This is a genomic window from Brevundimonas sp. GW821-FHT02A10 (assembly GCF_059422025.1).
The window spans coordinates 1-52,512 of record NZ_JBWKWC010000006.1; the positions used below are offsets into that span (position 1 = coordinate 1).

A 52,512-nucleotide genomic window follows, 5' to 3' on the forward strand; every position below is an offset into this window, starting at 1 on the left:
CCGCCCGCAGTTCTACTTCCGCACCACGGACGTGACCGGCATCGTTCACCTGAAGGAAGGCGTCGAAATGATCATGCCCGGCGACAACGCCGAGCTGAACGTCGAACTGATCACCCCGATCGCCATGGAAGAGAAGCTCCGCTTCGCCATCCGTGAAGGCGGCCGCACCGTCGGCGCCGGCGTCGTCGCCAAGATCATCGCCTGATCGCTCCCCGCTTTCGCGGGGATGACGAGATGAACAGAACGGCCGTCGGGGAAACCCGGCGGCCGTTTTGCTTTTGGGTCTGGTACAACCGGCAACCTTCACCATTGGCGGCGCGTTGGGAGCCGGATGAGTCACTACCTCCGCGCCGTCCTCTTCGTCCTGATCGGTGCCCTGATGCTGGCCGGATGCGCCCTGCATCCGGGAGCGGTGGCTCGGGTCAGGCTGGCGTCGGATTTGACCCGGCCGGTCGTGACCACCCAGGCGGGCGACCTGCGCGGCATTGATGGCGATGGCGTCCGGGCCTTCCTCGGCGTGCCCTATGCCGCGCCACCGGTCGGCGATCTGCGCTGGCGGGCGCCGCAGCCCGTCGTGGCGTGGGAAGGCGTTCGCGACGCCTCGCGCATCGGATCGGACTGCACCCAGGCGCTTGGTCGTCGCGCCGTGCTGGGCGGCGGGGGCGGGATCGTCTTCGGCAGCGAGGACTGTCTCAGCCTCAATATCTATGCGCCTGCTGGAGAGCCGAGCTCGCCGCGCCCGGTGATGGTCTATCTGCACGGCGGCGCCTTCACCATCGGCGCGGGCGCCAACTACGACCCCGGCCTGCTGGCGGTCGAGCAGGATCGGGTTGTCGTCACCCTGAACTTCCGGCTCGGCGCACTCGGCTGGCTGGCCCATCCGGACTTCGCGAAGGACGGCGACGGCGTGGGCGGCAACTGGGGCCTGATGGACCAGCAGGCGGCCCTGCGCTGGGTCCACGACAACATCTCAGCCTTCGGCGGCGACCCCGGCGACGTCACCCTGTTCGGGGAAAGCTCCGGCGCCTGGAGCGCCTGTTATCTGATGTCGGCTCCATCGTCGGAGGGGCTATGGAGCCGGGTCATCCTGCAGAGCGGTCCGTGTCTGGAACCCTCATCCCTGAACGATGCGGCGACGGCGGCCCAGGCCGGGCCGGGCTTTGCCGAACTGCTGGGCTGCGAGGGGCCAGACGCGGTCGCCTGTCTGAGATCGAAATCCAACGGCGCCATCGCCAAGACCCGCTCGACGCGCAGCGGCCTGAATGGCCCCGGCTCCTGGGGGCCGGTCTTCGGCGACGCCCTGGTCCCGCACAGCCCGGCTGAGGCTTTCGCCTCGGGCGACTTCATCCGCACCCCGGTCATCGTGGGCACAAACGCCGACGAGGGCCGGCTGTTCGCGGTCGAGGTCAAGGACATGGCCCGCTACGACGACGAAACCCGTTGGATGTACGGCGACGAGGGCACGCGGGTCCTGGCCCACTATCCGGTCGGCGAAGAGGGGCCCGGCCTGACGATGGCGCGCAGCTTCACGGACCAGAGGTTCGCCTGTCCGTCCGACGCCTTGCGCCGGGTGTTGTCACGGCATGTGCCGACATACGGCTATGAGTTCGCTGACCCCGCGCCGCCGATCGTCGTGCCCCGCTTCCTGCTGCCCTATGACATGGGCGCCTACCACGCCTCGGAGATGACCTATGTCTTCGGCCGCCCCTGGGCCTTCGCCAGTCCTTCGAAATTTACGCCCGGGCAGGCGGCCCTGGCGCGGCGCATGCGCGATGCCTGGGCGGGCTTCGGCCACGACCGGGCGTTCGAGGCCAACTGGCCGCGCGTCAATGAGCGGGGAACGCCGCTGAAGGCCTTCGGTCCGGCGGGCGACCGGGCGGACGAGGATTTCTTCGTCCGCCACCAGTGCGCCATGTGGGACGGCTCCGACTTCGGCGCCGTGATCCGGCCCGCGCCCTAGCGGAAGTGGACCATCACGCCCGGCTTGACCGCCTCGGCCAGTTCCAGAGCGTCCCAGTTGGTCAGGCGGACGCAGCCGTGGCTGGCGGTCTTGCCGATCTTGGTCGGATCGGGCGTGCCGTGGATGCCGTAGCTGGGGCGGTCCAGATCGATCCAGACGGCGCCGACCGGATTGTTCGGACCGGCGGGTACGGTGACCTTCGGGCCCTTGCCGAAGTTCAGCTTGGCGGGGTCGTAGGTGTAGTCCGGCGTGCGGGCGACGCCATTGACCTTCACCTCGCCCGAGGGGCTGGGATTGTCGCCGCTGCCGATGGTGGCGGGATAGTAGGCGACCAGCTTGCCGGAGGCGTCATAGGCGCGGATGGCCTTCTCGGCCTTTGACACCTCGATACGGGCGATCTCGGGCAGTGTCGCCTGCATCACCGACGGAACCATGATCTTCACGCCCGCCGTCTTGAAATCGACGCCCGGGTTCAGGGCCTGCAGCAGGGTTTCGGAGATGTGGAAGCGTTCGGCGATCCGCTCGCGCGCGGTCGAATAGTTGGTCCCCAGTTCGGCCTGCAGCGACAGGTCGTCGGTCGGGGGCGGGCTGAACGGTCCGGCGACGTCTTCGGCGCTCAGCACATAGTCGGCCATGATCGGCGTCGAGTCGGTGCTCGCCAGGGCCTGGATCATGTCGGCCTCGGTGAAGGTCTCGTCCTCGCGCCCATTGGCCTTGCGCCAGGCCTCGATCGCCTGACGCGTGTTCGAACCACGCAGGCCGTCGATCTGGCCCGGCGAGAAGGGGGTGCGGTCCAGCAGGACCTGCAGGCGGATCAGCCCGGCGTCGGGCGGGGTGTCGGCGGCCGGATCGGGCGCCTCCACCGCATGGCCGGAGACGGCGGTGTCCGGCACGGCCTCGGGCGTCGGAATGCCGCCTTCGATCTCGGCCCGGCTCAGGCCCGGCGTCACGCCCGGCGCCGGCGCCGCGACGCGGCTGTTCTGGCGGTCGGGCGACCCGCAAGCCGCGAGTGAACCGGCGGCGAGTGGAAGGGCGGCGGTGACGAGGAGCAGGAGACGCAGACGCATGGGGCACTCTTTATACGGCAAGGCTTGATGAAGGCTTCAGGCGCCGGAGAGTTCCCTATCTCAGGGCGGCGGCCAGACCCTCGGCGGTGATGGCGGCCCAGCAGGCATAGCCTTCGTCATTCATATGCAGGTCGTCCGGACCGATGCCGCCCCGGCTGAGACGGCCCCAGGCCTGCATGGCCTCGAAGCGGCGCTGCACCGCATAGCCGACGCGGCTGCCCTCCAAGGCGATCAGCCGTGCGGCCTCGCCCAGCTCGGTGTTCTTGCCCCGGAAATTGACGCCGTTCTCGGGCAGGCGTTGAGGATCGACCAGAAGCACGTCGACATGGGCCGCCGACAGGATGGCCTCGCCGCGCTGAAGGTCGGCGGCGACATCGTTCCACGGCCGGGCGCGCAGGATGTCGTTGGTGCCCAGCTGCCAGATGACCAGATCGGGCTGGAAGCGCTCGATCTCGGCCTGCAGCCGGTTGACGGTTTCATGGGCCGTCTCCCCGCCGATGCCGCGGTTCCAGACATTGACCGCGACCTCGGGCATGCGCGCGCGCAGGTCGGTCTGGAGCAGGGGGACGAAGCCCAGCTCGGCCCGGCTGGCGCCCACGCCCTCGATGCTGGACGAGCCGATGGCCAGGATGTTGAGCCGGTTCTGGGCTACCGCGGCCTTCGACCGCTTCAGGCCGTCGCCGGCCAGGACCAGGCTGTCGCCGCTGACCGGGCAGGCCGCCGCGCCTTCCGGGGGCGTCTGGGCCGGGGTCGGGATCGCCGGCTCCGTCGCGCGGGGGGCCGTTTGCGCCCGGGCGGCGCCGGTCAGGATCAGGCCGAGGCCGATCCCGGCGGCGGCGGTCAGCAGGACAGTCTTCAGTCTCACCCGTTCTCTTCTCCGGTTGCGGGGTCGGTGGCGGTTTCGCCGGAATTGCTCGAGCCCTCGGACCCGCGCGGCTCCGTCGCCGGACGCGGGGGTTCGCCCTTGGGGCCCGGGCGCAGGTTCTCGTTCTCGACGGCTTTGTCTTTGGGACGGTTGGGGGAGGTCATTGCAGTCTTCCTGATTATCCACGGTCTGGCCGTCTGCGGCAACGCTCGGGGCGAAGGTTCGGCTCCGGACCCCGGCGGCGAAAGGTCTCGTTCACCATCCCGCTAAACCGTCCCGAAACGGCGGTCCGTTAAGGGTGTCGGCTGAAATCGGAGAGCCGCATGACCGGAACCCTTGAGGTCGAGATCATCAGGCCGGAGGCGCTGACCCCGGCCGACGAGACCCTGTGGCGCGCCATGCTGGCCGCTGACCCGGTGCTGGCCAGCCCCTATTTCCGTCCGGAGTTCACCCGCGTCGCCGGCGCGATCAGCCCCGACGCGGCCCTCGCCGTGTTCAAACGGGACGGCGAGACCGTCGGCTTCTTCCCGTACCAGAAGCGTGGCGGCGCCATCCAGCCGCTGGGCGCGCCGATGAACGACTATCACGGCGTCGTCGCCTTCCCCGGTCAGGCGCCGGATCTGGAGACGGTCGCCCGCCTGCTGGACGCCCCGCGCCTGCGCGTCAGCGCCTGGGTGGGGGAGGCGGGCTCGACGGAGGAACGCCAGACCCTGATGGTTTCCATGCCTGATGAAGGATTCGACGCCTGGTACGCCGAGCGCCGCTCGACCTGGGGCAAATATTTCAAGGACAAGGAGCGGGCCCGCCGAAGCCTCGAGGCCGAGCAGGGTGCGATCACGGTCGAGCGCAACCTGCGTGACCCGGTCCTGCTGGATCAGCTGATCGCCCTGAAGCGCGACCAGTACAAGCGTACCGGCCGCCACGACATCTTCGACTGCGGCTGGACCGCCGAGCTGCTGCACGCCCTGCTCAAGACCGAGGGCGAGGACGACTTCGGCGCCTCGATGGCCGCCATGTACGCGGGCGGCAAGCTGGTGGCGGTGGAGTATTCCCTGCACGCCGGCGGCCGCTACCATTTCTGGTTCCCGGTCTATGAGCCGGCGCTGGCGCGCTGTTCGCCGGGCATCCTGCTGAGCATGGACACCATGCGGCTGGCCTCGGAGAAGGGCTATCGGGTCTTCGACTTCGGCTTCGGCGGCGAGGGCTACAAGAAATATTTCTGCAATGCCGTCCAGACGGTGCGCGAGGCCGTGGTCATGCGCCCCGGCCTGAGCTCGGGCATCAGCAATGCGGCGGTCGGCCTCCTGAACGCGGCGGGCAAGCGGCGCGGCGACCGGCTGCGCACCAGCGTCCGGCGGCGCTGGGCGGCGATCGAGGCCTGCGAGACCACCTCCATGGACCGGCTCAAGGGCGCGGTCGAGGCGGCCCAGGTGGCGCTGAGCAAGGGCAAGGCCCGCGCGGCCCAGCGCCTGGCCGATCCGGCGGTGAGCGGATGAGAGATCAAGTGACGAAACGCACCCGCTACCCCGGCCCGATCACCGAGGCGAAGAAACACCCGCATGACCTCGTGGAGCGCGGCTTCGCGACCGACGAGGCCCTGGCCCAGGTGCTGGATCGCTATCCGGCCGATCTGTTCGACATCAACCTCTACGACTACGACGCCGAGGGGCAGGTCTCGCTGCGCACCGGCGCGCGCGGCCAGCTGTCGGGCGACAAGCTGCTGGAGGCCATCCAGGCCGGGCGGCTGTGGGTCAATCTGCGCGACGCCCAGAACGGCTGCCCCGATCTGTGGGCCGCGGCCATGGGCGAGTTCAAAAAGATCGAGGCGACCTATCCGGGGCTGAAGGCCGTCCGCAACGCCGGCCAACTGATCATCTCCTCGCCAGTCGCGCGGGTGCCCTATCATTTCGATCCGGCCGGGGTGGTGCTGTTCCACCTGCGCGGCCGCAAGCGGATCTTCGTCTATCCGGGCGACGAGGCCCATCTGCCCGAGCGCAATATGGAGCAGATCGTCGCGCGCCAGACGACCGAGGAACTGCCCTATGTCCGCGCCTTCGAGGCCGACGCCCAGGTCATGGATCTGGAGCCCGGGGAGGCCCTGACCTGGCCGCTCTATGCCCCGCACCGGGTGGAGAATCTCGACCGGTTCTGCGTCAGCCTGTCGATGGACTTCCAGACCTGGCCGTCGCGGTTCAGGAACGGCGCTCTTTATACCAACGCCGTGATGCGCAGCCGGGGCGGCTCGCCGCGCTTCACCGAAGGCATGTCGACGCCGGAACTGGCCGCGCGCTGGGCCGCGTCGCTGGCGCTCAAGAAGGTGGGCGGGCTGAAGAGCAGGCTGGACAGCTTCGAACGCGACTTCGAACCCGAGGTCGGCGCGGCTGACGGGGCAGGGGCCCTGAGGGCCTGAGATTAAATCGAGGTCATGACACCGAGTTAAAATGACTTGCTCGGGGTACGGCGGCATTTTCCGGTCATCGCCGGAGAGGAAACCCGTCATGAATTTCGCAGTCGTCGCCACCGCCGCTTCCATCGCTGTCCTCGGCTTTGCCGCCATGGCCGCCCCCGCATCCGCCGCTGACGGCCCTGAGGTGAAGGTCCGCTATGCCGCCGCCCGGATGGTGGTGATCGTCGAGGATCGCGCCGACGTGGCCGTGGAGATCGAGGGCGGCTCGGCCAACCTGCCGCGCCCGACCGTCACCCGGGTCGGCAATGAAGTCCGCATCAACGGCGAACTGGGCCGCAACCCCATCCGCAACTGCCGCAGCGGCCCCGCCACGGCGCGTCAGCCGGGCGAGGGCGCCTCGGTCGAGGTGCGCAACCATGGCCGCGTCGATCTGTCGGCCGCGCCGCTGATCGTGGTGCGCACCCCGCGCAACGTCGATGTCTCGACCCAGGATTCGGCCGTGTTCGGCTCGGTCGGCCGCGGCGCGAACCGGATCGAACTGGCCAGCGGCGGCTGCGGCGACTGGACCGTGGCCAATACCACGGGACACATGGAGCTGGCGGTCGGCGGTTCGGGCAGCATCCGCGCCGGAACCTCGGCCAGCCTTGAGGCCTCCATCGGGGGCTCGGGCCGGATCAACGCCGGCGCGACCGGCGATCTGGACGCCTCCATCGGCGGCTCCGGTACGGTCATCGTCAGCCAGGCCTCGGGCCAGGTCGACGCCTCCATCGGTGGGTCGGGCGACATTCGCGTCGGCGGCGGTAATCCGCGCTCGGTCGACGCCTCCATCGGCGGCTCGGGCGATATCGTCATCCAGGGGGACGCCGGCCCGCTGGACGCCTCCATTGCCGGCTCGGGCAATGTCACGGTGACCGGCACGGTCGCCAGCCTCGACGCCAGCCTCGTCGGCGGCGGCGACGTCCTGGTCGGCCGGGTGACCGGTTCGGTCTCCCAGTCCGTCATGGGCGGCGGCCGGGTCCGCATCGGCCAATAAGCGCATCGGTCGGTCGGCTCACACCGTTTGACTGAAGGAAGGCCCGCCCACGCCCCGGCGGGCCTTTCGCATGTCTGGCGCACGTCAGGATCCGACACTCGCCGAAGCGACGGAGCTGCGGCATCCTCGATCCATGATCCGGACCGTCCCGCTCGCCGCCGCCGTCTTCGCACTCGCCCTGCCGACCATGGCCATGGCGCATGATGCTGCTCCGCCCGAGGGCTTCACCTGGCTGGTGCTCAAGGGGCTGAACGATCTGCACGATGATCCCGAGGACCCGACCAACGGCCCGCCCATCGTCACCGGGGTCCCCGATGGCGTACTCAAGCCGGTCGACATCAATCAGGACGGTCAGGCCGACTGGCTGATCGACTGGCCCCAGGAGATTTCCGTCTGCGGCACCGGCGGCTGTCTGAAGTCGCTCTACGTCAGCGGCCCGGACGGCTTCACCCGGGCCCTGGACCGCCAGGTTCTCGAGTTCGACATCCGGACGGTCGGCGACGAGGTGCGCGTCGAGGCCATGGTCCACCACGGCGAGTGCCCGAGCCAGGAAGCCGCCGGCGACTGGGACTGCCGCTACGCTTGGGCGTGGGACGAGACGGCGAGGGCGCTGATCCCGCGCCCGACCCGTGAGGGTGCGACGATGCTGGACGGCGCCGGCTCCGCGCCGGTGGAGCCGATTCTGATCAATGGACGCACGCCGCCGCCGGCGAATCTGCCCGACGCCCTGGCGGCGCTGTGGGACTCGGCCAAGGTCGTCTGCGCCGCCGACTGGGCCGAGACAGGCCAGTACGCCCTGCGCCCGACCATTGGCCGCCTTCCCGACGTGGACGGCGACGGGGTCCCTGACTGGTCCGTCGTCCTGCCACGTGACTGCGACGCCGCACCGGAGGGCGGGGTGTTCATCTGGCGCGCCGGGGCCGACAACGCTGCGACCCTGATCTATGAAGGCAAGACCGCCGCGCGATTCCGAACCGACGTCTCGACCTCCCCCGCCGTGATCTCGGTCAGCCCCGCCTGCGAGGTTGAAGGGGAGGGGCCCGGGACGGGGGGAATGGGCGAGTCCTGCCGTTACGTTTCACTGCATTGGAACGTCGCAACGCAAAGACTCGAGCCTCGGGCGTAAAAGCCCGCGCTGACTCGGTTTCAGGGCCGATCGGTGCTTGACGAAAACGGAATCGAACGTCATAAGCCCCAACTCTTGTTGGACCGGCTGTGCGGCGAACCCCTCGGGGCAAGTCGCAGACGCGGTCCGCAGGAACGACCTCGGATTGTTCTTTGTAGCGAACCAGGACTTCAACGGCCTTCGCAGGCGACTGCGTGGGCCGATCGTTTTTGCGGACGTGCGTACTCTGAAGGCGTTTTCGCCTGAAGGCCTCCGGTCTTTGAAATGGTTCACAGGGACGCAGGTTCGCCTGCTTGGGAAATAAGACCGATATGGATCAAAGCATCCGCATCAGGCTCAAGGCCTTCGATCACCGCGTCCTCGATTTTTCGACGCGCGAAATCGTGAACACGGCCAAGCGCACGGGCGCCACTGTTCGTGGTCCGATCCCGCTGCCGACCCTGATCGAAAAATTCACCGTGAACCGCTCGCCGCACGTCGATAAGAAGTCGCGCGAACAGTTTGAAATCCGCACGCACAAGCGCGTGCTCGACATCGTCGACCCCACCCCGCAGACCGTGGACGCGCTCATGAAGCTCGACCTGTCCGCCGGCGTGGACGTCGAGATCAAGATTTAATTAGAAAGAGGCGGGATCCGATGCGCACGGGCGTGATCGCCAAGAAGCTGGGCATGACCCGCGTGTTCGCCGAAGACGGCGCGCACGTTCCGGTCACTGTGCTCCAGCTCGACGACTGTCAGGTCGTCGGCCAACGCACTCAGGAGCGGGACGGCTACGTCGCCCTGCAGCTGGGTGCCGGCGCCAAGAAGGCAAAAAACACCAACAAGGCTCAACGCACGACCTTCGCGAAAGCGGAAGTCGAGCCGAAGCACTACGTCACCGAGTTCCGCGTGTCCGACGACGCGCTGATCGACATCGGTGCGACCCTGTCGGCGGACCACTTCGTCGCCGGCCAGAAGGTCGACATCCAGGGCGAGACCATCGGTAAGGGTTTCGCCGGCGCCATGAAGCGCTGGAACTTCGGCGGTCTGCGCGCCACGCACGGCGTTTCGCTGTCGCACCGTTCGCACGGTTCGACGGGTAACCGCCAGGACCCGGGCAAGACCTTCAAGGGCAAGAAGATGGCCGGTCACTACGGGACCGAGATCGTCACCACCCAGAACCTGACCGTCGTTCGCGTTGACGCTGAGCGCGGCCTGATCCTGATCAAGGGCGCTGTCCCGGGTCACGAAGGTTCGTGGGTCAAGGTTCGCGACGCGCACAAGAAGCCGTTCGCCGACCTGCCCTTCCCCGGTTCGTTCAAGAAGAACGGCGCCGTGGCTGCTGCTCCGGCTGAAACGCCGGCTGAAGAAGCCCCGGCCGTCGAAACGACCGAAGGCGGTGAAGCGTAATGAAACTCTCTGTCATCAAACTCGACGGCAAGGCCGCTGGTGACGTGGAACTGTCGGATGTCGTTTTCGGCATCTCCGACATCCGCGGCGACATCCTGGCCCGTTACGTCAACTGGCAGCTGGCCAAGCGCCGCGCCGGTACGCACAAGGTTCAGACCCGGAACGAGAATTCTCGCACCGGCAAGAAGATGTACAAGCAAAAGGGCACCGGCGGCGCTCGTCACGGTTCGCGCCGTGCGCCGCAGTTCGTCGGTGGTTCGCGCGCTTTCGGCCCGATCGTTCGCGATCACGGCTTTGATCTTCCCAAGAAGGTCCGCGCCCTGGCCCTGCGTCACGCTCTCTCGTCGAAGGCCAAGGCCGGCGACCTGGTCGTGGTCGACACCCTGACCGTCAAGGACGCCAAGACCTCGGGTCTGCGCGAAACCTTCGGCAAGCTGGGCTGGACCAAGACGCTCATCATCGCCGGTCCCGAAGTTGACACCAACTTCGCCCTGGCGTCGCGCAACATCCCGCACATTCACGTCCTGCCGAACGCCGGCCTGAACGTTTATGACATCCTGCGGGCCGACAAGCTGGTTCTGTCGAAGGCCGCTGTGGAAGCCATCGAGGCTACCTACGCCGACTACAAGCCCTCGCGTCGCGAGCAAGCCGAGAAGGAAGCCGCGTAATGGCCGCCGCTCCCACCGCCAAACACTACGACACGATCCTGTCGCCGATCATCACTGAGAAGGCCACGATCCTGTCCGAGCAGAACAAGGTCGTCTTCCGCGTCGCCGGTACGTCCACCAAGGACGAAATCGCCGCCGCCGTTGAAAGCCTGTTCAAGGTCAACGTTCTCAAGGTCAACACCATGGTGACCAAGGGCAAGACCAAGCGCTTCCGGGGTATCCTCGGTCGTCGCGTCGACATCAAAAAAGCGATCGTGACGCTGGCCGAAGGCCAGTCCATCGACGTCACCACGGGGCTCTGATCAGATGGCCTTGAAGACTTACAATCCGACTTCGCCGGGCCGTCGCGCCCTGGTGCTGATCGACCGCTCGGAGCTCCACAAGGGCCGTCCCGAGAAGTCGCTGACCGAAGGCCTGACCAAGTCGGGCGGACGTGGTCAGGGCGGTCGCATCGCCGTTCGCTTCCGCGGCGGCGGCGCCAAGCGCCTGTATCGCAAGATCGACTTCAAGCGTCGCAAGTTCATGACCGCCACGGTCGAACGCCTGGAATACGATCCGAACCGCACCGCCTTCATCGCCCTCATCACCTATGAGGACGGCGAAAAGGCCTACATCATCGCGCCGCAACGCCTGAAGGCGGGCGACACGATCGTGGCCGGCGAAAAGACCGACGTGAAGCCTGGCAACGCCATGCCGCTGCGCGCGATCCCGGTGGGTACGATCATCCACTGCGTCGAGATGAAGCCGGGCAAGGGCGCCCAGCTGGCCCGTTCGGCCGGCGCCTACGCCCAGCTGGTCGGCCGCGATCAGGGCTACGCCCAGATCCGTCTCGGCTCGGGCGAGCTGCGCATGGTCCTGGATGGCTGCATGGCCACGGTCGGCGCCGTTTCGAACGCCGATCACATGAACCAGAACCTCGGCAAGGCCGGTCGCGTTCGTCACATGGGCTTCCGTCCGCACGTTCGCGGCGTCGCCATGAACCCGATCGACCACCCGCACGGTGGTGGTGAAGGCCGGACCTCCGGTGGTCGCACCCCCGTCACGCCGTGGGGTAAGGACACCAAGGGCACCCGTACCCGCAAGAACAAGGCGACGGATAAATACATCATCCGTACCCGCCACGTTAAGAAGGCTCGCTAAAGATGGCTCGCTCCTCCTGGAAAGGCCCGTTCGTCGACGGGTATCTGCTCAAGAAGGCCGACGCCGTTTCGACGTCGGGCCGCAAGGACGTGATCAAGACCTGGTCGCGTCGCTCCACCATCCTGCCGCAGTTCGTGGGCCTTACTTTTGGCGTCCACAACGGTCACAAGCACGTCCCCGTGCACGTGAACGAGGACATGGTCGGCATGAAGCTGGGCGAATTCTCGCCCACCCGTTCGTTCCCCGGCCACGCCGCGGACAAGAAGGCGAAGCGGAAGTAACATGCCCAAGACCAACAATCCCCGCCGCGTCGGCAATACGGAGGCTCGCGCCAAGCTGACGAACGTCCGTATCAGCCCTCAAAAGCTGAACCTCGTCGCGCAGTCCATCCGTGGTCTGCCGGTGCAGAAGGCGCTGAACGAACTCGAGTTCAGCCGCAAGCGCATCTCCGACGACGTCCGCAAGGTCCTGTATTCGGCCGTCTCCAACGCCGAGAATAACCACAACCTCGACATCGACAACCTGGTCGTCGCCGAGGCTTTCGTGGGCAAGAACCTGGTGATGAAGCGTTTCGCGAGCCGCGCTCGTGGTCGCTCCTCGCGCATCCTGAAACCTTTCGCGGAAATCACGATCGTGGTCCGCGAAGCCGGTGAGGCCGCCTGATGGGTCAGAAAATCAATCCGATCGGTTTCCGCCTCGGCGTGAACCGCACCTGGGACAGCCGCTGGTTCGCCGACGGCGTCAACTACGCCCGCCTGCTGCACCAGGACCTCAAGCTGCGTACGTGGCTCAAGGAACGCCTGAACGCCGCCGGCGTCTCGCGCATCATCATCGAGCGTCCGCACAAGAAGTGCCGCGTGACGATCTACGCCGCCCGTCCGGGTGTCGTGATCGGCAAGAAGGGCGCTGACATCGAGAAGCTCCGCAAGGACATCTCGGCTCGCACCGAAGGCGAAGTTCACCTGAACATCGTCGAAGTCCGCAAGCCGGAAGTCGACGCGCAGCTGATCGCCGAGAACATCGCCCAGCAGCTGGAACGCCGTATCGCGTTCCGCCGCGCGATGAAGCGTTCGATGCAGTCCGCCATGCGCCTCGGCGCCAAGGGCGTCCGCATCAACGTCTCGGGCCGCCTCGGCGGCGCTGAAATCGCCCGTATGGAATGGTACCGCGAAGGCCGCGTGCCGCTGCACACCCTGCGCGCCGACATCGACTATGGCTTCATCGAAGCCAAGACGACCTACGGCATCATCGGTGTGAAGGTCTGGGTCTTCAAGGGTGAGGTGCTCGAGCACGACCCGATGGCCCAGGACAAGCGTTGGGCCGCTGAAGCTGCGGGTCCGTCGTCGAACGAAGGCCGCGAACGCGGTGGTCCCCGCGGTGACCGTGGTCCCCGTCGTGGTCGTGAGGGCTAAGGAACATGCTGCAGCCTAAGAAAACCAAGTACCGGAAGGCCTTCAAGGGCCGCATCCACGGCGCCGCCAAGGGTGGCTTCTCGCTGAACTTCGGGTCCTACGGCCTGAAGACGCTGGAGCCGGAACGCATCACTGCGCGTCAGATCGAAGCGGCCCGCCGCGCGATCACTCGCCAGATGAAGCGTCAGGGCCGCGTCTGGATCCGCGTCTTCCCCGACCTGCCCGTCACGGGCAAGCCCGCCGAAGTCCGTATGGGTAAAGGCAAGGGCGCTGTGGATCACTGGGCGGCGCGCTGCCACCCGGGCCGGATCCTGTTCGAAATCGACGGCGTTGCCGACGATGTGGCGCGTGAAGCGCTGCGTCTGGGCGCCGCCAAGCTGCCGGTTCGCACCAAGGTGGTCACCCGCCTGGACGCCGGTATCGCTCACGTGGAGCACGCCGCCTGATGACCAAGATCGCTGATCTCCGTTCCCAGACGACGGACCAGCTGGGCGACCAGCTGCTGTCCCTCAAGAAGGAACAATTCAACCTGCGCTTCCAGGCGGCCACCGGCCAAATGGAAAAGACTCACCGCGTTGGTGAAGTCCGCAAAGACATCGCTCGCATCTCGACGCTTCTGCGCGAGAAGCGTGCGGCCTCGTAAGGAAACACTATGCCCAAGCGAATTCTCGAAGGCGTGGTCGTGTCCGACAAGGGCGACAAGACCGTCGTCGTCGTCGTCCAACGCACGCTGCTGCACCCGGTCATGAAAAAGATCGTGCGCCTCTCCAAGAAGTACCACGCTCACGACGAAGCCAACGCCTTCAAGGAAGGCGACGTGGCCCGCATCGTTGAGTGCGCCCCCAAGTCCAAGCTGAAGCGCTGGGAAGTCCTGTCCAAGGACACCTCGGCCTCGGCCTCGTAATCAGAAGGATCTGACACTATGATCCAGATGCAAACTAACCTGGAAGTGGCCGACAATTCGGGCGCCCGCCGGGTCATGTGCATCAAGGTGCTCGGCGGCGCTAAGCGTCGCTACGCCTCGGTCGGAGACACCATCGTCGCTTCCGTCAAGGAAGCGATCCCGCGCGGTCGCGTGAAGAAGGGCGAGGTCGTTCGGGCCATCGTCGTTCGCACCGCCAAGGACATCCAGCGCAAGGACGGTTCCGTCATTCGCTTCGACAAGTCCGCCGCCGTCATCGTCAACAAGCAAAACGAGCCGGTCGGCACGCGGATCTTTGGCCCGGTTCCCCGCGAACTGCGCGCCAAGAACCACATGAAGATCATCTCGCTGGCCCCGGAGGTCCTGTAACCATGGCCGCCAAGATCAAGAAGGGCGACCGCGTCGTCGTCCTGACCGGCAAGGACAAGGGCCGCACCGGCTCCGTCGCCAAGGTCCTGCCCACCGAGAACCGCGTCCTGGTGACCGGCATCAACATGGTGCAGCGCCACACCCGTCCGACCCAGGGTGATCCCCAGGGCGGTATCAAGAACAAGGAAGCCTCGCTTCACCTGTCGAACGTCGCGATCGCCGACGCCAACGGCAAGGCGACCCGCGTCGGCTTCCGCGTGGAAGGCGACAAGAAGGTTCGCTTCGCCAAGACCACGGGAGACGTCATCTAATGGCCGACACCAAGTACACCCCGCGCCTCAAGACGGAATACGTCGAGCGCATCAAGGGCGTGATGACCGAGAAGTTCGGTTACACCAACCCGATGCAAATGCCCAAGCTGGACAAGATCGTCCTGAACATGGGCATCGGCGAAGCCGTCGCTGACTCCAAGAAGGCCAATGCGGCCCTCAAGGATCTGACGCAGATCGCCGGTCAGAAGGCCGTCGCCACCAAGGCCCGTAACTCCATCGCCGGCTTCAAGCTGCGCGAAGGCATGGTCATCGGCGGCAAGGTCACGCTGCGCGGCGACCAGATGTATGAGTTCCTGGACCGTCTGATCACGATCGCCCTGCCGCGCGTGAAGGACTTCCGTGGCCTGAAGCCGACGTCGTTCGACGGTCGCGGCAACTACGCCATGGGTCTGAAGGAGCACATCGTGTTCCCGGAAATCAACTACGACCAGATCGACCAGATGTGGGGCATGGACATCATCGTCTGCACCACGGCCAGGACTGACGACGAAGCGCGCGCGCTTCTGACCGAGTTCAAGTTCCCGTTCGTGAAGAACTGAGCGGGAAGGGAAAAGCACAATGGCAAAGAAAAGCGCCGTAAACCGTAACGAAGCCGTCAAGGCCCTGGTTGCGAAGTATGCCGCGAAGCGGGCCGCCCTCAAGGCGACCGCCAACGACGAGAGCCTGCCTCTGGAAGAGCGCTTCGAAGCGCGCCTGAAGCTGGCCGAGCTGCCGCGTAACTCGGCCGCCGTCCGTATCCGCAACCGCTGCGAAGTGACGGGCCGTCCGCGGGCCTTCTATCGCAAGCTCAAGATGAGCCGTATCGCCCTGCGTGAACTCGGCAACCTGGGTCAGATCCCGGGTCTGACCAAGTCCAGCTGGTAAGGGGAGCGACAGACATGATGATCAACGATCCCCTGAGTGACATGATCACTCGCATCCGCAACGCGCACATGCGCAAGCGGTCCAAGGTTCTCACCCCGGCCTCCCGTCTGCGTCAGCGCGTCCTCGACGTGCTGCAGGACGAAGGCTACATCCGCGGCTACTCCCTGGTTCAGAACCCGGGCGAGTTCCCGCAGTTCGAGATCGAGCTCAAGTACTTCGACGGCCAGCCGGTCATCGCCGACATCGCTCGCGTGTCCAAGCCGGGCCGCCGCGTTTATTCGGCCATCGGTGATCTGAAGCCGGTCAAGAACGGCCTGGGCATCTCGATCCTTTCGACTTCGAAGGGCGTCATGTCTGACGCCGCCGCTCGCGACGCCAACGTCGGCGGCGAAGTCCTCTGCAGGGTCTACTAAGATGTCCCGTATCGGAAAACGTCTCATCGCAGTGCCGAAGGGCGTGACTGTCACGCTCAACGGCCAATCCGTCACCGTCAAGGGTCCCAAGGGCGAACGCTCCTGGACCGTCGCCGACGAGATCGAAGTCACCCAGGATGAAGCCGGCCTCTCGCTCGGCCTCAAGGTGGACACCCAGCGCGCTCGCGCGATGTGGGGTCTGTCGCGCACCCTGGTCGACAACATGGTCGTTGGCGTCACTGACGGCTTCGAACGCAAGCTCGAACTGGTCGGCGTCGGTTACCGCGCCGCCCTGAAGGGCAAGGACCTGTCGCTGCAGCTCGGCTTCTCGCACGAAGTCGACATCGTGGCTCCCGAAGGCGTGACCTTCGTGGTGCCCAAGCAGACCGAAATCAGCATCCAGGGCGCCGACAAGCAAGTCGTCGGCGAGCTCGCGGCCAACATTCGCAAGCTGCGTCCGCCGGAGCCCTACAAGGGCAAGGGCGTCCGCTACGCCGGCGAAAAGGTCCGTCGCAAGGAAGGCAAGAAGAAGTAAGTCATGGCTCTTTCTCTGCAACAACAAGCCAAGCGCCGCACCGAACGCAACCGCCGCCGCCTCAAGGCCGTGGCCAACGGTCGCCTGCGCCTGTCGGTCTACCGCTCGGACAAGAACATCTCGGCCCAGATCATCGACGACGCCAATGGCGTCACCGTGGTCGCTGCCTCGTCGCTGGAAGGCGGCAAGGGCGCCAGCGGCTCGAACGTCGAGGCTGCCGCCAGGATCGGCAAGCTGGTCGCTGAACGCGCCATCGAAAAGGGCGTCACCGACGTCGTCTTCGACCGCGGCGGTTACATCTATCACGGACGGGTGAAGGCGCTGGCTGATGCCGCGCGTGAAGCCGGCCTGAACTTCTAAGGGACGCGACAGATGGCGCAACAACCCCAACGTGGCGGCGGCGGCAACGACCGCAATCGTCGCGACAACAACCGCAACGCTCCTGTCGTCGATGGTCCGGATTCGGACATCGTCGAAAAGCTGGTCCACATCAACCGCGTCGCCGCTACCGTCAAAGGCGGTCGCCGGTTCTCGTTCGCGGCCCTGATGGTGGTCGGCGACGGCAAGGGCCGCGTCGGTTTCGGTCACGGCAAGGCGCGCGAAGTGCCGGAAGCCATCCGCAAGGCGACCGAAGAAGCCAAGAAGACCATGATCCGCGTTCCGCTCCGCGAGAACCGCACCCTGCACCACGACGGTCAAGGCCGTTGGGGCGCCGGCAAGATCATGATGCGCGCTGCCCCTCCCGGGACCGGCGTCATCGCGGGTGGTCCGATGCGCGCCGTCCTCGAAACCCTCGGCGTCCATGACGTCGTGGCCAAGTCGAGCGGTTCGTCGAACCCCTACAACATGATCCGCGCCACGTTTGAGGCCCTCAAGGTCCAGTCGTCGCCGCGTCAGGTCGCTTCGAAGCGTGGCAAGAAGGTCGCTGACCTGATGGGCCGCCGCAACGACGGCGCCTCGGCTCCCGCCGAGACTGCCGAAGCCGTGGAGTCCTAAGTCATGGCCGAGAAGAAAACCGTCACCGTCAAGCAGACCGGTTCGCCGATCCGCCGCAAGAACGACCAGCGCGCCACCCTGGTGGGCCTGGGTCTGAACCGCCTGGGCCGCGAGTCCACGCTGGAAGACACCCCCTCGGTTCGTGGGATGATCGCCAAGGTCGCCCACCTGACCGAGATCGTCGAAAAGTAAGACGAACGTCTATCGCCCTTCCCCTCGGGGGAGGGCGGGTCGTCCAGAACGACCGGCAAGGGGCGGCTCCGCAAGAGTCGCCTTTACTGCTGTCCGGGGAGCCGCTATAGCGCGCGACCTTGAGTTTCGGGTCCGGATCCGTCCGGCCCCGCCGTAAAAATCGAAACAGCCGAGTCCGCTGCTGCAGCGGGCGCTAGAACCCGAAAGGATCAGGCACATGAAACTGAACGAAATCCGCGACAACCAGGGCGCCCACAAGAAGCGCATGCGCGTCGGCCGTGGCCCGGGCTCGGGCAAGGGCAAGACCGCCGGTCGCGGCGTCAAGGGTCAGAAGTCGCGTTCGGGCGTCGCCATCGGCGGCTTCGAAGGCGGCCAGATGCCGCTGTACATGCGTATGCCGAAGCGCGGCTTCAACAACGCCAACGCTCTGAAGCTGGCCGAAGTGAACCTGTGGCGCCTGCAAGACGCGATCGACGCCGGCAAGCTGGACGTCAAGGGTGAGATCAAGGGCGACGCCCTGGTCGCCGCTGGCGTCATCCGTCGCGTCAAGGACGGCGTCCGCATCCTGGGCACCGGCGAAATCAAGGCCAAGCTGAACCTGGTCGTCTGGTCGGCCTCGGCCGGCGCGATCAAGGCCATCGAAGCCGCCGGCGGTTCGGTCGTGCAGGAGCGCATCGCCGCTGAAGCCAAGGCCGCCGCTGCCGTCGAGAAGCGCAACGCCGCCAAGGGCAAGGCTCCGGCCCCCAAGGCTCCGCGTGGCGACGCCAACAAGATCTCGGCCCGTACCACCCGTACGGCTGCCAAGGCCTAACGAATAAAGCTTGAGGGGCGGTCTCGCTAAGAGGCCGCCCTTCGCCTATCTGGACTGTGGCCCCGGATTCTCTCTCGGTCTGGCCGCGTTCTGATCAGTCGGGGTAACGACATATGGCTTCGGCCGCCGAACAACTCGCAGCCAATATGAACATGGGCTCGTTCGCGAAAGCGACCGACCTGCACAAGCGGCTGCTCTTCACGCTTCTGGCGCTTCTGGTCTACCGCATCGGCACCTATGTGCCGATCCCGGGGATCAACTCCGAAGCCTTCCTGCAGTTCTTCCAGGATCCGAACGGCAAGCGCGGCATCCTGGACATGTTCAACATGTTCTCGGGCGGCGCCGTTCAGCGGATGGCCGTCTTCGCCCTGAACGTCACGCCCTACATCTCGGCGTCGATCATCGTCCAGCTGATGGGGACGGTGTATCCGCCGTGGGAAAAACTGCGCAAGGAAGGCGGCGAAAGCGGCCGCAAGACCCTGAACCAGTACACCCGTTACCTGACGGTGTTCCTCGCCCTGGCCCAGTCGCTGGGCATCGCGGCGGGCCTGAACGCCCAGGCCGGTCTGATCGACCAGCCCGGCATCTTCTTCATCGTCTCGACCGTGACCTGCCTGACCGGCGGCACCATGTTCCTGATGTGGCTGGGTGAGCAGGTGACCACGCGCGGCATCGGCAACGGCATCTCGCTGATCATCTTCGCCGGTATCGTGGCGGTCCTGCCCGGCACCGTGGTGCGCCTGTTCGGCCTGGCCCAGCAGGGTCAGCTGTCGGCCTTCGCCCTGCTGGCGATCGGCTTCCTGGCCATGGCCACCGTCGTCTTCATCGTCTTCATGGAGCGCGCCCAGCGCCGCCTTCTGATCCAGTATCCGAAGCGCCAGGAAGGCAACCGGATGTCCGGCGGCGAACGCTCGTTCCTGCCGCTGAAGGTGAACACCGCCGGGGTCATCCCGCCGATCTTCGCCTCGTCCCTGCTGATGCTGCCGTCGACCGCGGCGACCATGCTGGTCAACGCCGACCTGCCGAACTGGCTGAGCTGGCTGCCGATGGTGACCGCCCAGCTGACCCACGGCCAGCCGCTGTTCATGGTGCTCTACGCCGCCCTGATCATCTTCTTCTGCTTCTTCTACACCTCGATCACCTTCAACCCCGAGGACACGGCCGAGAACCTGCGCAAGTACGGCGGCTTCCTGCCGGGCATTCGTCCGGGCAAGCGGACGGCGGAATATCTGGACTACGTCCTGACCCGCCTGACGGTCATCGGCGCGGCCTACATCACCGCCGTCTGTCTGATCCCGGAGGCGATCGCCGCCTCGATGGGCCCGAGCCTGCTGTTCGGCGGCACCTCGATCCTGATCGTGGTCTCGGTGACGATGGATACGGTCGCCCAGATCCAGTCCCAGCTGCTGGCGCACCAGTACGAGGGTCTGATCAAGAAGGCCAAGCTGCGCGGTCGTGGTGGACGTGGCGCCCCGACTCCCGTACGCCGGTAATAATACGTGATCGCTTTGGGAGGGCGGCTTTGAACCTGATCCTGTTCGGACCGCCGGCCGCCGGCAAGGGCACGCAAGCCAAACGCCTCGTCGAAGGCCGCGGCATGGTGCAGCTCTCGACCGGCGACATGCTGCGCGAGGCCATCGCCTCGGGCTCTGAGCTGGGCAAGCAGTGCCAGGCCATCATGTCCGAAGGCGGCCTGATCGCCGATGACATCGTCATCGCCCTGATCGAGGCGCGTCTGAAGGAGGCCGAGGACGCCGGCGGAGCCATCTTTGACGGCTTCCCGCGCACCCTGGGTCAGGCCCAGGCGCTCGACGCCATGCTGGCCAAGCTCGGCAAGCAGATCGACCACGTCGTCCGCCTCAAGGTCGATGACGAAGCCCTGCTGGAGCGGGTCGCCAAACGCTATGCCGACCAGGGCCGCCCGGACGACAATCCGGAAAGCTTCAAGGTCCGGCTGGACGCCTACAACCGCAACACCGCGCCCCTGCTGCCCTACTACAGCGACAAGGATCTGCTGACCGAAGTCGATGGCATGGGCTCCATCGAGGCCGTCGCCACGGCCATCGATGCGGCGCTCGACGCTTAAGCTTCCTATCGGGCGTCAGGCGACGTTCATCCGCGTCATGCGTTAGGGTCCTTCTGGACTCCGCAGGATGACCCTGACCCCGTGACGCCGCCCCGCCCGCATCTCTCGCCGAAGAAGAGCCGTAACCTGCTCGTGGCGTCCGGCGTCGTGGTCCTTCACCTGGGCCTCTTCGCCCTCGTCGGGCTGGAACAGGTTCCGGGCGAACAGGTCGGGCCCGGCCTGCCGCCCATCTTCGTGGAACTGGTTCCTCCGGTCCGCCCCCCTGAGCCCCCGCCGGAAAAGACCGCCCCCGTCGAGGGCGGAGGCGCGCCCGCCGCCCCGTCGCGAGTCCATGTGACGCCCAAACCGCCCGAGAAGCCTCTGCCCGATCCGCCGCCCGCGCCGATCCAGCAGGCGCCCAAACCCGATCTCATCGTCGGCGTCGCCCCGACGGCCGGCCCGACGCCCGGCCTCGGTCTGGGCGGGCAGGGGACCGGCTCCGGCACGGGCGTCGGCTCGGGCAACGGTCCCGGCGTCGGCGACCGGATGGCGCCGCGCATAATCCGTGGCCCGGCGCTGCGCGACGTCATGCGAGCTCGGCCGCGCGGCGCACGGGGGCGTGGGGAAGTGGGTATCCTCTGCCGGGTCCGGCTGGATCAGACGCTGGACCAGTGCCGGGTCGTCAGCGAGACGCCTCCGGGACAGGGCTTCGCCGAAGCGGCCTTGCCACTGGCCTCAGCTTTCCGGTTCCTGCCGCCGACCGAGAACGGCGTGCCGGTCGAGGGCCAAACCGTGGTGGTCGGTGTCAGGTTTCCCTGATCCGGTTTGATCCGCGCACGGTTGTGACGCCGCGTTGACACTCGCCCGCCAATCACCGCCTTATCGCGCCGCAGCGTAGCGGGGGATCGGGCATGGGCATGGGCATAGGCATGGGCATGAAGCGGACAGCGACGGCGATCGCTTTGGTGTTGGCCCTGTCCGGCGCCGCCGCCCCCGCCTTCGCCGCCGACCCCGCGCCCAAGACTTTCGCCGAGGTGACCGCCGGCCTGACCCGTCAGGAGGGCCTGCTGCCCGTCTTCGTCGATCAGGACGGCGGCAAGGTGCTGGTCCAGCTGCCGGCTCCGGGCGCCGACGGCGTCATGACCCGCGTCATTCACCACACGGCCCTGCGCACCGGCGTCGGCTCGGCGGTGACGGGTCTGGACCGCGCCCAGATCGGCGCCACCAACATCCTGGCCTTCCGCCGCATCGGCAAGAAGATCGTCGCCGAGTTCGAGAACCCCAAATACGAGGCCCCGCACGGCTCGCCGGAGGAACAGGCCGCCGCGCGCGACGCCTTCGTCGGCTCCACCGTCTGGGCCGGAGACGTGGTCGCGACCGCACCCGACGGCTCGGTCCTGGTCGATCTGTCGGGCTTCCTGACCCGCGACGCCATGGGCATTGTCGAGACGCTGAAGGCGACGGGGCAGGGGTCTCTCAAGGCCATGGCTGATCTGACCATGGTCGATCCGGCCGCCACCCGCGACTTCCCCGAGAATCTGGAGATGGAGGCCCGCCTCACCTTCGGGGTCGACACTCCCGGCCGGGAACTGTCCCAGATCGCGCCCGAGCCGCGTCTGGCGACCTTCACCGTCCACCACAGCTTCATCAAACTGCCGGACGACCAGTATGTCCCGCGCGAGTTCGATCCGCGCACCGGCGCCTTCGCTACCGTGGTCACCGACTATTCGGCTCCGCTGAACGCGGCCATGGTCCACCGTCTGGCCAACCGCTTCCGGCTGGTGAAGACCGATCCGGCGGCGGCGCGCTCGACCGTGGTCAAGCCGATCGTCTTCTATGTGGACCGCGCCGCGCCCGAGCCGATCCGCTCGGCCCTTGTCGAGGGCGCCAACTGGTGGGCCCAGGCCTTCGACGCCGCCGGATATATCGACGCCTTCAGGGTCGAGGTCATGCCCGAGGGCGCGGATCCTCTGGACGCCCGGTACAACGTCATCAACTGGGTCAATCGCGCCACCCGCAGCTGGTCCTACGGCCAGAGCGTCTCGGATCCGCGCACGGGCGAGATCGTCAAGGGCTCGGTCCTGCTCGGCTCCCTGCGCATCCGCCAGGACATGCTGATCTTCGAAGGTCTGGTCGGCGCCGACCACACCGGCGACGGCTCGGTCAACGACCCGCAGCGCATCGCCCTGGCCCGCATCCGCCAGCTGGCCGCGCACGAGGTCGGACATGCCATCGGCCTGCAGCACAATTTCGCTGCCAGTACGCAAGGCCGCGCTTCGGTCATGGACTATCCGGTGCCGAAGATCGGCATTACCGCCGACGACCAGCTCGACTTCTCGGACGCCTATGCCGTGGGCATGGGCGCCTGGGACGACTTCGCCATCGACTGGCTCTATGCCGACGCTGATGCCGCGACGCTGGAGAAGAAGGCGGAGGCGGGCAGGGCGCGCCTGCGCTTCGCCAATGACGCCGACTCGCGCGTGGGCGGCGACGCCCAGCCCTGGGGCAGCCTGTGGGACAATGGAGAGGACCCGGTGGCCGAGCTGGACCATATCCTCAAGATCCGCCGCATCGCCCTCGACCGCTTCGGCCTGAACAACCTCCCGGCCGGCGCCGCCGTCAACGACCTGCGTCGCCGTCTGGTGCCCATCTACCTCTATCACCGGTACCAGGTGGACGCTGTGTCCAAGCTGGTGGGCGGCATCGACTACTCCTACCCGGTCGCGGGCGGCGGGCAGGAGGCGGCGACCGCTGTCCCGGCCGACGTCCAGCGCGCGGCGCTGGCGGCCCTGTCCCGCACCCTCAACCCCGCCGAACTGGACCTGTCCGAGCCGCTTCTGGCCCTGCTGGCCGCCCAGCAGTCGGGCGACGGCGATCCACAGAACGACATCGAGGTGTTCAAGGGCCTCAATGGTCGGGCCTTCGATCCGGGTGTGGCCGCCGACGTCGCCGCCGACGTGACGCTGGACGCCCTGTTCGCCCCCCAGCGGGTCAACCGTATCGCCGACGCCGGCCGCCGCGATCCGGCGGCCCTGGGCCTGGGCGAGACGGTGGACACCATCGTCACCGCAGCCTTCGCCCCTGCAACCGGCCGCCTCGCGGAGCCTTCGCGCCGGGTCCAGGCCCAGACGGTGCTCAAGCTCGCTGGCCTGCTGCGCGGCGACGACCTGTCCAGCACCTCGGCGGCGATCATCGACGACCGGCTGCAGACGCTCGCCCTGAAGCTCAAGGCCTCGCGGGCCGCCGACCCGGTCCAGCGCGCCCACGATCGCTGGCTCGGCGCCCTGATCGGCGACCGCGAGCGGCTGGACCAGCTGCTGGAAGGCAAGCATCATGCGCCCGCCACCCCGCCCGGATCTCCGATCGGCGCAGAGGAGGGTTGGCATGATAACGATGCGTAAACGCCTTCCCGGTGTTGACCCGAACTGAATCACCTGTATAAGGCGCGCTTCCCGCGAAGGGCGCCACGCTCCTGGTCTGTTGACCGGAGCGTTTGTTGCGTCCGATCACGCGTATCTGGAGAGCTTCGTGGCCCGTATCGCTGGCGTCAATATTCCGACCAACAAGCGCGTGGAAATCGCGCTGCAGTATATTCACGGCATCGGCCCGGCCGCCGCCAAGGACATCACCGCCAAGGTGGGCCTCGAGCCCGCGCGCCGCGTGAACCAGCTGACGGACGCCGAAGTCCTGCAGATCCGTGAGACCATCGACCGCGACTACACCGTCGAGGGCGACCTGCGTCGCGAGACCTCGATGAACATCAAGCGTCTGATGGACCTGGCCTGCTACCGCGGCCTGCGTCACCGTAAGGGCCTGCCGGTCCGCGGCCAGCGCACCCACACCAACGCCCGCACCCGCAAGGGTCCCGCCAAGCCGATCGCCGGCAAGAAGAAGTAAGAGCTGACAGATGGCCAAGGAACCGGGTCGCGTAAAGAAGCGCGAGCGCAAGAACATCACCTCGGGCGTCGCCCACGTGAATGCGTCGTTCAACAACACCATGATCACGATCACCGATGCCCAGGGCAACGCGATCTCGTGGTCGTCGGCGGGTCACATGGGCTTCAAGGGTTCGCGTAAGTCGACCCCTTACGCCGCCCAGATGGCTGCTGAAGACGCGGGCAAGAAGGCCCAGGAACACGGCGTCAAGACGCTGGAAGTCAACGTCTCGGGTCCGGGTTCCGGCCGTGAGTCCGCGCTCCGCGCCCTGCAGTCGGTGGGCCTGACCATCACGACCATCCGCGACGTCACCCCGATGCCGCACAACGGTTGCCGTCCGCCCAAGCGCCGCCGCGTCTAAGCGAACCGCCGCCGACCCATTCTCCGCGGGTTCCGCCTCCCTGACGAGGTGAGAGGAACCCGCGAAACTCGTTTCGAGGGACACCTATGATCGAACGTAACTGGCAAGAGCTGATCCGTCCCGAGAAGCCGCAGATCGAACTCGGCTCCGACGCCCAGCGCAAGGCGCGCCTGGTCGCCGAGCCTCTCGAACGCGGCTTCGGCGTGACCCTCGGCAACGCGCTGCGTCGCGTCCTGCTGTCGTCGCTGCAAGGCGCGGCCGTCACCGCCATCCAGATCGACGGCGTCGTTCACGAATTCTCGTCGCTGGAAGGCGTGCGCGAGGACGTGGTCGACATCGTCCTGAACATCAAGCAACTGGCGCTGCGCATGCACGCCGAGGGCCCCAAGCGCATGACGCTGAAGGCCACCGGTCCGGGCGTTGTCACCGCCGGCCAGATCGACGTCCCCGCGGACATCGAGGTGCTGAACCCGAACCACGTCATCTGCACCCTGGATGACGGCGCTTCGATCCGCATGGAACTGACCGTCCAGAACGGCAAGGGCTATGTCGCTTCGGAGTTCAACCGTCCGGAAGACGCCCCGATCGGCCTGATCGCCGTCGACGCCCTGTATTCGCCGGTCAAGCGCGTCGCCTATCGCGTCGAGCCGACCCGTCAGGGCCAGTCGCTGGACTACGACAAGCTGGTGCTGGAAGTCGAAACCAACGGCGCCGTCTCGCCGGTTGACGCGGTGGCCTACGCCTCGCGCATCCTGCAAGACCAGCTGCAGATCTTCATCACCTTCGACGAGCCGAAGAAGGCCGTTGAAGCCACGGACGGCAAGCCCGACCTGCCCTTCAACCCGGCCCTCCTCAAGAAGGTGGACGAGCTGGAACTGTCGGTCCGTTCGGCCAACTGCCTGAAGAACGACAACATCGTCTACATCGGCGACCTGATCCAGAAGACCGAGGGCGAAATGCTTCGCACCCCGAACTTCGGCCGCAAGTCGTTGAACGAGATCAAGGAAGTGCTGACCTCCATGGGTCTGTCGCTCGGCATGGATGTGCCGAACTGGCCCCCGGAGAACATCGAAGACCTGGCCAAGAAGTTCGACGACCAGATCTAGTTTTAACCCTCCGCCCAATCCCCTGACCGGGGACTGACGGGGCGGTTATGAATGTACGGCGAAAGGTCCTCTCGAGGATACCGCCGCCGGAGTAGGAGAGACCCCGATGCGCCACGGCGCCGCCCACCGCAAGCTCGGCCGTACGAGCGCCCACCGGACCGCGATGTTCGCCAACATGGCTGCGTCGCTGATCAAGCACGAGCAGATCACGACCACCCTGCCGAAGGCCAAGGAGCTCCGCCCCTTCGTCGAGAAGCTGGTCACGCTCGGCAAGAAGGGCGACCTGCACGCTCGTCGTCAGGCCATCAGCCACGTCCGCGACGTGACCCAGGTCGGCAAGCTGTTCGAAACGATCGGCCCGCGCTACGCCGAACGTAACGGCGGCTACATCCGCATCATGAAGGCCGGCTTCCGCCACGGCGACAACGCCCCGATGGCCGTCATCGAGTTCGTCGACCGCGACGTCGACGCCAAGGGCCTGGACTCCGGTCCGGTCTACGCCGTCGAAGGCGACGAGGAATAGGATCCAGCCTCACGGCTGATCGAGTTTGAGGGCGGCCCGAGCGATCGGGCCGCCCTTTCTCATTCCGGAAGGGCGCTACCGTTCGCCGCGCGGCGGCTCGCTGCCTGAGCGCGGGGGCGCGTGGGCTGGGCCTCAGGCTGTGAGAATCTGCCACAGGGCCGCGGCCCAGATCAGAATGGCGGAGGCCGCATACAGGACCTTGTCCCAGACGGTGCGGCGGGGCGGCGGGGTGTTTCTGTCGAACAATGGCATCGACCAGCTTCAACCCGAATTGCGCCGGACGGAAAATCGATTAAACCGGCTCGACCCTGTGAGCTGAGATCACATGATGAAACGGCCCGCCCCGCCGCCGCTCAACGCCCTGCGCGCCTTCGAGGCCTTCGCCCGGCACGGCGGCATGACGGCGGCCGCCGCCGAGCTGTGCGTCACCCACGGTGCGGTCAGCCGGCAGGTGAGGGCGCTGCAGGACAGTCTCGGCGTGGTCCTCGTCTCCGGCCCCCGTCACCGTCTGGTCCTGACCCCGGCCGGCGAGGCTCTGGCCCGCAGCCTGACCCCCGCCTTCGCCGCCATCGACGACGCCGTCGACACGGCCCGGGCCGGAAGCCACCGGGAGATCGAAATCTCCTGCCTCGGCACCTTCGCGCTCAAGTGGCTGATCCCGCGCCTGCCGGCCTTCCTCGACGCCCATCCCGAGGTGCGGGTGAAGCTCTCCGAGAGTTGGGCGCCTGTCGACTTCGTCCGCGACCGGTTCGACGCCGCCATTCGGATTCTCAATCCCGGCGAGACGGCGCGTCGGGCCGAGGCGACGCCCTTCCTTGTTCACTATCAGGGGCCGGTGGGCGCGCCGGGTGTCGAGCGGCTCTCGCCGGAGGCCTTCGCCCGCCTGCCGCGTCTGCACGCCGCGACTTTCCCGGAAGCCTGGCGGGTGTGGAGCGAACTGACCGGCGTCGTCCTGCCGCCCGCCGTCCTGACGCGGGAGTTCGCCCACAATCACTCGATGATCGAGGCCGCCGCCTCGGGCATGGGCGTGGCCATCGCTCCCTGGGCCTTCGTCGCGCCGGATATCGTGGCGGGGCGGCTGGTCGCTCCATTCGGACTGGCGGAACGGCCGTCGCAGTTCGTCTTCCTGCGTCCGGCGGGCCGCGCCGACGCCGCTGTCGACGCCTTCCGCGACTGGCTGGTGGCGGAGGGTGCAGTCAGTCCGCCACCGCCTCCGCCGTCACTATCGGCCTAGGCCCGCCTATTCCTTCGACAGGTCCTGACGCTGGAACCAGGCGATGGCGCCGACCAGCAGGACCACGCACCAGCCGATCAGGCTGATGGCCGCGGCCCAGACCGTCGCGTCCGGCACCGCCGACATCGCCCCGCCGATGATCGCGCTCTTCAGATTGTCATAGGCCAGACCCGGGATCACCGCCTGGGCGTACCACTCGGTGCCTTCCCAACCGATCAGGGGCATGGACTGCATCAGGAAGAACTGGGCGATCGAGACCACCAGCGGCACGAACAGGGTCGCCAGCAGGGACCGGGTCATCACCGCAGCCAGAAGCCCGATCAGCCCCACCTGCACCACGCGGATATAGCCGATCAGGGCCAGCAGGCCGAACTCGCCCGCCTGCTTGCCGCCGAAGTGGAAGACATAGCTCTGGCCGTGGATCATCCCCTTCACCAGCTCCCCGGCGAAGCCGAAGATCAGGAAGACGATCAGGGCGGCGAGGGTCAGCAGCTTGGCCACCCCGACCTTGCCGAGGATCAGATTGGCCCGGGTGTTGCGCGCCGAGGTCAGCCGCCAGGTCTCCCAGCGATAGTCGCCGGCATAGAGGGTCGCTGTCCCGATCATGATGAAGAGCAGCAGCAGCGGATTGGACATGTCGCCGGCCAGCTTGATCAGGCCCTGACCGAGGTCCAGTGCGCCCTGGCCGAGCAGGCCCGGGGGCAGGCGCGGATCATTGCCGATCTCGGCCATCTTCTGCTTCAGGAAGAACTGGCCGATGCTGCTCAGGCACAGCAGGGCGATGGGCAGGAAGACCACGCTCCAGAAGACCGTCATCCGGTTCTTGGTGAAGCGATAGGCTTCCGAAAAGACGGCGTCCGCCAGCATGGTCATTGGATCGCCTCGGGAATCTGGACGGAGCCGGTTTCGGTCATGAAGACGCTTTCGAGGTCGGCGCCGACCCAGCGGGCCTCGTCGATCTCCACGCCCTGTTCGATCAGGGCCTTGAGCAGGGCCGGACCCTCGGCGCGCGGAATGGCGGCGATGACGGCCGAACCCTCCATCGAGCCCTTGGCGCCCAGCACCTGAAGCACCTTCTCCGACGGCTTGACCGACAGGCGCAGCCGTTCGCCGCTGGTCGTCAGCTCGCTGACCGAGCCTTCGCGGACCAGCCTGCCCTTGTTCATGATGGCCACGCGGTCGCAGACGCGCTGGACCTCCAGCAGCTGGTGGCTGGCCAGAACCACGGTGATGCCGTCGTGGTCCGACAGCGACCGGATCAGGGCGCGCATCTCCTGAATGCCGGGCGGGTCCATGCCGCTGGTCGGTTCATCCAGGATGATCAGCTCGGGTTCGGTGATCAGGGCGATGGCCACGCCCAGCCGTTGCAGCATCCCGACCGAGAAGCCGCGCACCTTGCGGTCCGCGGCGCCGGTCAGGCCGACGCGGTCCAGCCAGGCGTCGACCCTCGCCGGATCAGCCTTCAACCCGTGGGCGGTCGACAGCCAGACCAGCACCTGACGCGCCGTCATGAAGGGAGGGAAGCGCGGGGTCTCGATCATCGAACCCATCCGACGCGAGGCCTTCACGTCCCCGATGGGCCCGCCCATGACGATGGCCTGACCTTCGCTCGGCCGGATCAGGCCCAGAAGGATGCGGAACAGGGTCGACTTGCCGGCCCCGTTTGGCCCCAGAACGCCATAGACCCCGCCTTTGGGGATCTCCAGCGACAGCCCGTCGAGGGCGCGGACCGTGCCATAGGTCTTGGTCAGGGAGCGGGCTTCGATCACCGAGGTCATGGCCGGACCTTCGCCTGCCCGTGTTCGCTCGGCAAGCCGTCGCGAGACCGTTACGGATTAAGCTTAGGCAATGTTGCTTTCCCCGAATGCGTCGCTGGAGTTCGCCTGATGTTGTCCCGTCTGATCGCCGCCGCCTCCGTCAGCGCGATGCTCGTCATGACCGGATGCGCCACGGCGCCGTCCACTCCTCAGGCCTCGACTGTCGCGGCGGCGCCGGCCGCCCGGACCGCGCGCCCGCTGGTGATCCTGATCTCGATCGACGGCTTCCGGTATGACTATCTGACCCGCGGCGCGACCCCGACCCTGAGCGCCCTGGCCGCCGACGGCGCCACCGGTCCGATGCGTCCGTCCTTCCCCAGCCTGACCTTCCCCAACCACTACACCCTGGTCACCGGCCTGCACCCCGACCACCACGGCATCGTCGGCAACACCTTCGTCGATCCGACGCTGGGCAAGTTTACGATGGCCAATACCGAGACCGGCTTCTGGGACCAGGCCGAGCCGATCTGGGATACGGCGGTCAAGGCGGGCCTGACCACGGCGACGATGTTCTGGCCGGGGTCCGAGACGACGATCGACGGCGTGCACTCGACCTACTGGAAGGCGTTCGATCACGACATGCCCGGCGACGCCCGGGTCGACCAGCTGCTGGCCTGGATGGACCAGACGCCGCGTCCGGACTTCGGCACCCTTTATTTCGACGCCGTGGACACTGCCGGCCATCGCAATGGACCCGACGCCTCCGAGACCATGGCCGCGGCGACCAGCGTCGACGCCTCCATCGCCCGGCTGATCGAGGGCCTCAAGGCGAGGGGGCTCTACGACAATACGGTGCTGGTGATCGTCGCCGACCACGGCATGGCCGCGACTTCGCCCGATCGGGTGATGAACCTGGACGATCTGGTGGACCTCAACGCCGTCCAGATCATCGCTGCGGGCCCCGTCGTCTATCTGGATCCCGTGCCCGGCCATGAGGCCGAGGTTCAGGCGGCACTGGTCAAGCGCCATGATCACGGCGTCTGCTGGGACAAGGCGCACATTCCCGCCCGGTTCGTGCTGGGTTCCAACCCCCGCGTTCCCGCCATCGTCTGCTCGGCCGACATCGGCTGGGTGTTCGGCACCAAGGCTCGCCCGATGCGTCAGGCCGGCGGCGCCCACGGCTATGACAACCAGGCGCCGGAGATGGCCGCACTGTTCATCGCCCACGGCCCGGGCGTCGCCCATGGCCGCACGCTCCAGAACCTCGACAGCGTCGACGTCCAGCCCCTGCTGGGCCGCCTGCTGGGCATCACCGTGCCCCACGGCGACGGCGCCCCCGCCGACAGCGCCGCCGCATTGCAGTAGCGTAACTTGCCTTCCGAAGCGTCGCCGTCTCTGATGGCGACTTGTCGGGGGGAGTTTCTGTCATGAGTTTCGAACGTTTTGGCGCACCGGTCGCGCTGGGGGACCGCCGCGTCCTGCATCCGGGCATGCTGCGCTGGCTGCGCGCGCTGGGCTGGATGGTGCTGGTCGGCTTCCTCTGCGTCCTGTCCTTCGGCGCCCCCTATTCGATCCTCGATCACTTCCTGCCTGACAGCGGCCCCATCGACGTCGCGTCGAACCTCGTCTGCGCGGTCATCGCGCTCGGCGTCTACACCGGGCTGGTCTGGTTCGGGGAGGCGAGGGCGCCGGCGGAACTGGCGCTCAAGGCGGCGCTGCCCGGCCTGTTCTGGGGCCTCGTCATCGGCGCCCTGATGTTCGCTGCGGTCATGGGGATCATGGCCGTCTTCGGCCTCTACGACATCGTCTTCACCGGCCCGGCGCCGGCGTGGAAGGCCATCGGCGGCTCGATCGAGTCGGGCGTGCTGGAAGAGCTGCTGCTGCGGGCGGTCATCCTGCGGCTGGTCTGGCGCGCCTTCGGGCCGTGGATCGCCTTCGCCGCCTCCGCCGTCCTGTTCGGCGGCGGCCACCTCGGCAACCCCAACGCCACCGTGTTCGCGGCTGTCTGTATCGCGGTCGAGGCCGGGATCATGCTGGCCGCCTTCTATGCCCTGACCGGCCGTCTGTGGGTCTCCATCGGCGTCCACGCCGCCTGGAACTTCACCCAGGGCTACGTTTTCGGCGCGGCGGTCTCGGGTTCGGACTTTGGTCCCTCCATCGCCCACAGCACGGCCCGCCCCGGCTTTGCGGAGTATCTGACCGGCGGCGCCTTCGGCCCCGAGGCCTCGCTCCCGGGCCTGTTCGTCGGGACACTGGTCGGGGTGGTCGTGCTGTGGATGGCGTGGAAGGCCGGGCGGTTCAGCAAGGCCGCGTGACCCAAGCTGCGTGACCCTGTCGCAAACCCCGGCTAAACCCCGGGCGCAATGAAACTCTTCGCCCGCTCCCATCAGGCCGCCATCGGCTTCATCTTCGTGACCGCCGTGCTCGACGTCGTGGCCATGGGGATCATCATCCCGGTGCTGCCGACCCTGATCGAGCAGTTCGTGGGCTCGAACGCCCAGGCCGGGATCATCAACGGCGTCTTCGTCGCGCTCTGGGCCGGGATGCAGTTCCTGGCCTCGCCGGTGATCGGCTCGATCTCGGACCAGTACGGCCGCCGCCCTGTCATCCTGCTCAGCTGCGTGGGGCTGGCCTGCGACTATGTGCTGATGGCCGTGGCGCCGAACCTGTGGTGGCTGGCGCTCGGGCGGATGATCGCGGGCGTCACCTCGTCCAGCTTCACCACCATCTTCGCCTATATGGCTGACGTCACCGAGCCCGAGAAACGCGCCCGCGCCTACGGCTTGGTCGGCGCCGCCTTCTCCGGCGGTTTCGTGCTCGGGCCCGTGCTGGGCGGTTTCCTGGGCGAGTTCGGGCCGCGCGTGCCCTTCTGGGCCGCCGCCTGCATGTCGGGCATCGCCTTCCTTTACGGTCTGATCGTCCTGCCCGAGAGCCTCGCGCCCGAGAAGCGGATGAAGTTCAGCTGGCGGCGCGCCAATCCGGTCGGGGCCATGGTCCTGCTGTTGCGCCACCCGGAGCTCAGCGGCCTGTCGATCGTCAACTTCCTGCTCTACTTCGCCCACCACGTCTTCTCGGCGGTGTTCGTCCTCTATGCCGCCTACCGCTACGGCTGGGGGCCGCGCGAGGTCGGCTTCCTGCTGGCTCTGGTTGGCGCGATGGACATGCTGGTTCAGGGCCTGCTGACCGGCTGGATCGTCAAGAAGATCGGCGACCGCGCCGCCCTGATCTTCTGCCTCACCGCCGGAGCCGTGGGCCTCGCCGCCATGGGCTGGGCGCCGACCGGCTGGCTGTTCGTCGCCGCCATGCTGCCCAACGCCCTGTGGGGTCTGGCCATGCCGACGCTTCAAGCCCTGATGACCGCCCGGGTCTCCGAGAGCGAACAGGGCCAGCTCCAGGGCGCCAACTCCAGCGTCGGCTCCATCGCCGGCGTCGCCTCGCCCATCTTCTTCGGCTGGGTCTATTCGCTGTCGGTCGTGTCGTTGCCCGGTGCGGCCTTCTACATCGGTGGGGCGGTGCTTCTGGCGGCGGCGATCATCGGCTGGATCGTGGCCCGCAAGGCCGAGAAGGCGGAACAGACTGTCGAGGTCTGACGCTTAAAGGCGCGAACCTTGACCGCCATCATCCCGCCGAAAAGGCGGAGAGAAATGCCCGCGATGTCGCCTGCCCGGAAAGCCTTGATGAAATCCTCGACCCTCGCTCTCGCCGCTGTTCTGTCCCTCGGCGCATTGACCGCCCACGCCCAGGACGCCGGTCAGGACGCCTTCTCCGAGCCCGCCGCCCGCGCCGTCCCCACCGACGCCCTGTCGATGAAGGCCGGCTTCGCTCCCGTGGTGCGCCGCGCCGCTCCGGCCGTGGTCAATATCTCGGCCCGTTCGATCCAGCAGGTTGATCCCTTCTTCCAGATGTTCCGGGGCATGCCGGCCCAGCGCATGGCCGAGTCGGCCGGCTCCGGCGTCATCGTCCGCGCCGACGGCATCGTGGTCACCAACAACCACGTCATTGAGGGCGCCCAGCAGATCCGCGTCGTCCTCAATGACCGCCGCGAATATCCGGCCCACGTCCTGCTGGCCGACGAGCGCGCCGATGTCGCGGTGCTCCAGCTCGAGGGCGTCACCGAACAGCTGCCGATCCTGGCCATCGACGATCGCGAGGAACAGCAGGTCGGCGACCTTGTCCTCGCCATCGGCAACCCCTTCGGCGTCGGCCAGACGGTGACCAACGGCATCATCTCGGCCCTGAACCGGACCGAAACCGGAATCTCGGATTCCGGCTCCTTCATCCAGACCGACGCGGCCATCAATCCCGGCAACTCCGGCGGGCCCCTGGTCGACATGGACGGGGAGGTGATCGGCATCAACACCGCCATCTTCTCGCGCTCGGGCTCCTCGTCCGGCGTCGGCTTCGCGATCCCGGCCTCGATGGTCAAGCGGGTCATCGCCAGCGCTGTCGGCGGCGCCACCAGCGTCGTCCGGCCCTGGCTGGGCGTGAAGGGCGAGGGGGTCTCAGCAGACATCGCCCGCAGCCTCGGCATGGACCGTCCCGTGGGGCTGGTCGTGACCCAGGTCTGGTCTTCCGGCCCCGGCGACCGCGCCGGCATCCAGGAGGGCGATGTGATCACCTCCGTCGCCGGTCAGGAGGTCAACGACCAGGGCGGTCTGAACTTCCGCGTCGGCACCCACAATCCCAACGACACCGTCTCCGTCGCCCTGCTGCGCGACGGCCGTCCCATGACCGTCAACGCCCGCATCCAGGCCCTGCCCGGCGACACCGCCCCGGATCAGGGTGTGCTGATCGCGCGCGGCCCGCTGATGGGTCTGAAGGTCGCGGCCCTGACCCCGGCCCTGGCCGACAGCCTCGGCGGCGATCCCTTCCTCAAGGGGGTCATCGTCACCGGCTTCGGTGACAATGCGCGCAGCCCCGGCCTGCGTCGCGGCGACTTCCTGCGCGCCGCCAACGGCAATGCGATCAACTCCGTCGCCGACGTCCAGGCCATCGCCGGCCCGACCCAGCTGACCATCGAGCGCAACGGCCGCCGCATCACCGGGGTGATCCGTTGAGACGTCTCGTACCCGGCGTTCTGACGATCGCCGCCCTCGCTCTGATCGGCTGCAGCGGCGCCGAACCGGCCGCAGCCCAGTCCGCCGCTGCCCCCGTACCAGCCGACGATCCCCTGACCCGGCCCCTGAAGGCCAACCCCGCCTGGCTGGTCCCCCAGACCCCGGTGAAGATCTTCGGCAATACGTATTTCGTCGGCACACAAGGTCTCAGCATCGCCCTCATCGACACCGGTCAGGGCCTGATCCTGATCGACGGCGCCGTGCCCCAAGCCGTCGGCGATATCGAGGCCAATATCGCCCGGCTCGGCTTCCGCATTCAGGACGTCCGCTACATCCTGAACACCGAGGCTCATTTCGACCATTCCGGCGGGATCGCCGCCCTGGCCCGCGACAGCGGCGCGACGGTCATCGCCGCCCCTGCCGGAGCCGAAGCCCTGCGCGCCGGACATGTGCTGGACGCCGACCCGCAGGCCGCCGACATCGAGGCCTTCCCGGCCATCCCGACCGCCCGCGCCATCGGTGACGGCGAGACCCTGACCCTCGGCGGCGTCACCGTCACCGCGATCCATACGCCCGGCCATACTCCCGGCAGCGCCAGCTGGACCTGGTCGTCGTGCGAGGCGGGCGTCTGCCACAGCGTGGTCTTCGCCTCGAGCCTGAACGCGGTCACCGCCGCGCCCTTCACCTATGCCGGCCATCCCGAAGCCACGGCGGCCCTGCGCGCCTCGATCGCCCGGATCGAGGGCCTGGACTGCGACATCCTGATCTCGGCCCATCCGGACAACTCCGGCGGCGTCGAGAAGCTGGCGGGTCGGGTGGCGAACGCCACACCCAACCCCTTCATCGATCCCGAGGCCTGCAAGGCCTATGCGACGCGGGCGGCAGGCATCCTCGACCGGCGTCTGGCGACCGAAGCCGCCCGCTAGTCCGCCTTGTCATCCCCGCGAAAGCGGGGACCCAGCAGCGACCACACATGGCCATACGGGTCGCGCAGCTTGGCGTGGCGGCCATAGAATTCGTCGACGGCCGGACGGATCACCTCGGCCCCCGCCTCGACCGCCCGGGCCAGCCAGGCGTCGACGTCATCGACGGCCAGTGAAATCGTCACCGTCGTCCCACCCAGCGTCCTCGGCGTCAGGGCGCCGACAGTCTCGACCGCCTCGGGAAACTCGTCGGCCAGATACAGGTCGCCGCCGTTGATCCCGATCATGGCATGGCCGACCCGGCCGTCCTCCATGTCGTAGCGGACCTTCTCCTCGGCCCCGAACGCACGCCCGTACCAGTCCAGCGCCCCCGGCCCGTCATGGACCATCAGATAGGGAACGACCGGCGGATCGGGGGGCGTGTACGACATCGTCCTATCCCTTCACCGGCGAGCCGATCGACCAGGTATGGCCGAACGGATCCAGCACCTGACCGTACCGGTCGCCCCAGAACTGGTCCGACAGCGGAAACACCGGCACGGCGCCGGCAATCACCGCCCGGTTCCACCATTCGTCGGCGTCGTCGACCTGCAGGTGAATGGTCACGGACGCCGGCGCGACGTCGACCGCCCCGCCCATTTCCGGGAACTCGTCCGACAGCATGACGCTGCCGCCGTTGATGTGCAGATGGGCGTGGACCAGCCGCTCGCCGTCATCGGCGACCATGCGCCGGACCTCCACGGCCCCGAAGGCGCGGGCGTAGAATTCCACCGCCGCCATCCCGCCGCGCGAGGCGATGCTCAGATAGGGCGTGACCCCGGTCAGGGGCGGGGGCGCTTTGACCTGTTCCATGGCGATCTCTCGTTCCGTTCGATCATTCTAACGCGTGAAAACGACAGTCGAAACGCCTACATCCATCCGATGAGTGACCTGTTCGAAGCCTCCGGCGTCCTGCCGCCTGACGCGCCTCTCGCTGACCGCCTGCGCCCCCGCACCCTCGACGAGGTGGTGGGTCAGGACCATCTGCTGGGCGAGGGCGGACCTATCCGGCGGATGATCGAGGCGGGCCGTCTGGGCTCCATGATCCTCTGGGGGCCGCCGGGCACCGGCAAGACCACCATTGCCCGGCTTCTGGCCAAGGCGGCGGGCTATGAGTTCCAGCAGATCTCGGCGGTCTTCTCCGGCGTCGCTGATCTGAAGAAGGCCTTCGAACAGGCCCGCATGCGCCGCCTCGCCGGCCAGTCGACGCTTCTGTTCGTCGACGAGATTCACCGCTTCAACCGCGCCCAGCAGGACGGCTTCCTGCCCTTCGTGGAGGAGGGTGTCGTTACTCTCGTCGGCGCCACGACCGAGAACCCCTCGTTCGAACTGAACGGGGCGCTTCTGTCGCGCTCGCAGGTCTTCGTACTCAAGCGGCTGGACGACGCGGCCCTCGATCAGCTTCTGGTCCGGGCCGAGGCGCATGAGGACCGCGCCCTGCCGCTGACGCCCGAGGCGCGCCACGCCCTGCTGGCCCTGGCCGACGGCGACGGCCGCTATCTGCTGACCATGACCGAGACCCTGTTCGCCCTGCCGGCGGATGTGATGCTCGACGTTCAGGGTCTGGCCGCCACCCTGCAACGCCGCGCCCCGGCCTACGACAAGAGCCGCGAGGAGCACTACAACCTCATCTCCGCCCTGCATAAGTCGGTGCGCGGCTCCGATCCCGACGCCGCCCTCTACTGGCTGGCGCGGATGCTCAACGGCGGCGAGGACCCCCTCTATCTGGCCCGCCGCATCGTGCGCATGGCGGTCGAGGACATCGGCGAGGCCGACCCCCTGTCCATCATGGTCGCCAACGCCGCCAAGGACACCTACGACTTCCTCGGCAGCCCCGAGGGCGAACTGGCCCTCGCCCAGGCGGTGGTCCACCTCGCCACGGCACCGAAGTCGGTCGGCGTCTATGAAGCCTTCAAGGCGGCGAAGCGCGCGGCGGCCGAAACCGGCTCCCTCATGCCCCCCGCCCACATCCGCAACGCCCCGACGAAGCTCATGAAACAGCTCGGCTACGGCAAGGGCTACCAGTACGACCCCGACACCGAGGAAGGCTTCTCGGGCGCGAACTTCTTCCCCGACGAGATGGAACGCCGCACCTTCTACAAGCCGAAAGGTGAGGGCCACGAAGAGAAGATCAAGGCGCGTCTGGAGCGCTGGGCGGCGATGCGGGCGCGGATACAGGCCGAAGGAGGAGGCGAGGGCTAGGGGGCGTCGGTTTGCGCCCGATTGCGGCCCGGCCTGGCGAGGGCTAGCGTTCTGACACGGACTATGGGGGCGGCGATGTCATTGGATACGGGCAAGGCCAGACGGCGAACCGCCGCTCTGCTTCTCGCCGTGATCCTGCCGCTGGGCCTTGTCTTCGCACAGTGTGTCGCGATCAGCCGATCGCCTGATCTTCCCGATACCTGGCTCTTCTGGAACCTGCTGGCCGCGGTGGTTTCCGGAGCTCTGGCCTTCGGAGCCCTGCCGAGCCGGTTCCGGGTCTGGGCGGGTCTCGGGGCGGCGATCTGGGTGTTCCTGTTCAGCATCGCCGCGATGCGCCTGAACATCGCATGGCGGGTCGTCGGCGGCGTGCCCGAGCATTGGCTTCTGGAGCTCTCTGCCGCGAACATGGTGCTGGCCGTCCCCGCCGCGATACTCGCAGCCGCCCTGGCCGCGATCGCTTCGGGCCGAGGCTGGCTGGCGCGCGGATGAAAGGCGCGTGATCCCGTTGAGCAAGAGTGGCGCGGCAGGGCTTCCATCGACTGACGAGCTCCGCATCGGCACGGCGGGATGGAGCATTCCCCGCGCGCTGGCGGAAGACTTCCCCGTTGGCGGTTCGCATCTGGAGCGCTACGCCCGACGGATGAATGCGGTGGAGATCAACACCAGCTTCTATCGTCCCCACAAGCGCGCGGTCTGGGAACGGTGGGCCGCGGCGACGCCCGACGGCTTCCGCTTCTCGGTCAAGACGCCGCGTCTCCTCACCCATGACCAGCGGCTTGCGGATCCTGAGCCGACGCTCGACGCCTTCGCCGAACAGGTGGCAGGTCTGGGCGACAAGCTGGCGGTGCTTCTGGTGCAGCTGCCGCCGAGCCTGATCTTCGACGCCGACGCGGCCGGATCGTTCTTCGCCGCCGTGCATCAGCGCTTCGACGCGGGCATCGCCTGCGAGCCGCGCCACCCCGGCTGGTTCACGCCCGAGGCGGACGGCCTCCTGTCCGATTGGAAGGTGGCCCGCGTGGCGGCGGATCCGGCCAAGGTCCCTGCGGCGTCCGAACCGGGAGGCTGGACGGGGTTCAGCTACGCCCGGCTGCACGGATCGCCGCGCGTCTACTATTCCGCCTATCCGGCCGATTTTCTCGCCGATCAGGCCCGGCGTCTGAGGGCGCTGTCGGCCAAGGGGGCCGCCTGGTGCATCCTCGACAACACCGCCGGCGGCGCGGCTCTCGGCGACGCTATGACGGTCATTGCGAACCTTGGGGACGCTTTCGCCTGAACCCTCTTTCTTTCGTCATCCTCCGGCGAGCGCAGCGAGACCGGGGGACCCAGTGGCGCCGAAGGCGATCTGTTCACCGCGCTGCTGAGAGATCATGTGCGCGACAGGTTCGCGCTCTCGCGCGCCGCTGGGTCCCCAGGTCGCTCCTTCGGAGCGCCGGAGGATGACGGAAGGGGCAGCGTGTCGCAGCCCTGAGTGATCGCTGTTCATTGTTCCCGCCGTCCGTTGCTGACAAGCTCGCCGCAAATCCTGGGGAGGGTAACGATGACTGAAGCCAGAAAAACACCGTGGCATCTGTGGCTGGTGGGCGTGCTGGGCCTGTTCTGGAACGGCTTCGGCGCGACCGACTTCGCCATGAGCCTGATCCAGGGCGATGCCTGGTACCGCATGAACAAGATGACCGAGGCCCAGATCGCGGCCATGCACGCCTATCCGGCCTGGATGTATATCGTCTGGTTCGCCGGGACCTGGGGTGCGCTCATCGGCACGGTGCTGCTGCTGTTCCGCAGCCGCTTCGCCGTCCACGCCTTCGCCATATCGCTGCTCGGCTTCCTGATGAGCCTCGTCTACGGCTACTTCCTCTCGGCGGACAAGACGGCGGCCCACGGCATGGAGGTCATGCACGCGGTCATCTTCGTCGGCTGCCTCTTCTTCCTCTGGTACGCCTGGACCATGGCGAAGAAGGGCGTCCTGCGTTGAAACGCATCGCACTCTAGGAGTGCAAAATTGTTTCCGAAAAAGCTTTCGGGATCAAGGCTCTGCACTTTTTGCACTCGGGTTTTTCGAGTGCAAAGCCGCCGAGGGCTCAGGCGCCACGTCGAATCAGATATTTGCTGTAAGTTACTGATTTGCCGTACCTTGATGATCGCGCAACGCGCCGTCCGCCCGTCATGGGCTGACGCCGCCGCCCGCATCGGCTAGGGACCGCGGGTGAGAACCCGCCCGCCCCCCGTCCTGACGCCTGAGGAGACCGCCGCCGTGCGGTCCTGGGTCATCCATGAGGACGCTCACGTCATCGCCATCAACAAGCCCGGCGGCCTGACCAGCCAGGGCGGGGTCCGGCACGCCCATACCCTCGACGACCTGCTCTGGGCCTTCGCCCGCTCGAACGGCAAGCGGCCCGAGCTGGTCCACCGGTTGGACCGCGACACCTCCGGCGTCATCCTGTCGGCGAAGACCAAGCCCGCCGCCGGCTTCCTCGGCAAGGCCATCCAGGCCCGCAAGCTGACCAAGACCTACCTGGCCCTGGTCTCCGAACCGCCCCAGCCGCCGTCGGGCCGCATCGAGACGCCCCTGCTGCGGGTCGAGGTCGGGCGCGAGAGCTGGATGAAGGTCGCCGACCTCGAGACCCCCGGCGCCCAGGCCTCCCAGAGCCGCTACCGCACCCTGGCCTCCTCCGAGGACGGCGCCCTGGTCGAGCTGGAGCCCTTCACTGGCCGGATGCACCAGCTGCGCGTCCACATGGCCTCCATCGGCCGACCCCTGATCGGCGACGTCAAGTACGGCGGGGCCCTGACGGCGGCGGGCCGGGCAGCGCCGCGCCTCATGCTCCACGCCGTGTCGCTGGACTTCCCGCACCCGGAGGGCGGCCGCATGACCATCTCCGCCCCGCCGCCCGAGGACTTCCGCAGCCTCGCCGAGGCCATGGGCGTCGCCAAAGGCCTGCCTTCGCCATCTCGCTGACTTGGGGCTTGCGGGAACGATCCTGTTGCGGTGACGCTCTCCTTCCAAAGGGAGACCCGCTCATGAAGCGCCTGATCACACTCGCCCTCGTGGCCTCGACCGCCGCCCTCGCGGCCTGCGCCAGCCTCGCCCCCTACGGCCCCCAGCGCGGTCCGGGCGGGCAGGGCTTCTCGGAACAACGGATCGAGAGCGACCGCTACCGCGTCACCTACAACGGCGTCGGGGCCCCCGGCCCGGTTGCTGACCGCGCCCTGCTGCGCGCCGCCCAGGTCACCACTGAACAGGGCTACGACTGGTTCGAGGTCACCCAGCGCTACATAGACGGCCGCCCCGACAGCGCGGGCGGCGTCCGGCCCAGCGTCGGGGTGGGCTACGGCTCGTCCAGCTACGGCGGCTGGCGCACCTCCGGGACCAGCGTCGGCGTCGGCCTGAACTTCAGCGGCCCGTCCCCGACCTCGACCACGCTGGAGGTCCGCATGGGCCGCGGCCAGCGCCCCGACCGCGCAGAGGCCTATGACGCCCGCGAGATCCAGCGTTCGCTGCGGCCGGGCTGAGGCGTCAGCGGGGGTTCAGCCAGCTCGACGCGGACATCAGGAGCGAGCCGGCGACCACGCACACGAGGAAGACCCAACCCGTTCTCATCTGCAGGACGGGCTGGGCCGGGAAGCGGCGGGCGTTGCGCACGCTCATGACGACGAAGGTCGCACCGGCCGTCAGCAGCAGGACGAGCCCGATTGCGGCGGTGATCTGACTGACAACGTACACCTACCGGCCCCGGGTCAGGGCCCGGTACTCGACCAGCCGTTCCTTGTCGCGGCGGACCTGGTCGGCGACGGCGTCGTCGACGTCCAGCGAGGCGTAGCGAACCCACCCCTCGACGCCCAGCTTGCCCTGGATCGCCGCCGTCGGCGTGGCCCACAGGAAGTAGGACAGGGTGCTGACCGCGCCGCCCAGCAGGATGGCCAGGACCTGCAGCCCCCGGAACCAGCCAGCCTCGACGGGAGCGGGCTCGAACAGGAAGACGCCCAGCCAGATCAGGAAGACCGCAGGCGTCACGAACCGGGCGAACCAGCGCATCCAGTAGCGCTCGCGCCGGACCCGCCACAGCTCCATCTGGACGTACTTCTCAAGGTACTCCATCCGCGCGGCCAGCCACATGGTCAAGCGGGTCAGATAGTGGGAGCGACGCCCCCAGCCCTTGCCGTCCATCTGGTACTGGGTCTCGGCCTGGTCGGCCATGGCCCGGGCGGAGGTGAACAGGTTCTGCAGCTCGCGCGTCCGCTGCACGATCTCGCGCGACAGCTCATAGGAGTCGTTCTCCAGCCGGAACCGGTACTGGACGAACAGGATCTGCTGCACGCCCCACCACAGGCCGCCCGCGACCAGCATGGCGCCCGCCGCAATGGCCGCGCCGGAGATCAGCGAGCCGGTCCACTGGCTGAACCAGGTCGGCCCCAGCGTCGCGAGCAGGGCGAAACCGATCAGGGCCAGCAACTGGCACAGCCGCTTGGTGCCGACATGGACGCACAGGGCGCGGAAGACGCGGCGGCCATAGGCGTGGATGTGGGCGCGCAGGTCCTCGTCGACCGGGAAGCGTTCCTCGATCTGGCGCGCGAACAGGACGTGGAACCGGTCCGGCTTCCCCTCGGTCTCCCAGAAGGGGAAGATGTCCAGCGGCTGGTTGAAGTAGGCGTTGATGTGCGACGACACCGCCATGATGGTCGCCGGGTCGGCCGAGAAGACCTCCGCGTCCTGGATCGGCCGCAGGATGCCGTCCGCGGCGCGCAGGGCCGTCGGATGGTCGGGCGTGGCCTGCGGCACGGGCCGGTCCGGCAGGACCGCGGCGCCGGGAGGCGGCTCGGGCGTCGGCTGGATATAGGCGTGCGGGTCGGCCGCGCGCGTCGGCTCGTTCACCGGCGGATGGGCCGTCGCGGGCTCAAGCTCGAACGGCGAGGGCGGATAGGGATCGCCGCCGGTCGGTCCTTGCGGGTGGTCGTTCGACATGGCCAATCCGGTCCCCTCAGTCAGCCTGACATCGTGGCAGAGTTCGCGGCCTCGTTGGACGACGTTCTCTCGCGGCGCGAACTGCCCGCCCGCCAGCTATCACCGTTAACCGGTACGGTTAGCAAGTGACGTTTCGTTCAGACAGACAGAGGCTTCAGGGCCATCGGCCCTTCGCAAGCGGGCCCGGCAGGGTATAAGCCCCGCATCATGACACGCTTCCTTCTCGTCGCCATCGGCGGAGCCCTCGGCTCCATGGCGCGCTACGGCGTCGGACTGGCCGCCGGGCGGCTCTTCCCCGGCGCGGCCTGGCCCTTCGGCACAATGACCGTCAACCTCGTCGGAGGCTTCCTGATGGGCGTCCTCGTCGGCTGGCTGGCCGCCCAAGGCGCTTCCGGGGGCGGGGCCAATCAGGACAGCCTGCGCATCTTCATCGGCGTCGGCATCCTCGGCGGCTTCACGACCTTCTCGGCCTTCTCGCTGGACGTCGTCACCCTGATCGAACGCCGCCAGACCGGGCTGGCCGCCGCCTATATCGCCGTGTCGGTGGTCTGCGCCATCGCCGCCCTCTTCGTCGGTCTGATGATCGCCCGTCGCGCCTTCGGAGCCGCTGCATGACCCATGATCCCGCCGATGACGCCGCCGCCGCTCCGGAGGCCAAGGGTCCCGTCGGCACCCGTGAGGCCCAGGTCCACTATGTCGCCGAGGCCGAGGACGGCATCCGGCTGGACCGCTGGTTCCGCCGGCGCTGGCCCCATCTGTCCAACATCCAGGTGCAGAAGATGGCCCGGGGCGGCCAGATCCGTGTCGACGGCGCCCGCATCAAGCCCGAGGGCCGTCTGACCGCCGGGGCCGCCGTGCGCGTGCCCCCGATCCCCGAGCCCATCGTCCGCGCGCCGGGCGAGCACATGCCGCTCAGCCCCGCCGACATCGCCTTCGCCAAGTCCCTCGTGATCTATGAGGACGATCTGGTCATCGCCCTGAACAAGCCGCACGGTCTGGCAGTGCAGGGCGGCACCAAGACCACCCGCCACGTCGACCGGCTGCTGTCGGCCTGGGGCGAGGGGATGGACCGGCCGCGTCTGGTCCACCGTCTGGACCGCGACACCTCGGGCGTCCTGCTGCTCGGCAAGGGTCCGGAGGCGGCCAAGCGTCTCGCCGGCGCCTTTGCGCGGCGTCAGGCCAAGAAGACCTACTGGGCCATCGTCCAGGGCATGCCCAAACCCTCGTCGGGCCAGATCGACATGGCGCTCAAGAAGTCCGGCATCAACGACTTCGAGATCATGCGCCCCGCCGACCGCAAGGAGAACGGCGCCGAGCCGGCCGAGACCGCCTTCGCCCTGATCAGCCACGCGGGTCAGCGCGCCTCGTGGATGGCCCTGCGCCCCTTCACCGGCCGGACCCACCAGCTGCGCGCCCATATGAAGGGCATCGGCCATCCGATCCTCGGCGATCCCAAATACGGCGACGAGCGCTCCAACGAACTGTCCGGACCGCTGAAGCTGCAGCTCCACGCCCGCCGCATCGAGCTGGACCATCCGTCGGGCGGCAAGCTGATCGTCGAGGCCCCGATCAGCCCCGAGCTGCGCGCCGGCTTCCAGCATTTCGGCTTCGAGGAGAGCGAGGCCGACTATGACCCGTTCGAAGGCGTGAAGCGCCAGCGATGACCACAGGCGGCGACCTGTCAGCGCCGGATCGCACCAGCCGCGCGCGTGACCTCGCAGGGGCGGGCGACCTCTCGGCGGCCATCGCCCTGCTGCAGGCGGCGCCGGCGGATCAGGTCCCGGCCCATCGCAACCTGCTGGCCCAGCTGCTGGTCGCCGCAGAGCGGCATGAGGAGGCTCTGGCCGTCCGTATCGCCCAGGCCGAGGCCGAACCCGGCGTCGCGGCCCGTCAGCACAATGTCGCGGCGCGGTTCGGCGACATGGGCCGGGCGGCGGAGGCCGAGGCGGCGGCGCGTCGCGCCTTTGCGTTGGGCGGCGATGCGCCCGAGACCTGGCTGGTCCTCGCCCGCGCCCTGCAGGGCCAGGACCGCCATGACGAGGCCGAGGTCGCCTTCGCCGAGGCGCTGAAGCGGCGGCCCGACTATCTCGACGCCCTGATCGACCAGTCCCAGCTGATCTGGATGCGGACCGGCGACGCCGCGCGGGCGCGCGCTCCGCTCGATGCGGCGATCGTCCGCGCACCCAGTCGTCCTGACCTCATTGTCGCCCGCGCGCGGCTGGACCAGTTCACGGGCGCCGCGCCGGAGGCCATCCACCGCGATCTGACCGCGTCGCCCGTCGCCGCATCCGGGATCATCCAGCTGGCCGCCGCCCACGCCGCCCTGGGCTTCGACAGCGATCGCGCCCTGGCGCATGCCCGCGCGGCGGTGGCGCAGCTGCCCGGCAACCCGGCGACGGCCCAGCAACTGGCCGAGATCCATCTGGCCCGGGATGAGCCCGAGGCGGCCCTGGCCCTTCTGGACCCCTTGCTGGAGCAGCGCCCGACAGACCAGCAGGCCCTCGCCCTGCGTCACACCGCCTGGCGGCTGGCCGGCCACCCGCGCGCGATGACGCCCGCGACCTATGCCGAGGTCGTCGCCGGCCACGTCATCGACACCCCGCCGGGCTGGGCGACGCTGGACGCCTATCTGGCCGATCTGGCCCGGGCCCTGGCGCCGCTGCACGGCCTGAGCGAACACCCCGTGGGCCAGAGCCTGAGGCACGGCACCCAGACCGGCGTCGACCTGCGCTACAGCGAAGACCCCGCGATCCGCGCCTTCTTCACCGCCATCGATGGCCCGATCCGCCGCCACATGGCCCGGCTAGGGCAGGGGAGCGACCCCTTGCGCAGCCGAAACACCGGCGACTACCGGCTGGCGGGCTGCTGGTCCGTCAGGCTGCGTCCCGGCGGCTTTCATGCACCCCACATCCATTCGAAGGGCTGGCTCTCCTCGGCCTGCCATATCGAACTTCCGTCGGTGGTCGAGGGCGAGGGCAGGGAGGGCTGGCTGGGCTTCGGCGCGCCCGCCTTCGAGGGCGTCCGCCCCCTGCCGCCCGAGCACTATGAGAAGCCCGAGCCGGGTCGTCTGGTGCTGTTCCCCTCATACATGTGGCACGGGACCGTGCCCTTCAGCGGGACCGAGTCCCGCCTGACCATCGCCTTTGACGTAGTGCCCGCATGACCCAACTCCATTCCCGCCCCCTGGCGATCTTCGACGTCGACGGCACCCTGGTCGACAGTCGGGCCTCCATCTTCGAGGCGGCGACCGAGGCGTCGCGCGCGCTGGGCCTGCCCGACCCCGCCTATGACCGGGTGCGCCAGATCGTGGGCCTGAGCCTGCCCGACGCCATGCAGGCGCTGGAGCCGTCGCTGACTGACGCCGAGCTGGCCGACTTCGTCGCGGCCTTCCAGGCCAGCTTCCGCCGCATGTTCGAGGCGGGGCACGAGGAGCCGCTCTACGACGGCGCCATGGACCTGCTGCATCGGCTGAAGGCCGACGGATGGCGCATCTCGATGGCCACGGGCCAGAACCGGCGTGGCGTCGCCCGCAACATGGGCCGCCCGGGCTGGTCCGAGCTGTTCGCCTCCACCCATTGCGCCGAGGACGGCCCCGGCAAGCCCGATCCGGCCATGCTGCTGGCCGCGCTCGCTGCCTGCGAGGGCACGCCCTCGACCGCCATCATGATCGGCGACACCGCCCATGACGCGACCATGGCCGCCAATGCCGGGATCGCCGCCGTGGGGGTCGGCTGGGGCTTCCATACGGCCGAGGAACAATGGGCGGCAGGCGTGCGCCACGTCGCCGTGGACTTCGCCGACCTCGAAGCCCATCTGAACGTCTTCGCCGCCGAAGTTCTCGAGACCGCCTGATGAGCCATATCCCGCCGCTGGACCCCATGGTCGCCGCCCGCAAGGGCTTCCGCGAGTCCGAGGAGCGTCTGAAGCGCTTCTGGAAGACGGCGGACGTGGTCGCCGAAGCAGGGGGCTGGAAGCTGGTGCTGGACGGTCGCGCGCCCAAGACCCCGGCTCATGCCGTCTTCCTGCTCCCCACCGAGGCCTCGGCCCGTCTGGTCGCCGACGAATGGGCCGCCCAAGGCGAGTTCATCGAGCCGGGGACCATGCCCGCCACCCGTCTGGCCGCCACCGCCATCGACCGGGTCAGCCAGACGCGCGAGCCGGTGGCCGATGAGATCGCCGCCTACGCCGGCTCCGACGCCCTCTGCTATCTCGCCGAACACCCGAGCGGTCTGGTCGCCGAACAGGCGAAGGCCTGGGGGCCGTGGCGTGACTGGGCGGCGTCGGAGCTCGGCGTCGTCCTGACGTCGACCGAGGGCATCATCCACCGCGAACAGGACCCGGCGTCGATCGCCCGGGTTCGCGAGCTGGCTTTGGAAGCCGACGACTTCGCCCTGACGGCGCTGGCGACTGCGGTGCCCCTGCTGGGTTCGGCGGTGCTGGGTCTGGCGGTGATGCGCGGCGCCCTGACCGGCGAGGCCGCCTTCGACCTCAGCCGCCTCGACGAGGACTATCAGGAACGCCAGTGGGGCGTCGACGCCGACAACGCCGAACGGACGGCGCTGCGCCGCGCCGAGGCGGCGCTGGTGGACCGGTGGTTCCGCGCGCTGGAGAACTAGGGCGTGTTCGTGATCGAGGACGAGCGTCACGCCGAGCCGCTGGGCCGGTTCGGCAGTCGTGACGATGCAATGGCCGAACTCCGCCGGCTGGCCGGTATCCCGTGGGATCAGGAGCCCAACCTGGCGCCGTGTACAGGCTGGAGAACATGCGGACGCAGCTACGAGATCGTTGAATACGATACCTCGACGATACCTTGGCGGGAGCTCCATCGGGCGGCTGTGCTGGACATAACGGCTGACGGTGTTCGCTGGCTCTGAGGGGAGTACCTATCCCTCCCGATACGGCGACAGCTCGCGCGTCATCGCCTCGATCTCGGCGGCCATACCGGGCCGTTCCTGATCCAGATAGCGCGCCACCGGGACCCTCAGCGCCTTGTCGGCGATATAGTGGGCTGAATAGACGGGGGAGGGCAGATAGCCGCGCGCGATCTTGTGGTCGCCCTGCGCCCCCGCCTCGACGCGCGACAGGCCGCGCTCGATCGCGAACTGGATGGCCGCGTAGTAGCAGAGCTCGAAGTGAAGGAAGGGCACATCCTCCAGCGTGCCCCACTGCCGGCCATACAGCGCGTCGCGGCCGATGAAGTTGAGCGCCCCGGCGATCGGCGTCTCGCCTCGGAAAGCCATCACCAGGGCGATGCGGTCGGCCATGGTCTGGCCGATCATCGCGAAGAACTCGCGCGTCAGATAGGGCCGGCCCCACTTCCGCGACCCTGTGTCCATGTAGAAGGCGAAGAAGGCGTCCCAGTGGGCCTCGGTGATCTCCGCTCCGGTCAGGACGCGGATGTCGAGGCCCTCCTGCGCGTCGCGGCGCTCGCGGCGGATGGTCTTGCGGCGATTGGACGACAGGGCGGCGAGGAAGTCGTCGAAGGTCCGGTAGTCGCGGTTCCTCCAGATGAACTGCATGTCCTGCCGCAGCAGCAGCCCCATCTCCCCCATGGCCTTCCATTCGACCTCGGTCGGGAAGTTGATGTGCAGGGACGAGACGCCCGTCTGGCCGGTCAGGCCCAGCGCGCCCTGCAGCAGGGCCTGCCGCACGGTGGCCGCGTCCGTGCCCGGCGCATGCAGGAAGCGCGGTCCGGTCGCGGGGGTGAAGGGCACGGCGCCTAGCAGCTTGGGGTAGTAGCGCCCGCCGGCCCGCTCATAGGCGTCGGCCCAGCTGTGGTCGAAGACGTATTCGCCCTGGCTGTTGCCCTTGAGATAGAGGGGCATGACGCCGAGGACGTCGTCGTTGTCGTCGCGCAGGCTCAGATGGCGCGGCGCCCAGCCCTGACGCGGCGAGGCGCTGTCGGAAGCCTCGCAGGCGTGCAGGAAGTCGTAGCTGACGAAGGGATCGCCGGTCAGGTCGGCGCAGGCGTCCCAGGCCTCGCGACCGATGGCCGCGAGGCTGTCATGGACATGAATCGTATAGTTCGAGCTCAGGCTCAGCGGACTTCCACGATGGCGTCCACCTCGACGGCGAAGCCCAGCGGCAGCTGGTAGACGCCGACGGCCGAGCGGGCATGCTTGCCGGCGTCGCCGAAGACCTCGACCATCAGGTCCGAACAGCCGTTGATCACGGCGGGGATGGCGGTGAAGCCCGGTCCGGCCTGGACGAAGCCGCCCAGCTTCACGATGCGCACGACGCGCTCCAGATCGCCATCCACGGCGGCCTTGATCTGGGCGATCAGGTTGATGGCGCACAGACGGGCGGCGGCGGCGGCCTGTTCCGGGGTCACGTCCTCGCCGACAGTGCCCTTGATCCCGCCCGAGGCGTCGTTCGACAGCTGGCCCGAGATGTGGACCAGATTGCCCGTCTGGACGAAGGAGACATAGCTGGCGACCGGCTTGGCGGGCTCGGGCAGGGTGATGCCGAGTTCGGCGATACGGGCGGCGACGGTCATGCGGAATGCTCCTTTGAGGGACGCCGGGGGTTTAGCGCGCCGCGCCGGTCCCGTCATCCGTCAAGGAGCAGAAGCCCCTCAGGAAAGCCGTGTTCCCTCGGGTGGTCCGCTGCGGCCCTCGGCCAGATCAGCGGCCTTCTGGTCGCATTCGCGGGCGTAGTTCTCGAGCGCGAGGCGGGTCTTCTCGTCCACAGTGACGGCGAACTGGCGCGCCTTGCGGGCCTGGCCCATCAGTCTCTCGATCTCGTCCATGTCCGCCCCCTGTCTGACAGCAGGCCTTCCATCTATCGGACGGGGATCGCGGCCGCCTCCTAACTTTGGTCGGGCCTTAAGCCCGGCGCTTAAAGGTTCGCCAACCGCCGTGTGTCATGCTGGGGCCATGGAAACGCTCTCGACTGCCCAGATCGCGGCCTTCAAGGCCATCCGTGACCGCCTCAGCGCCGAAGAGCGCGCGGTGGTCGACATCGCCTCGGTCGAGGCCGTCTATCCGGCGAAGGCCTCGGCCAGCCACTGGAATTTCGACCTGCCGGCCCACGCCGCCGACGAAGCTCTGGGCGAGGGCGCAACCGACGCCCTGCGCCGCGCGCTCGTCGCCACCTGGGCGCTGGAGCTGCCCGGGCGGGTCAAGGAGGCGGACCTGCCGCCCGAGGTGCTGCAGTTCTATCCGTTCTGGCTCGACAAGCTGGCCGCCTTCCTGACCGAGGCCGCCGAGACGGGCGCCGAGTATGATCGCGACCACTGGGCCAAGGACGTGCGCTTCTCGCTGGTGCTCAGCGTACCGGGCGCCAAAACCCAGACCATCGACCTGTCGTCCCCGATGGGGCCGGGTCAGGTGGTCCGCAACGGCCGCGACGGCTACGGCTGGAGCCAGTTGATCGCCTATGTGAAGGCGCAGGGCTGGAAGAAGCCCTGGCTGGAGGTCCACACCGAAAGCCGCCACACCGACGACTTCTCCGAATCCGGCTGGGATCAGGCCTGGGCCTCGGCCGCCGCCATCTGCAAGCGCCGCCCCGAGCTGGCCGGGATGATCGGCTCGAGCTGGTTCTACGATCCGCCGCTGGAGACGATCAGCCCGCGCATGGCCTATCTGCGTCTCAACCCGCTGAAGGGCGGCGCCTTTATCGTCCATCAGGGCCCGGGCCAGATCCATTCCGACCGCGCCGGCGCCACCTCGCCGACCCGCCGCGGCATGATCGAGAGCGGCGAATACCTGCCGCGCTCCTGGCTGGTCGCCTGGCCCAAGTCGACTCTGATCCCGTGGGCAGACAAGCGCGCCGTCGCGATGGCCGAGGCGGAGAAGCAGGCGGCCTGATCTGGCGGGTGGAGTCCTGTCCGGAACCATGGAAGGCTGCCGCCCGACGCTTTTGAAAGATTCCGGATGACGCGGCTGCTGAAGATCACATTGGCCTTGGCTGTGTGTGTCACGGCGGGCAGTTGCGCCCATCCCCGGCCAAAACTGTCGGCTTCCGATCTGAAGGTCTGCCTTGGTGAAGGCGGCTATGAGAGTCGTGGCCCGTTCGGTTCACCGTTCTGTCAGTCGCGCTACGCGGACGCCGGGAAGATCTGCTCAGGCAAGGTCGATTGTCAGGGCAAGTGCATCCTTGAGGTCAGTGGTCCTCCGGGACCGCCGCCGGCGCCCGGCAGCGTCCAGCAAGGCCGGTGTGAAGCGGAACGGTCGACCTTCGGCTGCTACGCGGTAGTCGAAGACGGACGGGTCACGTCCGAGGGGACCGTCTGCTACGACTGACCCGTCGCCGCTAAGGCCGCCACCCGCTCCCACGCCGAAGCGACCGGCAGGATTTCCAGATCGGCGGCCTTGGCCAGCCGGATCACGCGGTCGAGGTCGTCGGGGGTGCAGCCGTAGGGCGTCGGGCCGTCCATGACGTCGTGGCCATAGGCGATCAGCCAGCCCTTCTCTTCGGCCGTCTTCGCCATCAGGCCTTCGAGGTCGTAGCCGGGGATGCGGCGGCTCTCCAGACCGATGGCCTGAAGGTTGGCGCGGTCGGCCTTGCCCGCATTGATCCCGTCGCGCACCCCGCGTCCGCACAGAAAGCGGCTGTCGACCACGGCCTTGGAGCCCAGGGAGGCGTCGCCGAACGGATAGGCGAAGGTGCGCATGACATAGCCGTCCAGCCGCTCGGCCACCCAGGCGGCGTTGCGGGCGAAGCTGGCGTCCAGCTCCGACGGCGACAGGGTCAGGGTCGAGACATGTTCATAGGTATGGCAGCCGACCTCGTGCCCGGCCGCGTGCAAGGCCTGCAAATCGTCGGTGCTGAACTGGGGCAGGTCGAGGTTCGCTCCGTCCGACAGGCCGCCGCAGACATAGTAGGTCGCCGTGATCCCGTGCTCGGCCAGGATTGGCCCGGCCTCGGTCCAGGCGGTGCGCGGGATGTCGTCGAACGACAGGCTGAAGACGCCGCGTTCGGGCGCGATCCGCACGGGTCGGACGTCGAGGTAGCGGCCGGCGCGGCGGCGCATCTTGTCGATGAAGGCGGACATGGCGCGACCCTGACACATCGCCGTTAAGGGCCGTTGAAGACGGCTGGCCAAAGTTTCGGATATCGGTGATCATCGTTCGGTCAGGAGGGCCGCCGATGCTGAAGTTCGTCCGATGGGGGCTGATCGCCCTGACGGGACTGATCGTCCTGGCCTTGGCCGTGGTCTATGGCGGCAGCGAGATCATCATCCGCTCGAAGCCCGAGACCCCGATGCCGACCATCGTGGCGGCCAGCGATCCGGGCGCGGTGGCGCGCGGGGCCTATATCGGCCGGGTGTCCGGCTGCGACGGCTGCCACGAGCGCAACCTGCAGGGCAGTGAGTGGCACGGCAGCGGCTTCTGGAACAGCCGGGTCTATACGGCCAATCTGACCCGGGTCGTTCCCCGCTACACCGATAGCCAGCTGGCGCGAGCGATCCGCTCGGGCGTGCGCGCCGACGGGACCAAACTCTGGTCCATGCCCTCCGAGACCTGGACGACGATGACCGACGCGGAGGTCGCCGACGTCATCGCCTGGCTGCGCACCCATCCGGCCGCCGGGCCGGAGCGCCCGCGCGAGAGCTTCGGTCCCCTCGGTCGGCTGAAGATCCTGCTGGGGCTGACGAAGCCGATCCCCGACTGGGTGGCGGTGGCCAGGGCGAACCCGGCCTTCGACGCCGGGTCGCGGTACGCCTATGGCCGGCATCTGACCGTGAGGGTCTGCAGCGAATGCCATCGGTCGAACCTGAAGGGCGAGCCTGGCTGGACGCCCGACCTGCTGATCGCCGCTTCCTATGACCTGCCGGGCTTCACGAAGTTCATGCGCACCGGCGTCGCGATGGACGGCAAGGACAAGGGTCTGATGTCAGAGGTCG

68 protein-coding genes (1 of these 68 only partly in view) are annotated in these 52,512 nt (G+C 67.9%); 56 read left to right on the top strand and 12 right to left on the bottom strand.

Going from position 1 to position 52,512, the window contains the following annotated elements:
* Together AC07U0_RS14975 and AC07U0_RS14980 are read left to right on the top strand one after the other, a co-directional pair.
* Positions 1 to 205: EF-Tu C-terminal domain-related protein (locus tag AC07U0_RS14975; protein WP_494719789.1), on the top strand; the 205-nt coding region annotated here is incomplete at its 5' end.
* A gap of 126 nt (positions 206 to 331) precedes the next feature.
* Positions 332 to 1,960 carry a carboxylesterase/lipase family protein gene (locus AC07U0_RS14980; RefSeq protein ID WP_494720792.1) on the top strand — a complete coding sequence of 543 codons (1,629 nt, stop codon included), beginning with the start codon at positions 332 to 334 and terminating at the stop codon, positions 1,958 to 1,960.
* Here the strand turns inward: AC07U0_RS14980 and AC07U0_RS14985 are convergent.
* Both AC07U0_RS14985 and AC07U0_RS14990 read right to left on the bottom strand, forming a co-directional pair.
* Positions 1,957 to 3,027 (bottom strand): L,D-transpeptidase family protein, encoded by a 1,071-nt coding sequence (locus tag AC07U0_RS14985; protein WP_494720793.1) that lies wholly within the window; start codon positions 3,025 to 3,027, stop codon positions 1,957 to 1,959. The two genes, AC07U0_RS14980 and AC07U0_RS14985, sit on opposite strands and share 4 nt — an antisense overlap.
* Positions 3,028 to 3,082: 55 nt before the next feature.
* Positions 3,083 to 3,892 carry an SGNH/GDSL hydrolase family protein gene (locus AC07U0_RS14990; RefSeq protein ID WP_494720794.1) on the bottom strand — a complete coding sequence of 270 codons (810 nt, stop codon included), beginning with the start codon at positions 3,890 to 3,892 and terminating at the stop codon, positions 3,083 to 3,085.
* Positions 3,893 to 4,215: 323 nt separating this feature from the next.
* Here AC07U0_RS14990 and AC07U0_RS14995 point away from each other — a divergent pair, with 323 nt between their 5' ends.
* The 34 genes from AC07U0_RS14995 (at position 4,216) to AC07U0_RS15160 (ending at position 27,727) form a co-directional block, all read left to right on the top strand.
* Positions 4,216 to 5,388 (top strand): GNAT family N-acetyltransferase, encoded by a 1,173-nt coding sequence (locus tag AC07U0_RS14995; protein WP_494720795.1) that lies wholly within the window; start codon positions 4,216 to 4,218, stop codon positions 5,386 to 5,388.
* Positions 5,389 to 5,396: 8 nt separating this feature from the next.
* On the top strand, positions 5,397 to 6,302 hold the full coding sequence (locus tag AC07U0_RS15000; protein ID WP_494720796.1) for a cupin-like domain-containing protein: 906 nt from the start codon (positions 5,397 to 5,399) through the stop codon (positions 6,300 to 6,302).
* Between the two features lie 88 nt (positions 6,303 to 6,390).
* Positions 6,391 to 7,332 carry a GIN domain-containing protein gene (locus AC07U0_RS15005; protein ID WP_494720797.1) on the top strand — a complete coding sequence of 314 codons (942 nt, stop codon included), beginning with the start codon at positions 6,391 to 6,393 and terminating at the stop codon, positions 7,330 to 7,332.
* Between the two features lie 133 nt (positions 7,333 to 7,465).
* A complete protein-coding gene (locus AC07U0_RS15010; protein WP_494720798.1) occupies positions 7,466 to 8,458 on the top strand; it encodes a hypothetical protein in 993 nt (330 codons plus the stop codon).
* A gap of 311 nt (positions 8,459 to 8,769) precedes the next feature.
* Complete coding sequence (gene rpsJ / locus AC07U0_RS15015) at positions 8,770 to 9,075, top strand: 30S ribosomal protein S10 (protein WP_003164367.1); 306 nt, start codon at positions 8,770 to 8,772, stop codon at positions 9,073 to 9,075.
* A 20-nt stretch (positions 9,076 to 9,095) separates the two neighbouring features.
* Positions 9,096 to 9,848: a 50S ribosomal protein L3 gene (gene rplC, locus AC07U0_RS15020; RefSeq protein WP_494720799.1), complete on the top strand. Its 753-nt coding sequence runs from the start codon at positions 9,096 to 9,098 to the stop codon at positions 9,846 to 9,848.
* Positions 9,848 to 10,516, top strand: a complete 669-nt coding sequence (gene rplD / locus AC07U0_RS15025) for a 50S ribosomal protein L4 (RefSeq protein ID WP_494720800.1) — start codon at positions 9,848 to 9,850, stop codon at positions 10,514 to 10,516. Before rplC ends, rplD begins: the two co-directional genes overlap by 1 nt.
* Entirely contained in the window at positions 10,516 to 10,818 is a 303-nt protein-coding gene (locus AC07U0_RS15030) for a 50S ribosomal protein L23 (protein WP_207870902.1), read from the top strand. Before rplD ends, AC07U0_RS15030 begins: the two co-directional genes overlap by 1 nt.
* A 4-nt stretch (positions 10,819 to 10,822) precedes the next feature.
* Positions 10,823 to 11,656, top strand: coding sequence for a 50S ribosomal protein L2 (gene rplB / locus AC07U0_RS15035; protein WP_494720801.1), 834 nt, complete (start codon positions 10,823 to 10,825; stop codon positions 11,654 to 11,656).
* A gap of 2 nt (positions 11,657 to 11,658) precedes the next feature.
* Positions 11,659 to 11,937 carry a 30S ribosomal protein S19 gene (rpsS, locus tag AC07U0_RS15040; RefSeq protein WP_013268924.1) on the top strand — a complete coding sequence of 93 codons (279 nt, stop codon included), beginning with the start codon at positions 11,659 to 11,661 and terminating at the stop codon, positions 11,935 to 11,937.
* Position 11,938: 1 nt separating this feature from the next.
* The gene (gene rplV / locus AC07U0_RS15045; protein WP_207870904.1) at positions 11,939 to 12,319 is read left to right on the top strand and encodes a 50S ribosomal protein L22; all 381 of its coding nucleotides are present in this window, start codon (positions 11,939 to 11,941) and stop codon (positions 12,317 to 12,319) included.
* The gene (gene rpsC / locus AC07U0_RS15050) at positions 12,319 to 13,068 is read left to right on the top strand and encodes a 30S ribosomal protein S3 (RefSeq protein ID WP_207870905.1); all 750 of its coding nucleotides are present in this window, start codon (positions 12,319 to 12,321) and stop codon (positions 13,066 to 13,068) included. Before rplV ends, rpsC begins: the two co-directional genes overlap by 1 nt.
* Positions 13,069 to 13,073: 5 nt before the next feature.
* Positions 13,074 to 13,514 (top strand): 50S ribosomal protein L16, encoded by a 441-nt coding sequence (gene rplP / locus AC07U0_RS15055; RefSeq protein WP_207870906.1) that lies wholly within the window; start codon positions 13,074 to 13,076, stop codon positions 13,512 to 13,514.
* On the top strand, positions 13,514 to 13,711 hold the full coding sequence (gene rpmC / locus AC07U0_RS15060; RefSeq protein ID WP_207870907.1) for a 50S ribosomal protein L29: 198 nt from the start codon (positions 13,514 to 13,516) through the stop codon (positions 13,709 to 13,711). Before rplP ends, rpmC begins: the two co-directional genes overlap by 1 nt.
* A gap of 9 nt (positions 13,712 to 13,720) precedes the next feature.
* Complete coding sequence (rpsQ, locus tag AC07U0_RS15065) at positions 13,721 to 13,972, top strand: 30S ribosomal protein S17 (RefSeq protein ID WP_207870908.1); 252 nt, start codon at positions 13,721 to 13,723, stop codon at positions 13,970 to 13,972.
* 18 nt (positions 13,973 to 13,990) lie between these two features.
* The gene (rplN, locus tag AC07U0_RS15070) at positions 13,991 to 14,359 is read left to right on the top strand and encodes a 50S ribosomal protein L14 (RefSeq protein WP_077354965.1); all 369 of its coding nucleotides are present in this window, start codon (positions 13,991 to 13,993) and stop codon (positions 14,357 to 14,359) included.
* Positions 14,360 to 14,361: 2 nt separating this feature from the next.
* Positions 14,362 to 14,670, top strand: a complete 309-nt coding sequence (rplX, locus tag AC07U0_RS15075) for a 50S ribosomal protein L24 (RefSeq protein WP_207870909.1) — start codon at positions 14,362 to 14,364, stop codon at positions 14,668 to 14,670.
* Positions 14,670 to 15,230 (top strand): 50S ribosomal protein L5, encoded by a 561-nt coding sequence (gene rplE, locus AC07U0_RS15080; RefSeq protein ID WP_492033622.1) that lies wholly within the window; start codon positions 14,670 to 14,672, stop codon positions 15,228 to 15,230. Before rplX ends, rplE begins: the two co-directional genes overlap by 1 nt.
* Positions 15,231 to 15,249: 19 nt before the next feature.
* Positions 15,250 to 15,555 carry a 30S ribosomal protein S14 gene (rpsN, locus tag AC07U0_RS15085; RefSeq protein ID WP_183213197.1) on the top strand — a complete coding sequence of 102 codons (306 nt, stop codon included), beginning with the start codon at positions 15,250 to 15,252 and terminating at the stop codon, positions 15,553 to 15,555.
* A 14-nt stretch (positions 15,556 to 15,569) separates the two neighbouring features.
* The gene (gene rpsH, locus AC07U0_RS15090; RefSeq protein ID WP_207870911.1) at positions 15,570 to 15,968 is read left to right on the top strand and encodes a 30S ribosomal protein S8; all 399 of its coding nucleotides are present in this window, start codon (positions 15,570 to 15,572) and stop codon (positions 15,966 to 15,968) included.
* A 1-nt stretch (position 15,969) separates the two neighbouring features.
* Entirely contained in the window at positions 15,970 to 16,503 is a 534-nt protein-coding gene (gene rplF / locus AC07U0_RS15095; RefSeq protein WP_494720802.1) for a 50S ribosomal protein L6, read from the top strand.
* 3 nt (positions 16,504 to 16,506) lie between these two features.
* Positions 16,507 to 16,863, top strand: coding sequence for a 50S ribosomal protein L18 (gene rplR / locus AC07U0_RS15100; RefSeq protein WP_494720803.1), 357 nt, complete (start codon positions 16,507 to 16,509; stop codon positions 16,861 to 16,863).
* Between the two features lie 12 nt (positions 16,864 to 16,875).
* Positions 16,876 to 17,499 (top strand): 30S ribosomal protein S5, encoded by a 624-nt coding sequence (rpsE, locus tag AC07U0_RS15105; RefSeq protein WP_494720804.1) that lies wholly within the window; start codon positions 16,876 to 16,878, stop codon positions 17,497 to 17,499.
* Between the two features lie 3 nt (positions 17,500 to 17,502).
* Entirely contained in the window at positions 17,503 to 17,691 is a 189-nt protein-coding gene (rpmD, locus tag AC07U0_RS15110; protein ID WP_184277823.1) for a 50S ribosomal protein L30, read from the top strand.
* 217 nt (positions 17,692 to 17,908) lie between these two features.
* Positions 17,909 to 18,502, top strand: coding sequence for a 50S ribosomal protein L15 (rplO, locus tag AC07U0_RS15115; protein ID WP_494720805.1), 594 nt, complete (start codon positions 17,909 to 17,911; stop codon positions 18,500 to 18,502).
* 113 nt (positions 18,503 to 18,615) lie between these two features.
* Complete coding sequence (gene secY, locus AC07U0_RS15120) at positions 18,616 to 19,995, top strand: preprotein translocase subunit SecY (RefSeq protein ID WP_494720806.1); 1,380 nt, start codon at positions 18,616 to 18,618, stop codon at positions 19,993 to 19,995.
* 29 nt (positions 19,996 to 20,024) lie between these two features.
* Positions 20,025 to 20,588: an adenylate kinase gene (locus tag AC07U0_RS15125; RefSeq protein ID WP_494720807.1), complete on the top strand. Its 564-nt coding sequence runs from the start codon at positions 20,025 to 20,027 to the stop codon at positions 20,586 to 20,588.
* Positions 20,589 to 20,669: 81 nt separating this feature from the next.
* Positions 20,670 to 21,386, top strand: a complete 717-nt coding sequence (locus tag AC07U0_RS15130) for an energy transducer TonB (protein ID WP_494720808.1) — start codon at positions 20,670 to 20,672, stop codon at positions 21,384 to 21,386.
* A gap of 92 nt (positions 21,387 to 21,478) precedes the next feature.
* Entirely contained in the window at positions 21,479 to 23,968 is a 2,490-nt protein-coding gene (locus tag AC07U0_RS15135) for a zinc-dependent metalloprotease (protein WP_494720809.1), read from the top strand.
* 127 nt (positions 23,969 to 24,095) lie between these two features.
* Positions 24,096 to 24,464, top strand: a complete 369-nt coding sequence (gene rpsM, locus AC07U0_RS15140) for a 30S ribosomal protein S13 (RefSeq protein ID WP_207870920.1) — start codon at positions 24,096 to 24,098, stop codon at positions 24,462 to 24,464.
* A 10-nt stretch (positions 24,465 to 24,474) separates the two neighbouring features.
* Positions 24,475 to 24,864 carry a 30S ribosomal protein S11 gene (gene rpsK / locus AC07U0_RS15145; protein WP_013268944.1) on the top strand — a complete coding sequence of 130 codons (390 nt, stop codon included), beginning with the start codon at positions 24,475 to 24,477 and terminating at the stop codon, positions 24,862 to 24,864.
* 86 nt (positions 24,865 to 24,950) lie between these two features.
* Complete coding sequence (locus AC07U0_RS15150; protein ID WP_207870921.1) at positions 24,951 to 25,970, top strand: DNA-directed RNA polymerase subunit alpha; 1,020 nt, start codon at positions 24,951 to 24,953, stop codon at positions 25,968 to 25,970.
* A 106-nt stretch (positions 25,971 to 26,076) separates the two neighbouring features.
* Positions 26,077 to 26,493 (top strand): 50S ribosomal protein L17, encoded by a 417-nt coding sequence (gene rplQ, locus AC07U0_RS15155; protein ID WP_207870922.1) that lies wholly within the window; start codon positions 26,077 to 26,079, stop codon positions 26,491 to 26,493.
* Positions 26,494 to 26,818: 325 nt separating this feature from the next.
* Positions 26,819 to 27,727 carry a LysR substrate-binding domain-containing protein gene (locus tag AC07U0_RS15160; protein WP_494720810.1) on the top strand — a complete coding sequence of 303 codons (909 nt, stop codon included), beginning with the start codon at positions 26,819 to 26,821 and terminating at the stop codon, positions 27,725 to 27,727.
* Positions 27,728 to 27,733: 6 nt separating this feature from the next.
* Here AC07U0_RS15160 and AC07U0_RS15165 read toward each other — a convergent pair whose 3' ends face one another.
* The gene (locus tag AC07U0_RS15165; protein ID WP_494720811.1) at positions 27,734 to 28,600 is read right to left on the bottom strand and encodes an ABC-2 transporter permease; all 867 of its coding nucleotides are present in this window, start codon (positions 28,598 to 28,600) and stop codon (positions 27,734 to 27,736) included.
* Positions 28,597 to 29,505, bottom strand: a complete 909-nt coding sequence (locus AC07U0_RS15170; RefSeq protein ID WP_494720812.1) for an ABC transporter ATP-binding protein — start codon at positions 29,503 to 29,505, stop codon at positions 28,597 to 28,599. Before AC07U0_RS15170 ends, AC07U0_RS15165 begins: the two co-directional genes overlap by 4 nt.
* A 108-nt stretch (positions 29,506 to 29,613) precedes the next feature.
* On the opposite strand from AC07U0_RS15170, the gene AC07U0_RS15175 reads away from it, so the two are divergent.
* The 5 genes from AC07U0_RS15175 to bla all read left to right on the top strand — a co-directional run bounded on the left by AC07U0_RS15175 (position 29,614) and on the right by bla (position 35,467).
* The gene (locus tag AC07U0_RS15175) at positions 29,614 to 30,849 is read left to right on the top strand and encodes an alkaline phosphatase family protein (protein ID WP_494720813.1); all 1,236 of its coding nucleotides are present in this window, start codon (positions 29,614 to 29,616) and stop codon (positions 30,847 to 30,849) included.
* 62 nt (positions 30,850 to 30,911) lie between these two features.
* Positions 30,912 to 31,799 carry a CPBP family intramembrane glutamic endopeptidase gene (locus AC07U0_RS15180; RefSeq protein WP_494720814.1) on the top strand — a complete coding sequence of 296 codons (888 nt, stop codon included), beginning with the start codon at positions 30,912 to 30,914 and terminating at the stop codon, positions 31,797 to 31,799.
* Positions 31,800 to 31,847: 48 nt separating this feature from the next.
* Positions 31,848 to 33,074, top strand: a complete 1,227-nt coding sequence (locus AC07U0_RS15185) for a TCR/Tet family MFS transporter (RefSeq protein ID WP_494720815.1) — start codon at positions 31,848 to 31,850, stop codon at positions 33,072 to 33,074.
* A gap of 87 nt (positions 33,075 to 33,161) precedes the next feature.
* Complete coding sequence (locus AC07U0_RS15190) at positions 33,162 to 34,541, top strand: trypsin-like peptidase domain-containing protein (protein WP_494720816.1); 1,380 nt, start codon at positions 33,162 to 33,164, stop codon at positions 34,539 to 34,541.
* Entirely contained in the window at positions 34,538 to 35,467 is a 930-nt protein-coding gene (gene bla, locus AC07U0_RS15195) for a subclass B3 metallo-beta-lactamase (protein ID WP_494720817.1), read from the top strand. Before AC07U0_RS15190 ends, bla begins: the two co-directional genes overlap by 4 nt.
* Here the strand turns inward: bla and AC07U0_RS15200 are convergent.
* Positions 35,464 to 35,895 carry a VOC family protein gene (locus tag AC07U0_RS15200; RefSeq protein WP_494720818.1) on the bottom strand — a complete coding sequence of 144 codons (432 nt, stop codon included), beginning with the start codon at positions 35,893 to 35,895 and terminating at the stop codon, positions 35,464 to 35,466. The two genes, bla and AC07U0_RS15200, sit on opposite strands and share 4 nt — an antisense overlap.
* Positions 35,896 to 35,899: 4 nt before the next feature.
* The gene (locus tag AC07U0_RS15205) at positions 35,900 to 36,316 is read right to left on the bottom strand and encodes a VOC family protein (RefSeq protein ID WP_494720819.1); all 417 of its coding nucleotides are present in this window, start codon (positions 36,314 to 36,316) and stop codon (positions 35,900 to 35,902) included.
* A 69-nt stretch (positions 36,317 to 36,385) separates the two neighbouring features.
* Between AC07U0_RS15205 and AC07U0_RS15210 the strand changes: the two genes are divergently transcribed.
* The 6 genes from AC07U0_RS15210 to AC07U0_RS15235 all read left to right on the top strand — a co-directional run bounded on the left by AC07U0_RS15210 (position 36,386) and on the right by AC07U0_RS15235 (position 41,215).
* Complete coding sequence (locus tag AC07U0_RS15210) at positions 36,386 to 37,705, top strand: replication-associated recombination protein A (RefSeq protein WP_494720820.1); 1,320 nt, start codon at positions 36,386 to 36,388, stop codon at positions 37,703 to 37,705.
* Positions 37,706 to 37,780: 75 nt separating this feature from the next.
* Positions 37,781 to 38,194 (top strand): hypothetical protein, encoded by a 414-nt coding sequence (locus tag AC07U0_RS15215; protein WP_494720821.1) that lies wholly within the window; start codon positions 37,781 to 37,783, stop codon positions 38,192 to 38,194.
* Between the two features lie 7 nt (positions 38,195 to 38,201).
* The gene (locus tag AC07U0_RS15220; protein ID WP_494720822.1) at positions 38,202 to 38,978 is read left to right on the top strand and encodes a DUF72 domain-containing protein; all 777 of its coding nucleotides are present in this window, start codon (positions 38,202 to 38,204) and stop codon (positions 38,976 to 38,978) included.
* Between the two features lie 264 nt (positions 38,979 to 39,242).
* Complete coding sequence (locus AC07U0_RS15225; protein ID WP_494720823.1) at positions 39,243 to 39,677, top strand: hypothetical protein; 435 nt, start codon at positions 39,243 to 39,245, stop codon at positions 39,675 to 39,677.
* A gap of 231 nt (positions 39,678 to 39,908) precedes the next feature.
* Positions 39,909 to 40,661, top strand: coding sequence for an RluA family pseudouridine synthase (locus AC07U0_RS15230; protein WP_494720824.1), 753 nt, complete (start codon positions 39,909 to 39,911; stop codon positions 40,659 to 40,661).
* 62 nt (positions 40,662 to 40,723) lie between these two features.
* A complete protein-coding gene (locus AC07U0_RS15235; RefSeq protein ID WP_494720825.1) occupies positions 40,724 to 41,215 on the top strand; it encodes a CC0125/CC1285 family lipoprotein in 492 nt (163 codons plus the stop codon).
* A 4-nt stretch (positions 41,216 to 41,219) separates the two neighbouring features.
* Here AC07U0_RS15235 and AC07U0_RS15240 read toward each other — a convergent pair whose 3' ends face one another.
* Positions 41,220 to 41,426 (bottom strand): hypothetical protein, encoded by a 207-nt coding sequence (locus AC07U0_RS15240; RefSeq protein ID WP_494720826.1) that lies wholly within the window; start codon positions 41,424 to 41,426, stop codon positions 41,220 to 41,222.
* Positions 41,427 to 42,665: a hypothetical protein gene (locus tag AC07U0_RS15245; protein ID WP_494720827.1), complete on the bottom strand. Its 1,239-nt coding sequence runs from the start codon at positions 42,663 to 42,665 to the stop codon at positions 41,427 to 41,429.
* A gap of 207 nt (positions 42,666 to 42,872) precedes the next feature.
* Here AC07U0_RS15245 and crcB point away from each other — a divergent pair, with 207 nt between their 5' ends.
* From crcB to AC07U0_RS15275, 6 genes are read left to right on the top strand one after another with little or no spacing between them, the layout of a single operon-like run.
* Entirely contained in the window at positions 42,873 to 43,280 is a 408-nt protein-coding gene (crcB, locus tag AC07U0_RS15250; RefSeq protein ID WP_494720828.1) for a fluoride efflux transporter CrcB, read from the top strand.
* Positions 43,277 to 44,329 carry an RluA family pseudouridine synthase gene (locus tag AC07U0_RS15255; protein WP_494720829.1) on the top strand — a complete coding sequence of 351 codons (1,053 nt, stop codon included), beginning with the start codon at positions 43,277 to 43,279 and terminating at the stop codon, positions 44,327 to 44,329. The genes crcB and AC07U0_RS15255 overlap by 4 nt, the downstream gene beginning before the upstream one ends.
* Positions 44,326 to 45,828 carry a putative 2OG-Fe(II) oxygenase gene (locus AC07U0_RS15260; protein WP_494720830.1) on the top strand — a complete coding sequence of 501 codons (1,503 nt, stop codon included), beginning with the start codon at positions 44,326 to 44,328 and terminating at the stop codon, positions 45,826 to 45,828. The genes AC07U0_RS15255 and AC07U0_RS15260 overlap by 4 nt, the downstream gene beginning before the upstream one ends.
* Positions 45,825 to 46,517 (top strand): HAD-IA family hydrolase, encoded by a 693-nt coding sequence (locus AC07U0_RS15265; RefSeq protein ID WP_494720831.1) that lies wholly within the window; start codon positions 45,825 to 45,827, stop codon positions 46,515 to 46,517. The genes AC07U0_RS15260 and AC07U0_RS15265 overlap by 4 nt, the downstream gene beginning before the upstream one ends.
* The gene (locus tag AC07U0_RS15270) at positions 46,517 to 47,281 is read left to right on the top strand and encodes an ATP12 family chaperone protein (protein ID WP_494720832.1); all 765 of its coding nucleotides are present in this window, start codon (positions 46,517 to 46,519) and stop codon (positions 47,279 to 47,281) included. Before AC07U0_RS15265 ends, AC07U0_RS15270 begins: the two co-directional genes overlap by 1 nt.
* Before the next feature lie 3 nt (positions 47,282 to 47,284).
* A complete protein-coding gene (locus AC07U0_RS15275) occupies positions 47,285 to 47,539 on the top strand; it encodes a hypothetical protein (RefSeq protein WP_494720833.1) in 255 nt (84 codons plus the stop codon).
* A 9-nt stretch (positions 47,540 to 47,548) separates the two neighbouring features.
* Here the strand turns inward: AC07U0_RS15275 and AC07U0_RS15280 are convergent, their stop codons facing one another.
* From AC07U0_RS15280 to AC07U0_RS15290, 3 genes are all read right to left on the bottom strand, one after another.
* Positions 47,549 to 48,700 carry a GNAT family N-acetyltransferase gene (locus AC07U0_RS15280; protein WP_494720991.1) on the bottom strand — a complete coding sequence of 384 codons (1,152 nt, stop codon included), beginning with the start codon at positions 48,698 to 48,700 and terminating at the stop codon, positions 47,549 to 47,551.
* A gap of 2 nt (positions 48,701 to 48,702) precedes the next feature.
* Entirely contained in the window at positions 48,703 to 49,161 is a 459-nt protein-coding gene (locus tag AC07U0_RS15285; RefSeq protein ID WP_494720834.1) for a RidA family protein, read from the bottom strand.
* 78 nt (positions 49,162 to 49,239) lie between these two features.
* Positions 49,240 to 49,413 (bottom strand): hypothetical protein, encoded by a 174-nt coding sequence (locus tag AC07U0_RS15290; RefSeq protein WP_494720835.1) that lies wholly within the window; start codon positions 49,411 to 49,413, stop codon positions 49,240 to 49,242.
* A 127-nt stretch (positions 49,414 to 49,540) separates the two neighbouring features.
* Between AC07U0_RS15290 and AC07U0_RS15295 the strand changes: the two genes are divergently transcribed.
* Positions 49,541 to 50,473: a hypothetical protein gene (locus AC07U0_RS15295; protein ID WP_494720836.1), complete on the top strand. Its 933-nt coding sequence runs from the start codon at positions 49,541 to 49,543 to the stop codon at positions 50,471 to 50,473.
* 66 nt (positions 50,474 to 50,539) lie between these two features.
* Complete coding sequence (locus tag AC07U0_RS15300; RefSeq protein ID WP_494720837.1) at positions 50,540 to 50,908, top strand: hypothetical protein; 369 nt, start codon at positions 50,540 to 50,542, stop codon at positions 50,906 to 50,908.
* Here AC07U0_RS15300 and AC07U0_RS15305 read toward each other — a convergent pair.
* Positions 50,899 to 51,660, bottom strand: coding sequence for a polysaccharide deacetylase family protein (locus AC07U0_RS15305; protein WP_494720838.1), 762 nt, complete (start codon positions 51,658 to 51,660; stop codon positions 50,899 to 50,901). The genes AC07U0_RS15300 and AC07U0_RS15305 overlap by 10 nt on opposite strands.
* Positions 51,661 to 51,755: 95 nt before the next feature.
* Here AC07U0_RS15305 and AC07U0_RS15310 point away from each other — a divergent pair, with 95 nt between their 5' ends.
* Positions 51,756 to 52,512, top strand: the 5' portion of a protein-coding gene (locus tag AC07U0_RS15310) for a c-type cytochrome (protein ID WP_494720839.1). The gene runs 86 nt beyond the window's last position; 757 of the gene's 843 nt are visible here — the first part of the coding sequence; it begins with the start codon at positions 51,756 to 51,758; its stop codon lies beyond the right edge, outside the window.

Bases quoted from the DNA above. Each gene is read 5' to 3' on its own strand.
- AC07U0_RS14980 (WP_494720792.1), top strand. From the start codon at position 332: ATGAGTCACTACCTCCGCGCCGTCCTCTTCGTCCTGATCGGTGCCCTG.
- AC07U0_RS14985 (WP_494720793.1), bottom strand. From the start codon at position 3,027: ATGCGTCTGCGTCTCCTGCTCCTCGTCACCGCCGCCCTTCCACTCGCC.
- AC07U0_RS14995 (WP_494720795.1), top strand. From the start codon at position 4,216: ATGACCGGAACCCTTGAGGTCGAGATCATCAGGCCGGAGGCGCTGACC.
- AC07U0_RS15005 (WP_494720797.1), top strand. From the start codon at position 6,391: ATGAATTTCGCAGTCGTCGCCACCGCCGCTTCCATCGCTGTCCTCGGC.
- AC07U0_RS15010 (WP_494720798.1), top strand. From the start codon at position 7,466: ATGATCCGGACCGTCCCGCTCGCCGCCGCCGTCTTCGCACTCGCCCTG.
- rpsJ (WP_003164367.1), top strand. From the start codon at position 8,770: ATGGATCAAAGCATCCGCATCAGGCTCAAGGCCTTCGATCACCGCGTC.
- rplC (WP_494720799.1), top strand. From the start codon at position 9,096: ATGCGCACGGGCGTGATCGCCAAGAAGCTGGGCATGACCCGCGTGTTC.
- rplD (WP_494720800.1), top strand. From the start codon at position 9,848: ATGAAACTCTCTGTCATCAAACTCGACGGCAAGGCCGCTGGTGACGTG.
- AC07U0_RS15030 (WP_207870902.1), top strand. From the start codon at position 10,516: ATGGCCGCCGCTCCCACCGCCAAACACTACGACACGATCCTGTCGCCG.
- rplB (WP_494720801.1), top strand. From the start codon at position 10,823: ATGGCCTTGAAGACTTACAATCCGACTTCGCCGGGCCGTCGCGCCCTG.
- rpsS (WP_013268924.1), top strand. From the start codon at position 11,659: ATGGCTCGCTCCTCCTGGAAAGGCCCGTTCGTCGACGGGTATCTGCTC.
- rplV (WP_207870904.1), top strand. From the start codon at position 11,939: ATGCCCAAGACCAACAATCCCCGCCGCGTCGGCAATACGGAGGCTCGC.
- rpsC (WP_207870905.1), top strand. From the start codon at position 12,319: ATGGGTCAGAAAATCAATCCGATCGGTTTCCGCCTCGGCGTGAACCGC.
- rplP (WP_207870906.1), top strand. From the start codon at position 13,074: ATGCTGCAGCCTAAGAAAACCAAGTACCGGAAGGCCTTCAAGGGCCGC.
- rpmC (WP_207870907.1), top strand. From the start codon at position 13,514: ATGACCAAGATCGCTGATCTCCGTTCCCAGACGACGGACCAGCTGGGC.
- rpsQ (WP_207870908.1), top strand. From the start codon at position 13,721: ATGCCCAAGCGAATTCTCGAAGGCGTGGTCGTGTCCGACAAGGGCGAC.
- rplN (WP_077354965.1), top strand. From the start codon at position 13,991: ATGATCCAGATGCAAACTAACCTGGAAGTGGCCGACAATTCGGGCGCC.
- rplX (WP_207870909.1), top strand. From the start codon at position 14,362: ATGGCCGCCAAGATCAAGAAGGGCGACCGCGTCGTCGTCCTGACCGGC.
- rplE (WP_492033622.1), top strand. From the start codon at position 14,670: ATGGCCGACACCAAGTACACCCCGCGCCTCAAGACGGAATACGTCGAG.
- rpsN (WP_183213197.1), top strand. From the start codon at position 15,250: ATGGCAAAGAAAAGCGCCGTAAACCGTAACGAAGCCGTCAAGGCCCTG.
- rpsH (WP_207870911.1), top strand. From the start codon at position 15,570: ATGATGATCAACGATCCCCTGAGTGACATGATCACTCGCATCCGCAAC.
- rplF (WP_494720802.1), top strand. From the start codon at position 15,970: ATGTCCCGTATCGGAAAACGTCTCATCGCAGTGCCGAAGGGCGTGACT.
- rplR (WP_494720803.1), top strand. From the start codon at position 16,507: ATGGCTCTTTCTCTGCAACAACAAGCCAAGCGCCGCACCGAACGCAAC.
- rpsE (WP_494720804.1), top strand. From the start codon at position 16,876: ATGGCGCAACAACCCCAACGTGGCGGCGGCGGCAACGACCGCAATCGT.
- rpmD (WP_184277823.1), top strand. From the start codon at position 17,503: ATGGCCGAGAAGAAAACCGTCACCGTCAAGCAGACCGGTTCGCCGATC.
- rplO (WP_494720805.1), top strand. From the start codon at position 17,909: ATGAAACTGAACGAAATCCGCGACAACCAGGGCGCCCACAAGAAGCGC.
- secY (WP_494720806.1), top strand. From the start codon at position 18,616: ATGGCTTCGGCCGCCGAACAACTCGCAGCCAATATGAACATGGGCTCG.
- AC07U0_RS15135 (WP_494720809.1), top strand. From the start codon at position 21,479: ATGGGCATGGGCATAGGCATGGGCATGAAGCGGACAGCGACGGCGATC.
- rpsK (WP_013268944.1), top strand. From the start codon at position 24,475: ATGGCCAAGGAACCGGGTCGCGTAAAGAAGCGCGAGCGCAAGAACATC.
- AC07U0_RS15150 (WP_207870921.1), top strand. From the start codon at position 24,951: ATGATCGAACGTAACTGGCAAGAGCTGATCCGTCCCGAGAAGCCGCAG.
- rplQ (WP_207870922.1), top strand. From the start codon at position 26,077: ATGCGCCACGGCGCCGCCCACCGCAAGCTCGGCCGTACGAGCGCCCAC.
- AC07U0_RS15160 (WP_494720810.1), top strand. From the start codon at position 26,819: ATGATGAAACGGCCCGCCCCGCCGCCGCTCAACGCCCTGCGCGCCTTC.
- AC07U0_RS15165 (WP_494720811.1), bottom strand. From the start codon at position 28,600: ATGACCATGCTGGCGGACGCCGTCTTTTCGGAAGCCTATCGCTTCACC.
- AC07U0_RS15170 (WP_494720812.1), bottom strand. From the start codon at position 29,505: ATGACCTCGGTGATCGAAGCCCGCTCCCTGACCAAGACCTATGGCACG.
- AC07U0_RS15175 (WP_494720813.1), top strand. From the start codon at position 29,614: ATGTTGTCCCGTCTGATCGCCGCCGCCTCCGTCAGCGCGATGCTCGTC.
- AC07U0_RS15180 (WP_494720814.1), top strand. From the start codon at position 30,912: ATGAGTTTCGAACGTTTTGGCGCACCGGTCGCGCTGGGGGACCGCCGC.
- AC07U0_RS15185 (WP_494720815.1), top strand. From the start codon at position 31,848: ATGAAACTCTTCGCCCGCTCCCATCAGGCCGCCATCGGCTTCATCTTC.
- AC07U0_RS15190 (WP_494720816.1), top strand. From the start codon at position 33,162: ATGAAATCCTCGACCCTCGCTCTCGCCGCTGTTCTGTCCCTCGGCGCA.
- AC07U0_RS15200 (WP_494720818.1), bottom strand. From the start codon at position 35,895: ATGTCGTACACGCCCCCCGATCCGCCGGTCGTTCCCTATCTGATGGTC.
- AC07U0_RS15205 (WP_494720819.1), bottom strand. From the start codon at position 36,316: ATGGAACAGGTCAAAGCGCCCCCGCCCCTGACCGGGGTCACGCCCTAT.
- AC07U0_RS15210 (WP_494720820.1), top strand. From the start codon at position 36,386: ATGAGTGACCTGTTCGAAGCCTCCGGCGTCCTGCCGCCTGACGCGCCT.
- AC07U0_RS15215 (WP_494720821.1), top strand. From the start codon at position 37,781: ATGTCATTGGATACGGGCAAGGCCAGACGGCGAACCGCCGCTCTGCTT.
- AC07U0_RS15225 (WP_494720823.1), top strand. From the start codon at position 39,243: ATGACTGAAGCCAGAAAAACACCGTGGCATCTGTGGCTGGTGGGCGTG.
- AC07U0_RS15235 (WP_494720825.1), top strand. From the start codon at position 40,724: ATGAAGCGCCTGATCACACTCGCCCTCGTGGCCTCGACCGCCGCCCTC.
- AC07U0_RS15245 (WP_494720827.1), bottom strand. From the start codon at position 42,665: ATGTCGAACGACCACCCGCAAGGACCGACCGGCGGCGATCCCTATCCG.
- crcB (WP_494720828.1), top strand. From the start codon at position 42,873: ATGACACGCTTCCTTCTCGTCGCCATCGGCGGAGCCCTCGGCTCCATG.
- AC07U0_RS15255 (WP_494720829.1), top strand. From the start codon at position 43,277: ATGACCCATGATCCCGCCGATGACGCCGCCGCCGCTCCGGAGGCCAAG.
- AC07U0_RS15260 (WP_494720830.1), top strand. From the start codon at position 44,326: ATGACCACAGGCGGCGACCTGTCAGCGCCGGATCGCACCAGCCGCGCG.
- AC07U0_RS15265 (WP_494720831.1), top strand. From the start codon at position 45,825: ATGACCCAACTCCATTCCCGCCCCCTGGCGATCTTCGACGTCGACGGC.
- AC07U0_RS15270 (WP_494720832.1), top strand. From the start codon at position 46,517: ATGAGCCATATCCCGCCGCTGGACCCCATGGTCGCCGCCCGCAAGGGC.
- AC07U0_RS15285 (WP_494720834.1), bottom strand. From the start codon at position 49,161: ATGACCGTCGCCGCCCGTATCGCCGAACTCGGCATCACCCTGCCCGAG.
- AC07U0_RS15290 (WP_494720835.1), bottom strand. From the start codon at position 49,413: ATGGACGAGATCGAGAGACTGATGGGCCAGGCCCGCAAGGCGCGCCAG.
- AC07U0_RS15295 (WP_494720836.1), top strand. From the start codon at position 49,541: ATGGAAACGCTCTCGACTGCCCAGATCGCGGCCTTCAAGGCCATCCGT.
- AC07U0_RS15300 (WP_494720837.1), top strand. From the start codon at position 50,540: ATGACGCGGCTGCTGAAGATCACATTGGCCTTGGCTGTGTGTGTCACG.
- AC07U0_RS15305 (WP_494720838.1), bottom strand. From the start codon at position 51,660: ATGTCCGCCTTCATCGACAAGATGCGCCGCCGCGCCGGCCGCTACCTC.